Genomic DNA, 56,357 nt, shown 5'->3' on the forward strand with positions numbered 1-56,357 from the left:
TCTATGCGCTGGTGACGGCGGTGGGCAGCCTGCTGACCGGCGGCCACCCGCTGCAGTTCGGACGGGCCATCCTCTATGCCACGGTGGTGCTGATCGTCGCCATCGGCATGGCGATCCACAACCGTCACGCCAACCGGTCGATCCGGTCGAATTTCGTCGCGCTGGACGTGCAGGGCTGGACCATCTCGGCGGCGCTGACGGGGGCGCTGCTGGCGGCCTTCGTGTTCGGCTGGGCGATCCAGGGGACGGCGCTGGACCACTTGTCGCCCTATGTCGACCCGGCGGTGCTGGCGCTGGTCTGCGTGATCGTGATCCCGCTGCCGGTGCCGACCATCCGCAGGGCGCTGGCCGACATCCTGCTGATCACGCCCTCCGACATGCTGGCCGAGATCGACGCCGTGGCCCGCGACGTGGTGGCCCGACACGGCTTTCTGGACCACCGCGCCTATGTCGCCCGTGTCGGGCGCGGCCGCCAGATCGAGCTGTACTTCATCGTCCCCCAGGGCCAGCCCCCCCGCCCGCTGGAGGAATGGGACGCCATCCGCGACCAGATCGGCGAGGCCATCGGCGGCGACATCACGAACCGTTGGCTGACCATCGCGTTTACCACCGACCCCGAATGGGCCGACTGACCAGGAGCATCACCATGACCTCGACCGCGCTGACCGATCCGACCGCCGACCTGCAGGCCGAACTGGACCGTCTGGCCGCCCGCCAGCTGGCCGGTCGCGGCCTGCTGATGCGCGGGGTCGAGGCGGTGGGCCGCCTGACCGAAGGTGCCGCCACCACCGTTCTGGGCCTGTCGCCCGTGTCGCTGGAAAAGGTCATGGAAAGCGCCTTCCGCCAGCTCTACGACCTGTCCGCGCGCGGCGACGGCATCAGCGTGGTGCGTGACGCGCCGCTGGTCGCCAACAGGGCGGCGGCGGTGATGTCGGGGGCCACGGGCGGATGGTTCGGGCTGGCGGGCATCGTGCCGGACCTAGTGGCTTCGACCACGGTCATCTTCAATTCCATCCAGAAGGTCGCGCGCAAGCATGGCTTTGACACCACCGATCCGCGGGTGCGGCTGGAATGCCTGGCGGTGTTCCAGTACGGCGAGCCGGGACAGGAAGGCGACGCGGCCGCGCAATCGTTCCTGGCGAACCGCCTGCTGACCAACGGGCAGACCGTGTCGACGCTTATCACCCGCTTTGCAGGTCAGTTCGCGACCCGCCTGACGACCAAGCTGGGCGCGCAGGCCGTTCCGGTCCTGGGCGCGGCGACGGGGGCCGCGATCAACTATGCCTTCCTTGATTACTACGAACGGGTCGCAGACATCCATTTCCGCCTGCTGCGGCTGGCAGAAAACCATCCGGGCACGGATGTCGACGCGGCCTATGCCCAGGCCCTGACCCGCGCGGGACAGCCCCGCCTGTCCCGCCGTCAGAAGGGGACGTCGTCGCCCCCGCCCGCCGGCTGAACATAGGCCGCCTTGATGTTCTTGAACCCGACCTCGAACTGGACGGTCAGCGTGTCCTCGGCGATGCCCATCACCTGACCCTCGCCGAACTTGGCGTGGGTCACGCGGTCGCCCACGGTGAATCGCGACGCGGGCGCCGCGTTGATCGTGACGGGGGTGCGATGTACCGGCTGGCCGCGATCGGCGGCCCGCGCCTGCATCCGCTTCCATCCCGGAGAGGCATAGACATCGGCCTTGGCCACCCGTTCGTCCATCCGCGTGCCGCCCGCCATCGCCATGGCCGCGCCGTATCCGCCGCCGTACAGGCCCGGCGGGGTCAGCACCTCGACATGTTCCTGGGGCAACTCGTCGATGAATCGTGACGGCAGGCTGGACTGCCACTGCCCGTACATGCGCCGGTTTCCGGCAAAGGTGATCGTGGCCAGGCGTTCGGCGCGGGTGATGCCGACATAGGCCAGCCGCCGCTCCTCCTCCAGGCCCTTGGTGCCCTGCTCGTCCATGGCGCGCTGGTTCGGGAACAGCCCGTCTTCCCAGCCCGGCAGGAAGACGACCGGAAACTCCAGCCCCTTGGCACCGTGCAGCGTCATGATGCTGACCTGTTCGGCCTGCTCTCCGTCGTCGCGGTCCATGACCAGCGACACGTGCTCCAGAAAGCCCTGAAGGTTCTCGAATTCCTCCAGTGCCTTGACCAGTTCCTTGAGGTTGTCCAGCCGTCCCGGCGCGTCGGGCGACTTGTCGTTCTGCCACATCGCGGTATAGCCCGATTCGTCCAGCACCCGCTCGGCCAGTTCCACATGGCCCACCCCGTCGCGCACCGCCATGTGCGACCGCCCGATCAGCGCCACGAAATCGCGCAGGTTCGCCAAACCCTTGCCGCCCAGCTGCTTCTCCTCCACGACGATGCGCGCACCCTCCAGCAGGTTCACGCCGTTCCGCCGCGCCGCATGCTGGACCGTCTGCAGCGCCTTGTCGCCCAAGCCGCGCTTGGGCGTGTTCACGATCCGCTCGAAGGCCAGGTCGTCGTCCGGGGACACCACCAGCCGGAAATAGGCCATCGCGTCGCGGATCTCCTGTCGCTCATAGAAGCGCGGGCCGCCGATCACCCGATAGGGCAGGCCAATGGTCATGAACCGGTCCTCGAAGGCCCGCATCTGGTGCGACGCGCGCACAAGGATCGCCATGTCGTTCAGGCTGACGCGGCCCAAGGCCTGTCGATGGCCGCCCTGAAACGCCTCGATCTCCTCGCCGATCCAGCGCGCCTCGGCCTCGCTGTCCCAATGCCCGATCAGGCGCACCGGCTCTCCGGGTTCGGCGTCGGTCCACAGCGTCTTGCCCAACCGCCCCTGGTTCGCCGCGATCAGGCCGGACGCCGCCGCCAGGATCTGCGGCGTGGACCGGTAATTCTGCTCCAGCCGGATCACCTCGGCGCCCGGAAAGTCCTTCTCGAACCGCAGGATGTTGCCAACCTCGGCCCCGCGCCACCCATAGATCGACTGGTCGTCGTCGCCCACGCAGCAGATGTTGCGATGCGCCTGCGCCAACAGCCGCAGCCACATGTACTGCGCGACGTTGGTGTCCTGATACTCGTCCACCAGGATATAGCGGAACCGGTCCTGCCATTGGCGCAACACGTCTGGATGCGCCTGGAACAGCGTCACGCAATGCATCAGCAGGTCGCCGAAATCGACCGCGTTCAGCGTCAGCAGCCGGTCCTGATAGGACGCGTACAGCTTGCCGCCATGCCCGTCAAATGCCTCACCCTCGCCCCGGGGCAGGTTGCCGGGCGTGATGCAGCGGTTCTTCCACCCGTCGATCAGATGCGCCAGCTGCCGTGCGGGCCAACGCTTCTCGTCGATGTTCTCGGCCGCGATCAGCTGCTTCAGCAGGCGGATCTGGTCGTCCGTGTCCAGAATGGTAAAGCTGGGCTTCAGGTGCAGGTTGCCGTGCCCGATCAGCTCGGCATGCCGCCGCAGAATCTTGACGCTGATGCTGTGGAAGGTGCCCAGCCAAGGCATCCCCTCCACCGCATCGCCCAGCAGGCGGCCGATCCGGTCTTTCATCTCGCGCGCAGCCTTGTTGGTGAAGGTCACGGCCAGCAACTGCCCGGGCCGCGCCTTGCCCAGCATCAGCAGATGCGCGATCCGCGTGGTCAGCGCGCGCGTCTTGCCGGTGCCTGCCCCCGCCAGCATCAGGACAGGCCCGTCCAGGGCCTCGACAGCGGCGCGCTGCGCGGCGTTCAGCCCGTCCAGATAGGGCGCGGGCCGCGCGGCCATCGCGCGCTGCGACAGCGGCACCGCCGCCAGATCATCGGAATCGTCGAAATGCTCCATCCCGCCAACATAGGCATCGCCGCGCGCCAAGGAAAGCCCGACGTTCGCCCTATGTTCTCATCCGTGCCGAAATGGTGCGCCCCATCAGCAGGGGGTCCGGGGGGCGCGCAGCTCCCCCGGCCACCGCGGGACGCAGATCAGGCGCGCAACCCCGCAAAGGTCGCAGGGTCCAGCGATGCCTGGGCAAAGGTTGGTCCGCTGGTCAGCAGGCTGACCGCATCATGCGAATGCAGCGATTCCTGGTGGCTTGCCACGACACGAAAATCGCCCACCCGCGGATCGGCGATCAGCTGGCCCGCAAAGGCCCGCACCGCATCCTCGACAAAGATCGGGTTTGCCGCGTTCAGCTCGGCAAAGGCCTGCTCGTCCTCGCGCTTGACCATGACCTGCGTCTCGGTCGGCACGGCGGCGCGGCACAGCGCGATGACATCCTCGAACCAGATCCGCTCGGGGCCGTCCATCACCAGCGATATCCGCGCGACCGACCGCTGCGAATGCGGGGTGGCCAGCCGCCCGCGCGTCTGTCGGGCATGCTCGGACAGTTCCAGCGAACAGGGACAGGTCGACGAATAGACGTAATCGACATGCATGACCCGCAACCGCGCGCCGGCCACGTCGATCACCTCCAGCGCGATGTCATAATACTGCCAGCCCGACAGGCCCGACCGCAGGCTGTCCACCCGCACCGGGTACGAAAACCGCATCTGGATCCGCGCATCCAGCGCGTCCAGGTCGGTCTTGTAATCGTCCAGCGCCGCCTCCAACACCGACAGGCTGAACGCATGATCGGCGTGGCCATAGAACGACCGCATGATCCGGGACATGTTGATGCCCTTGCGGTCGGCCTCCAGACTGACGGTGCCGGTCACGCTGGTCTCCAGCGTGATCTCTCCGCCGTCACGCACCAGATAGCGGATCGGCAGCCGAAAGTTCGAGATGCCCACATGCTGGATCGCGGTGCGCGCACCCACGATCAGGCTGGCAGGCCCGTTCTGCAGGTCCGGCAGGCTGTCCTTGTAGGCTGGGTCCACGCGGAACTCCGCGTCATAGCTGCGCGCCAGCGCGGGATAGGCAGGGGTCAGGGGGCGGATCTCGGTCATGGTGCCTCCGGCGTGATCGCCACAGATATAGGGGGCGGCACAACAAATGTCAGCCCGCCCCTGCAGATGCGCCACGCCACGATGACGCAGCCCGGCTCAGCCCTGCAGCGCGTCCATCAGATCGGCGGTCAGGTCGCGCGCGTCCTCCAACCCCACCGACAGGCGCAACAGGCCAGGCGTGATGCCAAGGCGCGCCTTGTCCTCGTCGGTCAGGCGCGAATGGGTGGTGGTGGCCGGATGGGTCACGATGGATTTCGCATCGCCCAGGTTGTTCGAGATCGCGATGATCCGCAGACGATCCAGCGCGGCGAATGCCGCCTCCTTGCCGCCCGCCAGTTCCATCGCGATCATCGTGCCGCCCGACCCCATCTGCCGCATGGCCAGGTCGTGCTGCGGATGATCGGCCAGGCCCGGATAGATCACCCGGCTCAGCGCCGGATGGCCGTGCAGCGCGGCGGCGATGCCCGCGGCGGCCTCGGCCTGGGCGCGCACGCGCAGGTCCATGGTCTGAAGCCCGTTCAGCATGATCCAGGAATGGAACGGGCTGATCGCCCCGCCGGTATGCTTCAGATAGGGCTCGGCCACCTCGCGCACGAACTGGCGCGTGCCGCAGATCACCCCGGCCAGCGCCCGCCCGCCGCCATCGATATGCTTGGTCGCGGAATAGACGACCACATCGGCCCCCTGCTCGACCGCGCGGGAAAAGACCGGGGTCGCAAACACGTTGTCGACCACCACCGTCGCGCCCGCCGCATGGGCAAGGTCCGCGACGGCCCGGATGTCGATCACCTCCAGCGTGGGGTTCGACACGCTCTCGAAGAACACCGCCCGCGTGCCGGGCGTGATCGCCGCGGCCCATTGGTCCAGATCGGTGCCGTCGACATAGCTGACCTTGACCCCGAACCGCACCAGCAGGTCCAGCACGTACAGGCAGGACCCGAACAGCGCCCGCGCCGCGACGACGTGATCGCCCGGCTTGCACATCGCGAACATCGCGCCGTTGACGGCGGCCATGCCGCTGGCGGTGGCAAAGGCGTCCTCGGTCCCCTCCAGCGCGGCGATGCGGTCCTCGAACATGCGGCTGGTGGGGTTGCCGTAGCGGGCGTAGATGAACTCGTCCGGGCCGGTGCCCTGGAACCGCGCCTCGGCCGAGGCGGCGTCGGGATAGACGAAGCCTTGGGTCAGGAAGATCGCCTCGGCCATCTCGCCATACTGGCTGCGCCGGGTGCCGTGATGGACGGCCTGGGTCCGGGGATGGGGGGTGCGGGGGGTCAACTTGTCGTCGGACGAAACGCTCATGCGGGCTGCCTTTCCGTGGTCCCCTGCGGCGTAATCCCCACAGGCATCTTTCGCAAGTCCCGCGACCCCGGGCGCGCCGAACTGTCGCCTAGCCGACAAATTGCAGGAAATGCAGATAAACAGTTATTTTACAGGGGGATGCTTGATCTTCCTGTCCAAATGGACAGTTGGAAACCGACGGGTCGCAAGCTATGGTTGAACCACGGTCGGGTGATGTTCACCCAAAACCGGTACGGGGCTTTCGCCTCGCTTTCACCAGTGTCCCGCAGGTGCGGGGTCGTGTCACAAGTTTCCTGAAGACGGTTCCTGCGGTCCAGTGTGTTGCTGTGACCATCGCGTGTTTATTCGGACGGCGGGACCCGGACAGTTGGGGGCGGCAGGTCGCGCCGCCCCCAATGGTCCCTTACAGATAGTCGCCGCGCTGCAGGCCGTACTTGGCCATCTTTTCGTTCAGCGTCCGGCGCGGCAGGCACAGCTCGTCCATCACCCCGGAAATGCTGCCCTTGTGGCGGCGCATGGTGTTGTCGATCAGCATCTTCTCGAAGCTCTCGACATATTCCTTCAGCGGCTTGCCCTCGGTGGTGGTGGCCTGCTGGTTGTCCTCGCCATCCGCCATCAGCAGCGATGCGATCGACCCCGATCCGCGGCGGTTCTGCAAGACCGCGCGTTCGGCCACGTTGATCAGCTGCCGGATGTTGCCCGGCCAGGGCGCCTGCAGCAGCTGCGCGGCCTCCTGCGCGCTGACCTGGGGCGGCTCGCAGCCGTATTCCTCGCTGAACTGCTCGGTCATGCGGGTGAACAGCGCCAGGATGTCCTCGCCCCGCGCGCGCAGCGGCGGCAGGGTGATCTTCAGCGCCGACAAGCGATAGAACAGGTCGGGACGCAGCGAATCCTCGGCCTTTCGGCCCTCGCCACGGGCGTTGCTGATCGCGATGATGCGCGTCTCGGCAGGTGTGCCCTGCTCGCTGATAAACGCCAGCAGGCGGGCCTGCAGTGCCTCGGACAGGGCCTCGACATCCTCCAGGCACAGCGTGCCGGCGCGGGCCTCCTCGACGGCGGGCAGCCCGTCCTCGATGGGGCCGAACAGGCGCGATGCCAGGGCCTCGTCGTTATAGGCCGCGCAGCTGACCGGCACGAACTTCTTGGACGCGCGCGGCCCAACCGCGTGCAGAGCATGGGCGACCAGCGTCTTGCCGGTGCCGGTCTCGCCGTCGATCAGCACGTGGCCGTCGGCCTGGCCCAGGTCCAGGATGTCCTCGCGCAGGCGCTCCATCACCGGGCTGGCGCCGATCAGCTTGGACATGACCTGCTGGCCTTCGGACAGGTCGCGGCGCAGGGCGCGGTTGTCCAGGGTCATGCGCCGGGCCTGCGTGGCCTTCTTGGCCAGCTGGGTCATGCGGTCGGGGTTGAAGGGCTTCTCCATGAAGTCCATCGCGCCAAGGCGCATCGCCTCGACCGCCATGGGCACGTCGCCATGGCCGGTAATCATGATGACGGGCAGGTTCGAATCCAAGCCCATCAGGCGTTTCAGAAAGGCCATGCCGTCCATGCCGGGCATGCGGATGTCGCTGACGACGATGCCGGGCCAGTCGGACCCGATGACCTTCAGCGCGTCCTCGGCGCTGGCAAAGGTCTCGGTCTCGAAGCCCGACAGGACCAGCCACTGGCTGATCGATTCGCGCATGTCGGGTTCGTCATCCACGATGGCGATCTTCAGCTTGCGGGACATTCTTGTCATCCTCTCGTGTTGCGTCATTCGGCCGCCAGGGCCTGACGGGGCTGTCCGGGGCGGTGCAGCGGCAGCTCGACCCGGAACACCGCTCCGCCGGTGTTTTCGTTATGGGCGGTCAGGCGACCCCCGAAATCGGCGACGATCGTGGACGAGATCGCAAGCCCCAGCCCGGTCCCCTCGCCGGGCTTCTTGGTGGTCCAGAAGGGTTCAAACAGCTTTTCCAGGTCCGAGACACCCGGCCCGTTATCGCGGACGGACACATAGGCGTGAGCCGCGGCCTCGACCGTGATCTCGATCGCGGCGTCGGGGCGGCCCTTGACCGCGTCGACCGCGTTGCGCAGCAGGTTGATCAGCACCTGTTCCAGCCGGATGCGGTCGGCCATGACCATCACCCGTTCACGAGGCACGATGCGGATGATGCGGATGGGCCGGGTGCGCAGCTGGGGTTCCATCATGGTCAGCGCGCTGCTGACCGCGGCGCGCAGATCGACCGGCTCGACCGCCTCGCCGCCCTTGCGGGCATAGGACTTCAGCTGCCGGGTGATCGCACCCATCCGGTCGATCAGGTCGTCGATGCGCTGGAAACTGGACAGCGCCTCCTCGGGGCGGCCGCGCTGCAGCAGCAGCCGCGCCCCCGCCAGATAGGTTTTCATCGCGGCCAAGGGCTGGTTCAGCTCGTGGCTGACGCCGGCCGACATCTCTCCCAGGGCGGCCAGCTTGGAGGATTGCTGCATGGTCTGCTCGGCCACGCGCAGCTCCTTCTGCACGCGCTCGCGTTCCGCGATCTCTCGGGTCAGGCGGGCGTTCAGGGCGCGCAGGTCGGCCGATTCGCGCATATAGGCCTGGCTCTGGATGCGCGCGCGCCGCGACAGCATCCAGAACGCCCCCGCCAGCAGGATGGCAAAACCCATGATCTGCAGCGCCAGAATGGCGTTGACGCGCTCGCGCACGGACGAATAGGCGGTGAAACTGATCATCCGCCAGCCGCGGAACGGCACCCGCGCCTCGGACTGCATCACCGCGCGGCCCTGGACATAGGCGTCGGCGGGGCTGGAGGTCCAGTCCGCCGTCACCTGGAACGCCCGCCGGATCGCAGAGGGCGCATCGCGCACCGCCTGCGCCTCGGCGACGGTCAGGCCACGCCAGCGCGGCTCGGTCGACAGGATGATCACACCCTCGCTGTCGGTGACGGCCACGGCATCGGAAATGCCCGCCCAGGACCGCTCCAGCCGGGTCAGGTCGGCCCCCACGACGATCACACCCAGCGTCCGCCCCTCGGACACCACGGCGCGGGAATAGGCGAACTCATGGGCGCCCGATGCCAGTTCGGACACGGTGAAGACCGTGTCGCGCGACCGCAGCGCCTCGACATATTGCGGGGCCGCGACGCTGTTCGTGCCGATCTGATAGCGGTCGGTGGCCCCCACGACCCGCCCCGATGCGTCCAACAGGCGGATCGAGGCCGCGCCGATCTCTTTCTGCGCGGTCATCAGCCGCGCCGAGGTGGTGGAAAAATCGTTGCCGTTCAGCGCCCCGATCAGCGCCGGGTCACGCGCCAGCAGCAAGGGCACGACCGAATTGCGCTGCAGTTCCGACATCAGGTTGCCCGAATACAGCGCCAGACGCAGTTCGGACCGCACGCGCGTGTTCTCGGAGAAGCGGTCGGTCAGCCATGCGTTGGTGACCCAGATCGTGCCCAGCGCTGCCAGGCAGATCAGTGCGATCGTCGCACGCAGCCACCAGGGGTTGACCGGCTGGCCGACCCTGCCGCGCCTGCGTTCGGCGCTGTCTTCGATATGATCCTCAGTGACCACGCACGGACCCGTCCCACAAGATCGGCTGACGCAATCTATGGCGAAGAACGGTCCGGCTCAAGTCAGGCGTGCGTCAGCGCCGTGGCCAGCCCCGTGAACAGCGCCGCCCCGTCGGTGCCGCCCGTGACCGGGTCGGCGGCGCGTTCGGGATGCGGCATCATGCCCAGGACGCGCCGGTTTTCCGACAGCACGCCCGCGATGTCGCCGACAGACCCGTTGATCGCCGGGGCATAGGTGAAGGCGATGCGGTCCTGATCGCGCAGCTGCGCCAGGCCTTCGGTGCCGATCTGATAGTTGCCGTCGTGATGGGCCACCGGAATGCAGATCCGCTGGCCCTTGGCGTAACCGCCGGTGAAGGCGCTGTCCGCGGTGCCCACGGTCAGGACCGACGGCTTGCACAGGAAAGTCAGCCCGGTGTTGCGCATCAGCGCGCCGGGCAGCAGGCCCAGTTCTGTCAGCACCTGAAAGCCGTTGCAGATCCCCAGCACATAGCCGCCCCGCGCCGCATGGGCCCGCAGCGCGTCGGCGATGGGGGAATGCGCGGCGATCGCCCCGCAGCGCAGATAGTCGCCATAGGAGAACCCGCCCGGCACGCCGACCAGGTCGATCCCGTCGGGCAGCTGGCTGTCTTTGTGCCAGACGCGCACCACCTCGGCCCCCGCCTGTTCCAGCGCGACGGCAAGGTCGCGGTCGCAATTCGATCCGGGAAAGGTGACGACGGCGGCTTTCATCGCGGGACTCCTGCTTGGGACGCCCTGCCCTTAGCGCAGGCCGGGTTCCAAAGAAAGGGGGGCCAGCCCCCCATCGCCTTGCGGCGATCCCCCCGGGGGTATTTGAACAACGGAGAAATGCATCCTGCGCCCTCGGAAAGCAGAAGGCCGGGCGATTGCCCGGCCTTCGTGATCAGTTCAGCGCCTTGTTCAGGTACTGGTCGACCTTTTCCAGATAGCCCATCGTGGTCAGCCATTTCTGGTCGGGACCCACCAGCAGCGCCAGGTCCTTGGTCATGTGGCCGTCCTCGACCGCTTGGACGGTCACCTTCTCCAGCGTCTGCGCAAAGGTCAGCAGGGCGGCGTTGTCGTCCAGCTTGGCGCGGTGCTTGAGGCCGCCGGTCCAGGCAAAGATCGACGCGATCGAGTTGGTCGAGGTCGCATTGCCCTTCTGGTGTTCGCGATAGTGGCGGGTGACGGTGCCATGGGCGGCCTCGGATTCGACGATCTTGCCGTCCGGGGTCATCAGGACCGAGGTCATCAGGCCAAGGCTGCCAAAGCCCTGCGCGACGGTGTCCGACTGCACGTCGCCGTCATAGTTCTTGCACGCCCACACATAGCCGCCCGACCATTTCATCGCGCTTGCGACCATGTCGTCGATCAGGCGGTGTTCGTAATGGATGCCGGCCTTCTTGAACCGGTCCTGGAATTCGGCCTCGTAGACCTCCTGGAACAGGTCCTTGAAGCGGCCGTCATAGGCCTTGAGGATCGTGTTCTTGGTCGAGAGGTAGACCGGATAGCCGCGCGCCAGGCCATAGTTCAGCGAGGCGCGGGCGAAATCGCGGATCGAATCATCCAGATTGTACATGGCCATCGCGACGCCTGCGGCGGGGGCGTCATAGACCTCGTACTCGATCGTCTCGCCGTCCTCGCCGACGAACTTGATCGTCAGCTTGCCCTTGCCCGGAAAACGGAAATCGGTGGCCTTGTACTGGTCGCCGAAGGCGTGGCGGCCAACGATGATCGGCTGCGTCCAGCCCGGCACCAGCCGCGGCACGTTCTTGCAGATGATCGGTTCGCGGAAGATCACGCCGCCCAGGATGTTGCGGATCGTGCCATTGGGGCTGCGCCACATCTTCTTCAGGCCGAATTCCTCGACCCGCGCCTCGTCGGGGGTGATGGTCGCGCATTTCACGCCGACCCCGTGGCGCTTGATCGCCTCGGCCGCGTCGATGGTGATCTGGTCGTTGGTGCGGTCGCGCTCCTCGATGCCCAGATCGTAATATTTCAGGTCGATGTCCAGATAGGGCAGGATCAGCTTTTGCTTGATGAAGTCCCAGATGATCCGCGTCATCTCGTCCCCGTCCAGCTCGACGACGGGATTGGCAACCTTGATCTTCGACATGAACTGCCCCTTGTGCGGTGGATACGGTCGCGCCGCTTCTAGCCGCAAAAGGGTCCGATTGAAAGACGGTATGCGATGGTATGCAAGACACCCGTCCGGTGATCAGCTGCCTGCGAAATGGGCGCGCAGACCGTGGTGCAGCCACTGCCACAGCGGCGCGCAGCCGCGTTCGACCCACGGGCCCACGCGGCTTTCCACCTGCGCCAGGGTCACGTCGTATTCGATCCAGCCCGCGCCGCCCGACCGCAGGTTCTGGACCGCGGGCTGGCAGCGGTCCAGCGCCTTGGCGAAGACGGCATCGGGGCTGGCCGCCGCCTCGAACTCCTGCCAGAGGGCCAGCATCTGCTGTCCTTGCGGGTCGGGCAGCAGGCCGAACAGGCGCTGCGCGGCGGCCTCCTCGGCGGCCTGGATCGCCGCCGATCCAKGCGCCTGCCCGCCGGCGGAATGCAGGGGCACATCGCCCGCGTCGATCTCGACCAGATCGTGGATCAGCAGCATGCGGATGACGCGGCCCGGATCGACGCCCGGCCCCGCCAGACCGCCCAGCACCAGCGCGTACAGCGCCAGATGCCAGCTGTGCTCGGCGCCGTTCTCGCGACGCGATCCGTCCAGCAGGCGGTTTGCGCGCAGGACGCCCTTCAGCGCGTCGGCCTCGGCCAGAAAGGCCAGGCGGCGGGCCAGATCGCCCTGGGCGACCTCCTGCCCGGACAGCAGCGCCTGCGCGGCCTGCCACCCCTGCGGCCATTCGCGTTCGAACCGCGCCGCGCGTCCGGCCGACAGGTTGTCGCGCACGATCCGGACATGGTCGGGGATCGGATCGCGCGCCTGCAGTACCTGAAAGATGGGCTGTGCGTGATCCATGCGCTTGGCGGTCACCGCGGCAGCGTCCGCGCGCCCCTCGAAATCGCGCCAGAGGGCGGCCAGCCGCGCCCCGTCCGGCGCCAGGCCAAAGATGCGATCCGCTGCCGCGGCCTCGGCGATGGCCAGTCCTTCCACGTCATGATCCAGGTGAATCGGCTGATCGCCCGTGTCGATCTCGACCAGGTCGTGGATCAGGATCATCGCGATGGCGCGGTCGCTGGCGCCCATCACCATCGCCCACAGGGCGACGTGCCAGCTGTGTTCTGCGCTGTTCTCGGGGCGCGACAGGTCCATCAGGACGCTGGCGCGGTGGACCGACTTCAGCCGGTCCGCCTCGCACAGAAAGGCGAACGCATCATCCAGCATGGCTGCAGCCCTCAGCGCGATGTCTCGGTCAGGCGCTTTCTGACGTAACCCTGCACCAGGTCGATCATCGGCTTCATGTGGGTCTCGTCGTCGCGGAAGAAATGGTCCGCGCCCTCGATCTCCTCATGGGTGACGGTGATGCCCTTCTGCTCGCGCAGCTTGCCCACCAGGGTGGCGGTGTCCTTGGGCGGAGCAACGCGGTCGGCGGTGCCGTTCACGATCAGGCCCGACGACGGGCACGGCGCCAGGAAGCTGAAATCGTACATGTTCGCGGGCGGCGCCACGCTGATGAAGCCGGTGATCTCGGGGCGGCGCATCAGCAGCTGCATGCCGATCCACGCACCGAAGCTGAATCCCGCGACCCAGCAATGCTTGGAGTTGGGGTTCATCGCCTGCAGGTAATCCAGCGCCGAGGCGGCATCGGACAGCTCTCCGATGCCCTGGTCGAATTCGCCCTGGCTGCGGCCCACGCCGCGGAAGTTGAACCGCATCACCGTGAACCCCATGCGGTGGAACGCATAGTGCAGGTTGTAGACGACGCGGTTGTTCATCGTCCCGCCATATTGCGGGTGCGGATGCAGCACGATGGCGATGGGGGCGTCTGGCTTGCCGGGCTGAGGGTGGTAACGGCCTTCGAGACGGCCTTCGGGGCCGGGAAAAATCAGCTCGGGCATGGTTGTCCTTCACAGGTCCTGTCGGGTTTCTTGACGCGTGCGCGCATGGCTTCTAGACGGGATATCTGGGCAGCCGGCACAGGTTTGGCAAGAAACATGCTGGGCCGGGCATAGCGCGCGACGACGGCGCGCGTCAATGCAAAGGCAGGCCCGGCAGGGACCATCGGGGGGAAGACGCGCCATGAAACTGTCCACCAAGGGACGCTACGCGATCATCGCGCTGACCGACCTGGCCATCGCCAAGGGGGGCGACCTGACCTCGCTGGCCGAAATCTCGAAACGCCAGGACATCTCGCTGCCCTATCTGGAACAGCTGTTCGTGCGCCTGCGCCGGGCGGGGCTGGTGGCATCCGTGCGCGGTCCGGGCGGCGGATACCGCCTGGCCCGCACCCCCGAGACGATCCGCGTGGCCGAGATCCTGGAGGCCGTGGACGAGACCGTCAGCGCCATGCATATCGGCGCGGGCGCGTCGGGCGGCATTTCCGGGTCGCGGGCACAGACCCTGTCGAACCGGCTGTGGGAAAGCCTGTCCGCGCATGTCTATGTCTTCCTGCACAATCACACGCTGGCCGACGTGGCGAAGAACCAGCTGCTGCCCTGCCCCGCGCTGCCCAAGATCCTCAACGTCGTGGACGACTGAGGCCGCACGGGAATTAATTCGACAAATCCTGCATCCGGTCGGCGGCTTCCCGCGTCCCCCGGTCAGAGGCCCGCAAAAGGCCCTGTCCAACGGATGAGGAGAATCCCATGACCCACCTGACCCGTACCCGCGCCATGGTGCTCGGCGGTGCTGCCGCCGTCGCGATGATCGGCGCCGTCGGCACGGCTGCCGCACAGGAATGCCAGCAGGGCGCAGGCGGCGCCGGATCGCTGGCCTGCGGCCCGACCGCGATCGCCGAGGGCCCGCTGTCGGTCGCCATCGGCGACAACGCCTCTACCGATGCGACCGCCGTGGACGGCGTGGCCATCGGCGGAGAGGCGACCGCCACCGGCCCCTCGACCACCGCGGTCGGCGGCGAATCGGTCGCGACCGGTCCCGGCGCCAGCGCCATCGGCTGGCAGGCCCAGGCCACCGCCGAACGCGCGCAGGCTATCGGCCACCTGGCCACCGCCCAAGGCGTCCGGTCCCTGGCCGTGGGCGAGAACGCCGACGCACAGACCGACCTGTCCACCGCCATCGGCAACGAATCCGTCGCCAACGGCGTCGACGCGCTGGCCGTGGGCGACACCGCGGCGGCGAACGGCAACTCGACCACCGCCATCGGTGGCGAATCGGTCGCGACCGGCCCCGGCGCCAGCGCCATTGGCTGGCAGGCCCAGGCCACCGCCGAACGCGCCCAGGCCTTCGGCCACCTGGCCACCGCACAGGGCGTCCGGTCGATGGCCATCGGCGAGAATGCCGACGCCCAGACCGACCTGTCCACCGCCATCGGCAACGAATCCATCGCCAATGGCGTCGATGCGCTGGCCGTGGGCGACACGGCGGCAGCGAACGGCAACTCGACCACCGCCATCGGTGGCGAATCGGTCGCGACCGGGCCGGGCGCCAGCGCCATCGGCTGGCAGTCCATGGCGACCGCGGAACGCGCCCAGGCCATCGGCCACCTGGCCACCGCGCAGGGTGTCCGCTCGCTGGCCGTGGGCGAGAATGCCGACGCCCAGTCGGATTTCTCGACCGCCATCGGCAACGAATCCATCGCCAACGGTACGGACGCGCTGGCCATCGGCGATACCTCGGTCGCAAACGGAACCTCGACCACCGCGGTCGGCGGTGAATCGGTCGCGAACGGCACCGCCGCCACCGCCTTCGGCTGGCAGGCGCAGGCCACTGCCGAACGCGCCCATGCCTTCGGCCACCTGGCAGCGGCCAGCGGCGTGCGCTCGACCGCCATTGGCGAGGCCGCGATGGCCATGGGTTCCGGCTCGATCGCGCTTGGAAACCAGGCGGTCGCCGCGGCCGACAACTCGGTCGCCATCGGTGATGGCGCGACCGCGACCCGCGCGAACGAGTTCGTGCTGGGCAACGGCGCCAACACCTATCGCGCGGCGGGCATCGCGTCGGATGCCAGCACGGCGGCGCAGGGCACCCCCATCGGCGTCGTGACCTCGGACGCGCAGGGCAACCTGGCGGTCGACCGGTCGATCGGCGAGAGCATGTCGTCGCTGAACGGCCGCGTGCGCTCTCTGGGCCAGCAGGTCGAGGACAACAAGGAGGGCATTGCGATGGCGATGGCGTTGAACACCCCCTATGTCCCCGAGGACAAGACCTATGCCGTGTCGACCAGCATCGGCAGCTTCGAGGGATCGCAGGCACTGGCCGCGTCGATGGGCTACCGCTTCGATGCGAACACCCAGTTCGACGCGGGCATCACCTATGGCTTCGACCGCAACCAGGTCGGCGGCCGCATCGGCGTGACCTACGCGTGGTAGGCCACGCCGCAACACGGACGGGGACGGCGCATGCGCTGTCCCTGGCCATCGCGATGGCGCTGGCGCTGGTCGGTGCCAGCGCCCATGCGCAGGACGCCCCCGCCGAGCCGCAGCCCGAACCCCGGGCCGAGGCCCCCCTGGTCGAACCCAGCTATGCCACCGCCCTGATCCGCGACGTGCTGGCGGCGGTGAACCACGGCAACTGGACGGGCAACTATACGGTGCTGCGCGACATCGCCGCCCCCGAATTCGCACTGGCCAACGATCCGACGCGCCTGGCGGGCCTGTTCACGCCGCTGCGCGAGGAACGGCTGGACCTGCTGCAGGCGATGGTCGTCGACCCGGTCATCCTGGACAGCGCGCTGTCCGATACCGGGCAGGAGCTGCGCCTGACCGGCTTCGTCCCGCTGCAGCCGCGTCATGTCAGCTTCGATCTGGTCCTGGGGCTGGAGGGGCGGCGTTGGCTGCTGCTGGGCATCTCTGTCGGGGCGTTCGATCCGATCGATCCGTAAGGCATCTGCCGATGTCGCCGCAGTCTGGGCGTCATCTGTCGGTTCGCACCCCGCACCCCCACCGGATCACGGCGGACCACCTGCGTGATTGCGGACGATCAGCTCACTGACCCGCTCCTTCGGCCGGCACAGCACGGCGCCATGCGGTGCGAAGACGGCCGGCCGTTCGATCAGGATCGGATGGGCCGCCATCGCCGCGACCAGCGCATCATCGGACAGGCCGGGATCACCCAGCCCCAGTTCCGCGAATGGCGTTCCCTTGCGCCGCAGCAACCCCCGCGCCCCGATGCCCAGACGCGACAGCGCATCGCGCAACGCATCCTCGGACGGCGGCGCGGCGATGTAGTCGCGCACCTTGGGTGCGATCCCCGCCTCGCGCAGCGCGGCCAGAACCCAGCGCGAGGTGGAGCAGGTCGGCTTATGCCAGATCACCCAACCCATCTCAGCGCTCGCCGTCCGGGATGGGCAGGGCGCTGGTCGCCTTGATCTCCTCCATCGACAGCAGGGCCGTGACGTTGTGGATCTTCACCTCACCGATCAGCGATTGGTAAAATCGGTCATAGGCGCGGGCGTTCCTGACCTGAACCTTGAGGATATAGTCGATGTCGCCCGCCAGACGGTGCGCCTCGACCACTTCGGGCCGCTCGCGCAGCGCGCGCAGAAAGCGCGCGGCCCAGTCGCGGTCATGTTCGCTGGTGCGGATCAGCACGAAAAAGCAGGCCTCCAGCCCCAGCGCCTCGGGGTCCAGGATGGCGACCTGACGGCGGATCACCCCCGCCTCGCGCAGTTTGCGGATTCGGTTCCACACCGGGGTCTTGGAGGCCCCCACCCGGTCGGCGATCTGGTCCAGCGACAGGCTGGCATCCTGCTGCAGCAGGGACAGGATCTTGCGGTCCACCTCGTCCAGGCGGACAGGCGTTTGGCCTGCGCCCGCATCGGGGGAAATCGGTTCCGGCATTGCGCGCTCCTTGGTCGATCGTCCTTATTTGCCGCGACCACTGTGCAGAATCCAGAACGAAATTCTATATAGAGGTCAGCAAAACCGCGAGGTCCAGTCATGAGCAAATCCTTCCCCCTGTCGGCCGCACGCCCCGGCGTCATCACCGCGAATGACCTTCGCGAAGGCCACAATGTGTGGATGTGCGCCGACGGCTGGACCCGCGATCCGCGCCAGGCGACCGTCTATGACGACGAGGCCATCGCCGACCTGGACCTGCTGCAGGCCGTGGCGCAATCCGAGATCGTCGTCGGTCCCTACCTGGTCGAGGCCAGGCGCGGTCCCGACGGACCCGAGCCTGTCCATTTCCGCGAGGCCTTCCGCCAGCGCGGACCGTCCAACTATTTCCACGGCATCCAGGCCGATCGGCAAGCCGACGCCCAGAAGACGGAAACCGCCCATGTTTGATATCCGCCCCGTCGAGACCGATTATGTCCGCCAGCGCGCGGCCGAATTCCGCGCCCAGGTCGCCCGCCGTCTGGACGGCAGCCTGACCGAGGACGAGTTCAAGCCGCTGCGCCTGATGAACGGCGTCTATCTGCAGCTGCATGCCTACATGCTGCGCGTGGCGATCCCCTATGGCACGATCAGCCCGGACCAGATGCGCACCCTGGCCCTGCTGGCCGAGAAGTGGGACAAGGGTTACGGCCACTGGACCACCCGCCAGAACATCCAGTTCAACTGGCCCAAGCTGGTGGACATCCCGGACATGCTGGATGCGCTGGCCGATGTCGGCATGCACGCCATCCAGACCAGCGGCAACACCATCCGCAACGTGACCACCGACGCCTTCGCCGGCGCGGCCTTTGACGAGGCTGCCGATCCGCGCCCCTATGCGGAGCTGCTGCGCAGCTGGTCGACCGATCACGCCGAATTCCAGTTCCTGCCGCGCAAGTTCAAGATCGCCATTTCCGGCGGCAAGAAGGACCGCGCGGTGATCGCCGCCCATGACATCGGCCTGCGCCTGACCGAACTTAACGGCAAGACCGGCTTCGAGGTCTGGATCGGCGGCGGTCTGGGCCGCACGCCCCTGCTGGGTCAGGTCGTCCGCGACTTCCTGCCCGAGGAGGACCTGCTGCCTTACGTCGAGGCGATCATCGCGACCTACAACTTGGCCGGGCGCCGCGACAACAAGTACAAGGCCCGCATCAAGATCACCGTGCTGGAGCGCGGCCTGGACGTCATGCGCGCCGAGATCGAGGAAGAGTTCCTCGCCCGCCGCCGCGATTTCCACGGCGCCGACCGCGACGCGCTGGCCGTGTTCAAGGATCGCTTCCGCGCGCCGTCCTTCCGCAATGCGCCCGTGGATGGCTATGAGGCCGAGCGGCAGGCGAACCCGGCCTTCCGCAGCTGGTCTGATACGAACCTGCATCAGCACCGGGTCGAGGGCTATGCCAGCGTCGTCGTGACCTTCAAGGCGCCGGGCCAGACGCCGGGCGACGCCAGCGCCGACCAGATGCGCCTGCTGGCCGATCTGGCCGAACGGTTCGGTCACAACGACCTGCGCGTGATGCACGACCAGAACGTGGCCCTGCCGCATGTGCACAAGTCGGACTTGCCGGCGCTGTACACCGAGCTGCGCGCAGCCGGTCTGGCCACCGCGAATGCCGGGCTGACCAGCGACATCATCGCCTGCCCCGGCATGGATTACTGCGCGCTGGCCACCGCGCGTTCCATCCCCATCGCCGAGGAGATCGCCGACCATTTCCGCTCCGTCGGGCTGGAGGAGGAGATCGGCAACCTGAACATCCGCATCTCGGGCTGCATCAACGCCTGCGGGCATCACCACCTGGGCCATATCGGCATCCTGGGGCTGGATCGTGCGGGCGTGGAAAACTATCAGATCACGCTTGGCGGCGATGCCTATGACATCCCGGCCATCGGCGAACGCGCGGGCGCGGGCTTCCCCGCCGAACAGGTCGTCCCGGCCATCGACCGGCTGCTGCGCGCCTATCTGGAGGTCCGCGAGGACGCGTCCGAACGCTTTATCGACGCCTATCGCCGTCTGGGTCAGGCCCCGTTCAAGGCCGCGCTCTATCCCGTGGCCGCCGATGCTTGACGGGAACCTGGACACACGCGCGGGGCGGCTGAACGACCGCTATCGCCACCATGCTGCCATCGAGGTGCTGCGCCGCGCGGTCACCGACCCCGATCTGGGGCAGGTGGCGCTGGTGTCGTCTTTCGGCGCTGAATCGGTCGTGCTGCTGCACATGGTCAGCCGGGTCGCACCGGGCCTGCCGGTGCTGTTCATCGACACGCAGATGCTGTTCCCCGAGACCCTGGCCTATCAGCAGGAGGTCGCGGAGCGGCTTTCGCTAACCAACGTGCAGGTCATCACCGCCAGCGAGGCGGAGATCGCCGCCCATGACCCGGAGGGAACGCTGCACAAGGTAAACCCCGACGCCTGCTGCGATTTCCGCAAGACGGTGCCGCTGGAACGTGTGCTGTCGGGCTATGACGCGTGGATCACGGGCCGCAAGCGGTTCCAGAACGGCCAGCGCGCCGCGCTGGAGTTCTTCGAGCCCGAACCCCCGTCGCGCCTGCGCGTGAACCCCTTGGCGCATTGGCGCCCCGAAGACGTGCAGGACTACATGGTCGAGAACCGCCTGCCCCGGCATCCGCTGGTGGCCAAGGGCTATCCCTCGATCGGCTGCGCGCCCTGCACCTCTCCGGTCAAGCCGGGCGAGGACCCCCGTTCCGGGCGCTGGCGCGGCCAGGAGAAATCCGAATGCGGCATCCATTTCATCGGCGGGCGCATGGTCCGCGGAAAGGTCTCGGCATGAGCGAGCAGTTGAACAGCGAACCCGTCCTGGCCCGTGATGACGGGTTTCATCCGGTGACCGACCAGCCCGCCGTGGTGCTGGCCCCCGACACCGCCCCCGCGACCCTGGCCGACCATCTGGATCAGCCGCTGATCGGGATCGCCTTTCCGTCCTTCAGCGACGGGCGCGGTTTCACGCTGGCCCGACGCTTGCGCGAGCTGGGCTATACCGGTCGCCTGCGCGCGACGGGGCGGCTGATCGCCGATCAATACGCCATGGCGCGCCGCGTGGGCTTCGACGAGGTCGAGGTCGCCGCCGACATCGCCGCCCGGCAGCCGCAGGACCAATGGCTGGCCCGCGCCGACTGGAAGGCCTGGGACCATCGGGCGCAGCTGGCCGGCTGACCCTTTCACCCGCGCGCCCCTTCGATTAGACGACAAGGATTGCAACAATGACGCTGGATCTGCCCGTGACCGAGGCCGCCAAGATTACCGTTCCCGATGCCCAGACCGTGACCTCGGTCACGAAATGGACCGACAGCCTGTTTTCGTTCCGGGTGACGCGGCCTGCCTCGCTGCGCTTCCGGTCGGGTGAATTCGTGATGATCGGCCTGCCGGGCGACAACGGCAAGCCGCTGCTGCGGGCATATTCCATCGCCTCGCCCAACTGGGACGACGAGCTGGAATTCTATTCCATCATCGTTCCCGACGGGCCGCTGACCTCCAAGCTGCAGCACATCAAGCCGGGCGACCAGATCATCCTGCGTCCGAAACCCGTGGGCACGCTGGTCCTGGACGCGCTGCTGCCCGGAAAGCGGCTGTGGTTCCTGGCCACCGGCACGGGGTTCGCGCCCTTTGCCAGCCTGATGCGTGACCCCGAGACCTATGAGCGGTTCGAGCAGGTCATCATGATGCATACCTGCCGCACCGGTGAGGAGCTGGTCTATGGCGCCGAGCTGGTGAACAACCTGCGCCACGACCCGCTGCTGACCGAGATCTATGGCGACGATTTCGCCCAGCGGCTGAAATACTATCCAACGACGACGCGAGAGCCCTCGCCGTTCATGGGGCGCATCACCGACAACCTGACCTCGGGCAAGGTGCTGTCGGATCTGGGCCTGCCGCCCATCGATCCGGCACAGGATCGCGCGATGATCTGCGGCAGCTTGGCGTTCAACGTCGACGTCAAGGCGGTCCTGGAAGGGTTCGGCCTGAACGAAGGCGCGAATTCCGAGCCGCGCGAATTCGTCGTCGAAAAGGCCTTTGTCGGCGACGGCGTCTGACGTCGTTTCTATCGAACCGCCCATGGGCCGCGCCGTTTCGGCGCGGCCTTTTGCATGGCGCACCGCCGCCCATCACGCGATGGTCACGGCAAGTTTGGGAACCCTTGGCGCAAGTGCTTGTTAAAGCACCAAAGACAGTCATTCGATTTTCCACAAGGAGCGTCTCATGCGCCGGATTATCCATAACACAACCGCCATCGCGGCCTGCCTGTCGCTGATGGCGCCGCATCTTGCGATGGCACAGACCGCGATGCCGGCCCCCGATCAGGCGGCCCCCCAGAACCTGATCCTGGCGCAGGCCGCGCCCGAAGGTCAGGTCCCGCCCCCGCCCGCAGCCTCCGGCGAGGAGGGACCGCAGGACGGTGCCGACCTGAACCAGGCCCAGAACCCGCCGCCGGCGGAACCAGCGCCTGCGGAAGAGCCTGCGCCCGAGCCTGCGCCGGTCGAGGAGCCCGCGCCGGAAGCCCCGGCCGAGGCGCCCCCTGCCCCCGAGGAAGTACCGGCCGAAGCCCCGGCGGAGCAGCCTGCTGAGGCCCCTGCCGAGGCGCCAGAAGCAGCTCCCGCGGCAGAGGCGGAGCCTGCCCCCGCGGCAGAACCTGCTCCCGCGCCTGCGGCAGAGGCCGCCCCGGCTGCCGAGCCGGCGCCCGCCGCAGAGCCCGCGCCCCCGGCGGCACCCGAGGCAGCAGCGCCCGAAGCCGAGGCCCAGCCGGCCCCCGCAGCCGAACCTGCACCGCAGCCCGCACCGGATGGCACCCCGCCGCCGCCCGCACCTGATGCGATGCCGGACCAAGCGCCCGAGGCCCGTCCTGCACCGCAGCCCGAGGCCGCACCCGCGCCGAATCCGAMCCGCGCCGCCGAGCCCGCCGCAGAGGCCCCGGCCGCCGGCGATGCCGCGCCGCGCGCCAACCCGCAGCGCGAGGCGCCTCCTGCCGCCGACGCTCCGGCAGAGGCTCGTCCGAACGCACGTCCTGCCGCGCAAAACGATCAGCAGCCTGCGGATGCCGCTGAAGAACCCGTCGGAAGCGACCTCGACGCCCTGACCGAGCAGTTGCGCGCGCAGGAGCAGGGCGAACAGCCCGCAGCCGATCCGGCCGCGACAGCCGATGCACCTGCGGAACCCGCAGCGCCTGCGGCTCAGGGTGGCCTGACCCTGGCGACCGGTGCGACGCAGGTCGAACGCGCTGGCGCCCTGCCGGGTCTGGCCGGAGTGCTGACGCAGGAAGTTCAGGGGGGCCTAGACACCTCGGCGCTGACCTGTCTGGACGGCAGCGCGTTCCCCTGTGCGGATGGCGGTCGTGCGATGACCCCGAACGGCGTCGTCGTCGAGACCAACGAGGCAGGCGAGTTGCGCTTGGCCCCAACCGAGGCGCAGATGTACCGCGTCGGCCAGAACGGAGAGATGATCCGTCGCGCCGCCGAAGAGGACACCGTCGAGACCGAGGCATCGCGCGAGGCCGCTCAGGCGACCGCACCGGCCACCGCGGCGGCGCTGGACGCAGCCGATGGATCGGGCGAGATCACCGAGCAGCAGGTGACCGAGGAAAACGCCCGGTCGTCGTCCGAGGACTTTACCACCAGCCTGCGCGACGCGCTGGCGGGCGCCACCGCTCAGCCTGCACCGCAGGCCGAGGAGGAGGACGACGACAACCGCCTGCGCAACGCGCTGCTGCTGGGTCTGGGCGCCGTGGCGGTCGGGTCCTACCTGAACAACAACCGCCAGGTTGCGCTGTCCGCCCCGGACCGCGTCGTCGTCACCCGCGCCGATGGCAGCCAAGAGGTCATCAAGGACGAGGTCGCCCTGCTGCGCCAGCCCGGCTCGACCGTGCAGACCGAGAACTTCGACGACGGTTCGTCGCGTACCATCGTGACGCGCCAGGACGGCAGCCGCGTGGTGACCATCCGTGACGCGAACCTGCAAGTTCTGCGCCGCACCTTGGTCAGCGCCGACGGCACGACCACGCAGCTGATCGACGACACCGCTGATGTGCAGCCCGTCGATATCGGCGCCCTGCCCGCCCCCGCTCCCGTCCAGACCGGCAATGCGCCCCTGAACGAGGATCAGCTGCGCGAGGCTCTGCTGCGCGAGGCGAATGTCGACCGCCGCTTTACGCTGTCCCAGATCCGCAACATCCCCGAGGTGCGGGCGCTGGTGGCGCCGGTCAACATTGACGCGATCACCTTCGATACCGGCTCTGCCGCGATCCGGTCTGATCAGGCGCAGCAGTTGCAGGGTCTGGGTCGTGCGATCCAGGACCAGATCGCCCAGAACCCGCAGGAGATCTTCATGATCGAGGGTCATACCGACACGGTCGGGTCGGACGCCGCCAACTTGGCGCTGTCGGACCGTCGTGCGGAATCGGTGGCGCTGGCACTGACCGAGTACTTTGACGTGCCGCCGGAGAACCTGGTGACCCAAGGCTATGGAGAGCAGTTCCTGCGCGTCCGTGCCGAGGGCGACATCCGCGACAACCGTCGCGCCTCGGTCCGCCGGATCACCGACCTGCTGGCGCAGTAAGCGCACCCACGAAACGAGGAAGGCCCCGGCATCGCGCCGGGGCCTTTTTCACGTCCTGCCCTCAGTCCGCGGCCAGGAAACCGCCGGACTGGCGATGCCACAGCCGGGCGTACAGACCGTCGCGTTCCAGCAGTTCGGCATGGCTGCCCTGTTCGACGATCCGGCCCTGGTCCATGACCACCAGCCGGTCCATCGCGGCGATGGTGGAGAGGCGATGCGCGATGGCAATGACCGTCTTGCCCTGCATCAATGCTTCCAGCCGGGACTGGATCGCAGCCTCGACCTCGCTGTCCAGGGCGCTTGTGGCCTCGTCCAGGATCAGGATCGGCGCGTTCTTCAGCGCGACCCGCGCGATGGCGATGCGCTGGCGCTGGCCGCCCGACAGCTTGACGCCGCGTTCGCCCACATGCGCATCAAGCCCATGCCGGCCCTGGCTGTCGGACAGGGACGGGACGAACCCGTCCGCCTCGGCCATGCGCAGGGCGTGGTCGATCTGATCCGGGGTCGCGTCGGGGCGGCCATAGGCGATGTTCTCGCGCACCGACCGGTGCAGCAGCGAACTGTCCTGCGTGACCACGCCGATGGCCGCGCGCAGGCTGTCCTGGGTCACCTGCGCGATGTCCTGGCCGTCGATGGTGATGCGCCCCGCGTCGATGTCGTGAAAGCGCAGCAGTAGGTTGATCAGCGTCGATTTTCCCGCGCCCGACCGGCCCACCAAGCCCACCCGTTCACCGGGCTGCAGATGCAGCGTCAGGTCGTCCAGCACCGCCATCGGCTGCGCCCCCGCAGCACCGCCATAGCGGAAGGTGACGTTGTCGAACCGCACCGCCGCAGGACCGGGCAGCAGGGGCTGCGCCCCCGGCGCGTCGCGCACCTCTCGTGGCAGGGACAGGCTGGTGATGCCGTCTCGAACGGTGCCGATATTCTCGAACAGGGCGGCGAATTCCCACATGATCCAGTGCGACATGTTGTTCAGCCGCAGCGCCAGCGGCACCGCGATGGCGACCGCCCCGACCGCGATCAGCCCCTGCGTCCACAGCCACAGCCCCAGCCCGGCCACCGCCGCGACCAGCCAGACGTTCAGCAGGTTCAGCACCATGTCCTGCATGCTGGACAGGCGCATCTGCGCGTGGACGGTGCCCAAAAACCGGTCCATGCCCTGATGCATCCACGCCTCCTCCCGGTCGGAATGAGAGAACAGCTTGACCGTCGCGATGTTGGTATAGCTGTCGACGATGCGTCCGGTCATCGCGCTGCGGGCATCGGCCTGCTCCTGCGCCACGCGGCCAAGGCGCGGCACGACATACCACAGCAGCGCGCCGTAGGCTGCGGCCCAGACCAGGAAGGGCAAGGCCAGACGCCAGTCCTGGCTGGCGGCCAGCACCATCGCGCCCAGGAAATAGATCAGCACATAGCTGCCCACGTCCATGATCTTCATGGACACCTCGCGCACGGCCAACGCGGTCTGCATCAGGCGCTGCGCGATGCGGCCCGCGAATTCGTCCTGGAAGTAGCCGACCGACTGGCGCAGCAGCCAGCGATGCGCCTGCCAGCGGATGCGCTGCGGGAAATTGCCCATCAGCGACTGGTGCAGGACCAGCGATGTCACCACGTTCAGCGCCGGCATCACCACCAGCAGCACCAGCGCCATCAGCGCGATGCTGCCGCCATGACGGTCCCAGAAGACCTCTCGCGGGGTGTCGGCCAGCTGGTCGATCAGCTGCCCCAGCCAGCCGAACAGCGCCACCTCGATCAGCGCGATCAGGCCCGATCCCACGGCCAGCAGCACCAGCCAGGGCAGCGTGCCGCGGCTGTAATGCAGCACGAACCGCCACAGACCCGACGGGGGCATGGTCGGGGTCTGGTCGGGATAGGGGTCGATGCGTCGTTCGAACCAGGCGAACATGGGGATGTCCTCCGCTGCTGAAGGGGCCGCAGTGCTGACCCGGACGGCCCGCAAAGTCAAGCGCGCAGGGGCGATCTTTGCCATCGCGATGGAACGGGGCGGGCCGGGGATCGTTGGTCATCCAGCACCATCAGAAAGGCCGTATCATGACCATGAATTCCCTCAAGGACCTGTATCTGGACCAGCTGCAGGACCTGTATTCCGCCTGCAAGCAGTCCATGCCCGTCGTGACCGAGATGGGTCGCGTCGCCAAGTCGCGCGAACTGGCCGAGGCTCTGATCGCAGGCAACGAAGGCATCGCCCGCGGCATGGAGCATCTGGCGACCCTGTGCAGCCAGCACGGCGTCGACCCCACCGGAGAGCACTGCAAGGGCATGGAAGGTCTGGTGACCGAGGCCCGCAAGCACGCGCTGCAGGCCGACTTCGGTGATGACGACGTCCGCGACGCGGCCATCATCACCCAGTATCAGCGCCTGACCCATTACGCGATCGCGGGCTATGGCTGCGTGCGCAGCTTTGCCAACCGCCTGGATCTGGATGCCGATGGCGGCGTTCTGCAGGAATGCCTGGAGAGCACCCGCGACGGCGACAAGCACATGACCCGCATCGCCGAGGGCGGCGTTAACCAGAAGGCCGCCAACGGCTGATCCACCACGACCGCCCGGAGGACATCCCCGGGCGGTCGTCTTTCCTCAGATCGTGCCCGCGGCCATTTCCTTGGCGATATGGTCGGCCTGACGGATCGCCAGCGCGACGATGGTCAGGGTGGGGTTTTCCGCCGCACCCGTCGTGAACTGACTGCCATCGGACACGAACAGGTTCGCGATGTCGTGCGTCTGCCCCCATTTGTTGACCACGCCGTCCTCCGGCCGCTCCGACATGCGGTTGGTCCCAAGGTTGTGCGTGGACGGATAGGGTGGCGTCGGCAGGGTCCGCGTGGCCCCCATCGCCCGGTACATCGCCTGCCCCCGCTCATAGGCGTGATTGCGCATCGCCACGTCGTTGGGATGGTCGCTGAAATTCACGTTGGCGACCTTCAAGCCGAACTTGTCGACCGTGTCCGACAGGGTGACGCGGTTCGTCTCCTGCGGCATGTCCTCTCCGACGATCCACAGCCCGGCCATGTATTCGTACTGGTCCAAGGCGGTCGTGAACTCTCGCCCCCACCGGCCGGGGTCTAGGAAGGCCGCCATGAAGGGCAAGCCCAAGGACAGGGTCTCCAGCTCGTATCCGCCGACGAAGCCGCGGGAGGGATCGTGACGCGCCTCGTCCTGCATGATGCCGGCCATGGTCGTGCCCCGCCACATGCGCACGGGTTTTTCGAAGATGCCATAGACCGACCCGGTCGTATGGCGCATGTAGTTGCGTCCCACCTGACCGCTGCTGTTGGCCAGACCGTCGGGGAACATCTCGCTGGCGGAATTCAGCAGCAGCCGCGGGCTCTCGAAGCTGTTGCCCGCCACCGCGACGATGCGCGCGGCCTGGAACTGCAGGGCGCCGTCCTTGTCGAAATACTCGACCCCGGTCACGCGGCCCTGGTCGTTGTGCAGGATGCGGGCCACATGGGCGTGGTCGCGGACCTCAAGGTTGCCGGTCGCCTCGCCCTTGGGGATGTCGGTGTAGGCGGCCGACCACTTTGCGCCCCATTTGCAGCCCTGGAAACAGAACCCCGTCTGCTGGCAGGCCGGCCGTTCGTCGTTGTCGATGCTGTTGATCGCCATGCGCCCGGTCGAGACCTCGGTATAGCCGATGGCCTTGGCCCCCGCCTCGAACACCTTGTAGTTGTTGCTGCCGGGCAGGCCCGGAAAGTCGCCGGTCCGGGTGACGGCCAGCTTGGCCTCGGCCTTCTCGTACCACGGCGCCATCTCGGCCGCGTCGATGGGCCAGTCCAGCAGGTTCGCCCCCTCGACCGCGCCATAGGTGGTCAGGGCCTTCCATTCATGCTCCTGGAACCGGATCGAGGCGCCCGCCCAATGGGTCGTGGTGCCGCCGACCGCCTTGACAATCCAGGCGGGCAAGCCGCTGAAATCCTTGGCCACGCGCCAGTCGCCGCTGGTCGTGCGCGGGTCGGTCCAGGCCAACTGGCCAAAACTTTCCCATTCGTCGTTGATATAGTCTTCGGGCAGATAGCGCCCGCCCGCCTCCAGCGCCACGACCTTGACGCCCTTCTGCGCCAGTTCGTTGGCCAGCACGCCGCCGCCCGCGCCGGTGCCGATGATGACGACCACGCTGTCGTCGGTCAGTTCGAATTTCGCTGCCGTAGCCATGATCCGCCCCCTTACAGCCAGTCGATGTCGTCAAAGCCACGATAGATGTAGCCGCCCTGGGAGAAGCTCTCTCCCTCATAGCCGAAGATCGGCCAGACCTCTTTCTGGTTGTAGAGACCGGTCACCAGCCCGCCCCGGACGGTCTGGAAGAACGCGCTGTCCTCCATCCCGCGCAGGATCGCCACGCGGTCCTGCTCCCACCCGATCGAGACATAGTCGTCATGCCCGGCCGCCTGCGCGGCGGCGTCCAGCGCGGCGATGCCCTCGGCCACCATGGGCTGGTTCTCGGCGGTGTCGTATCCCTTGATCGCGATCGCATAGAAACGGTCGCCCACGCGGTCATGCGGATAGATGTCGCGGGCCATCTGCAGCAGCGTGGCCATCTCGTGCTCGCTGATCGCGGTCACCTCGACGGCCCAGGCCGCATCGGGTGCCGCGATGAAGCCTGCGCCGGCCACTGCCAGCGCGCCGACTGCCACGGCCCGCGACAGCAGCGCCCGACGGGTCAGGCCCTTGGTCGTTGGTTCAGACATGGGTTCCTCCTCCCTTGATGTGGTCCCGCGCCCCCTCCCAAGGGCGCGGCAGGCTGATCAGCTGTAGCGGCCGCCCCGCTGCAGGACCTCGATCTCGTATCCGTCCGGGTCCTTGATGAAGAAGAAGCGGGCGATCACCTCGCCGCCCGGCGCGAAATCGACCAGCTTGCGGGGGGCAAAGCCGGTCTCCTCCAACCGGGCGTGGGTCGCGTCGACATCGTCGACCGAAAAGGCCACGTGCCCATAGCCGTCGCCCAGGTCATAGGGCTCGGTTCGGCCCTTGTTGACGGTCAGCTCCAGCTCGGTCCCGCTTTCACCATTGGACAGGTAGATCAGCGTGAATTTCTCGAAATCCAGCCGCTCGGCCACCTTCAGTCCAAAGCAGCGGTCATAGAAATCGACCGAGGCCGCCTCGTCCAGAACGCGGATCATCGAGTGGATGTACTTGGCCATCTGGCCCTCCCTGCACGTGTCTTGCCTGATCGAGGCTAGGGACTTGGGGACGGGCCGGGTAGTATCGGATTACTACAGCGAAAATATTCGCGTCACTCTGCGGCGATGGCCGGGGCGACGTCGTCGTCGCCCAGATAGATCGTGCAGGCGCAGCGCAGCAGCGAGGTGAAGTTCCGCGCCTCTCCGTGCAGCTCCAGCACTTCGGCGTGCAGCTTGGAGATGAAGGCGGGCGTCGTCACGCCTTCGCGGGCGGCGATGCGGTCCAGGATGCACCAGAATGCGCGCTCCAGCCGGATCGATGTCGACTGGCCGTTCAGGCGCAAACGGCGGGTGACGGTCTCGTAGCGGTCCGGGTGCTGCCCGGCAAAGATCTGGCACATCAGCTTGATCTTGTCCTGTTCCTGGCCTGCAGTCTCGCGTGCAGCCCCGCGTCGGTCAACGCGACTTTTTGGTCATGTCATCCATATTGGCACCGTCGCCGACTGCAAACGACAAGGGCCACCCCGAAGGGTGGCCCTGTCCGCCGCGATATCCCCGAAAGGATCATCCGGCAGCATCAGCATTCCTTGGCCCGTTCGGGCCTTGGATCACTTGATGATCTTGGAGACGACGCCTGCGCCGACGGTGCGGCCGCCTTCGCGGATGGCGAAGCGCAGCTTCTCTTCCATCGCGATCGGGGCGATCAGTTCGACCTCGAACTTCAGGTTGTCGCCGGGCATCACCATCTCGGTGCCCTCGGGCAGCTTGACGGTGCCGGTGACGTCCGTGGTCCGGAAGTAGAACTGCGGGCGGTAGTTCGCGAAGAACGGCGTGTGGCGGCCGCCCTCTTCCTTGGTCAGGATGTAGGCCTCGGCCTCGAACTGGGTGTGCGGGGTGACCGACTTCGGCTTGACCAGGACCTGGCCGCGCTCGACGCCGTCACGGTCGATGCCGCGCAGCAGGACGCCCACGTTGTCGCCGGCCTCACCGCGGTCCAGCAGCTTGCGGAACATCTCGACGCCCGTGCAGGTGGTCTTCTTGGTGTCGCGGATGCCCACGATCTCCAGTTCGTCGCCCACGTTGACCGCGCCGCGCTCGATGCGGCCGGTGACCACGGTGCCGCGGCCCGAGATCGAGAACACGTCCTCGATCGGCAGCAGGAACGGCTGGTCGATCGCACGCTCGGGGGTCGGGATGTACTCGTCGACGGCGGCGATCAGCGCGCGGATCGAATCCTCGCCGATGGCGTTGTCGCGGCCTTCCATGGCTGCCAGCGCCGAACCCTTGATGATCGGGATGTCGTCGCCCGGATAGTCGTACGAGCTCAGCAGCTCGCGGACTTCCATCTCGACCAGTTCCAGCAGTTCCTCGTCATCCACCTGGTCGACCTTGTTCAGGTAGACGACCATGTAGGGGATGCCCACCTGGCGACCCAGCAGGATGTGCTCGCGCGTCTGSGGCATCGGGCCGTCGGCGGCGTTCACGACCAGGATCGCGCCGTCCATCTGGGCGGCACCGGTGATCATGTTCTTGACGTAGTCGGCGTGGCCCGGGCAGTCGACATGCGCATAGTGGCGCGTCTCGGATTCGTATTCCACGTGCGCGGTCGAGATCGTGATCCCGCGGGCCTTCTCTTCGGGCGCGCCGTCGATCTGGTCRTAGGCGCGGAATTCGCCGAAGTACTTCGTGATGGCCGCCGTCAGCGTCGTCTTGCCRTGGTCAACGTGGCCGATCGTGCCGATGTTGACGTGCGGTTTGTTCCGTTCAAACTTTGCCTTTGCCATGTGGGCCTCCTGGATCCGCGGGGCATGGCTGAAAGGGCCCCGGATTGACGTGCGCCGCGATGTATAAGGCGCGCGCGGGGAAATCAAGGGCGGGCTTGCGTGCCGTGGCTAATCATGTCGGGGTCGGGGCGCCTGCCCGCCTCTTTGCAGGAACCGCCGGGCGACCCATATCGTTTGGCAGCGCAAGGCGCCGGGCCATCAGGTCCGCGCCCATCCACAAGGGGGATTCGCATGAGCCTGATGAGAAGCCTGACCAAGGTCGCCGCCGGCGTGATGCTGGCCAAGGGGATCGGCACGATGATGAACAACCAGCATGGCGGGCGTCCCGGCCAGCGCAAGGCCAGCGGCGGCCTGCTGGACAACCTTCTGGGCAACAACACCGGCGGTACGTCGGGCGGCAGCCTGAACCAGATGCTGGGCCGTGCCCTTGGCGGCGGCACCGGGACGGGCAGCGGTTCGCTTGGCGGCCTGCTGGACAAGCTGGGCGGCCAGCGCGGCGGCAGCAGCATGGGTAGCGGCAGCCTGGGCGGAATGCTGGGCGGCCTCTTGGGCGGCGCGGCCGCGGGCAGTGCGGCGGGCCACCTGGCCACGAAGGGATCGCAGGAAAAGAACAACGCCACCTTTGGTGCCCTGTTCGACGATGCGCTGGCCCATGACGGCGAACCGCAGGTCGCGCCCACGCCGGAACAGAATGCCATCGCCGGGCTGATGCTGCGCGCGATGATCCAGGCGGCCAAGTCCGACGGCCATGTCGACGATACCGAACGCCAGCGCCTGCTGGGTCATCTGGGCGATGATCTGGACGATGACGAACGCCAGTTCATCCGCGACCAGATGGCCGCGCCCGTCGATGCAGCGGGCCTTGCCCGCGAGGTCCCCGAAGGGATGGAGCGTCAGGTCTATCTGATGTCGCTGCTGGCGATCGACTTCGACAGCGAGGCCGAGGCCCGGTACCTGAACGACTTGGCAACCGCGATGAAGCTGGACCGCGCCACCGTCAACGCCGTCCATGCCGAGGCGGGCGTGATGCCGCTTTACAACGGCGCCTGAGACCGCGCCGACCATCGCCGCCGTCCCATCGGGGCGGCGGCTTTTTCATGCGCGGTTGATCTTTCTTGCCCTGGACGGACCGGAACATTCGCCGTGCTGTGCGGTTGGCCTGCGAACCGCAAACGCATGAGGCCACAGATGTCCGACACCCCCGCCCGTCCCCCGTTCCGCAGTGGCGCCATCGCCGAGCCGCGCCTTCCCGTCCCCGATTTCCCGGCGCAGGAGCAACCCTTTCCCGGCCTGGCCCAGAAGATGGACCCCCTGCCCGACCATGGCGAGACCAGCTACCGCGGCGCAGGCCGCCTGTCGGGCAAGCGCGCCTTGATCACCGGCGGCGACAGCGGCATCGGCGCCGCGGCAGCGATCGCCTTTGCCCGCGAGGGTGCGGACGTCGCCATCTGCTATCTGCCCGACGAACAGGCCGATGCCGACGCGGTCATCTCGCTGATCGAGGCGGAGGGCCGCGTGGCCGTCGCCGTTCCGGGCGACCTGCGCGACGAGGGTTTCTGCAAGGAGATGGTCGAGAGCGCCGTGTCCCAGCTGGGCGGGCTGGACATCCTGGTCAACAATGCCGGTCGCCAGCAGTTCTGTGAAAAGCTGGAGGACCTGACGACCGAGGATTTCGACGCCACGATGAAGACCAACATCTATGCGCCCTTCTGGGTGACGCGGGCCGCGCTGCCCCACATGGATGCGGGCGCATCGATCATCATCACCTCTTCGGTGCAGGCGTTCTCGGGGTCGGCGCATCTGTTCGACTATGCGCAGTCCAAGGCCGCGAACGTGGCATTCGCGCAGTCGCTGGCGAAACAGCTGGCCCCGCGCGGCATCCGCGTGAATGCGGTCTGTCCCGGCCCCTACTGGACCGCGCTGCAGATCAGCGGCGGCCAGCCGACCGACAAGGCAAAGGAACATGGCGCAAGCCAACCCTTGGGTCGCCCCGGGCAGCCGGTTGAGATCGCGCCGATCTATGTGCTGCTGGCCTCGGACGAGGCCAGCTATATCACCGGCGAATATTTCGGGTCCGTCGGCGGCGGCGGGCTCTGAGCGACCCTTCCGGGCAGCTCAACCGCCTTGGACCCTCGCGGCACGTCTCGGCGTCGCGAGGGGTGCCGCTTCAGGCAAAACGGTTGTCGCGCGGGAAACCGCGCGGCGCCATTCGGCCGGCACTGCCCCGCTTGCCCAGCCATTCGGTCAGGTCCGGTTCGGTCCGGGTCTTGCCGCCGGTCATGGGCCAGGACAGGCCCTGCGCCAGCGTCAGGCAGATCGCATCGACCAGCTCATCAGCCTTGACCAGCCCGCCGCCCTTGCCAAAGCGCTGCAGCCGCACGCCCTTGCCGCGTGCCATCTCGGGCAGTTCGGCCAAGGGAAAGACCAGCATCTTTCGGTTTTCGCCAACCACGGCGACGTGGTCGCCCGATACCGGACGACACAGCAGCGCGTCGCCATTCAGGACCTGCTTCCCGGTCTTGGTCTGAGCCAGGATGTCCCCCGCGCCCACGATGAACCCGTCGCCCGCCCGAGATGCCACCAGATACTTTGCCCCCTCGCGCCAGGGGAACATGGCGATGACCTGTGCCTCGTTGGGCAGATCGACCATCAGGCGCAAAGGTTCTCCCATCCCGCGACCGCCGGGCAGCGTGTTGACCGGAAGGGTGTAGAACCGCCCGTTCGACGCGAATATCATCAGCTTGTCGGTCGTCTCGGCATGCAGCGCCTGACCGGGGCCGTCGCCGTCCTTGAACTTCAGTTCGGCGTCCAGCGGCTGGTGGCCCTTCAGGGTGCGGATCCAGCCCATCTTCGACAGGACCACGGTCACCGGCTCACGCTCGATCATGGCCTCCAGGTCGATCACGGGCATCTCGGTGGCCTCGCTGATCGTGGTGCGGCGCTGACCCTCGGGGCGCGACTTGCCGAACAGGTTGCGCACCTCCTTCAGCTGGTCCGCGATGCGCGCCCATTGCGCGGCCTCGCTGTCCAGCATCGCCTGAAGCCCTTCGCGTTCGGTCAACAGGGCGTCGCGTTCGGCGCGCAGCTCGATCTCCTCAAGCTTGCGCAAGGCGCGCAGGCGCATGTTCAGGATCGCCTCGACCTGCACGTCGTTCAGGCCGAACTCTGCCATCATCACGGCCTTGGGCTCGTCCTCAGTCCGAATGATCTCGATCACGCGGTCCAGGTTCAGATAGGCAACCAGATAGCCTTCCAGCACCTCCAGGCGCGACGCGATCTTGTCCAGACGATAGGCCGCGCGGCGTACAAGAACGTCGCGGCGGTGGTCCAGGAACGCGCGCAGGACCTCCTTGAGCGAGCAGACCTTGGGCACGCGGCCGTCGATCAGCACGTTCATGTTCAGGTTGAACCGGATCTCCAGGTCGCTGGCGCGGAACAGCGCGCCCATCAGCTGTTCGGGGTCGACGGTGCGGGCACGCGGTTCGATGACGATGCGCACGTCCTCGGCGGATTCGTCGCGCACATCGGCAAAGATCGGAATCTTGCGCGTCTGGATCAGTTCGGCCAGCCGTTCGATCAGCTTGGATTTCTGCACCTGATAGGGAATCTCGGTGACGACGATCTGCCACAGCCCGCGGCCCAGATCCTCCTGCGTCCAGCGCGCGCGCAGGCGGAACGCGCCGCGCCCGGTGCGATAGGTCTCGGCGATGCTGTCCGCCGATTCGACCAGCACGCCGCCGGTCGGGAAATCGGGCCCTTTGATCAGGGTCGCCAGCGTGTCGTCGCGCGCGTCGGGCGTCTTGATCAGATGCAGGCAGGCGTCCACGACCTCGTGCAGGTTGTGGGGGGGGATGTTGGTGGCCATGCCGACCGCGATCCCCGACGCACCGTTGGCCAGCAGGTTCGGAAAGGCCGAGGGCAGCACGACCGGCTCGCTCAGCGTGCCGTCATAGTTGGGGCGGAAATCGACCGAATCCTCGGCCAGGCCATCCATCAGCGCCTCGGACGTCGCGGCCAGGCGGGCCTCGGTGTATCGCGCAGCGGCAGGGTTGTCGCCGTCGATGTTGCCAAAGTTCCCCTGCCCGTCCACCAGCGGATAGCGCATGGCGAAATCCTGGGCCAAGCGGGCCATCGCGTCATAGATCGCGGCGTCGCCATGCGGGTGATAATTGCCCATCACGTCGCCGGTGATCTTGGCCGACTTTCGGAACGCCCCGTTGGGCGCCAGGCGCAGTTCGCGCATCGCATAGAGGATGCGGCGGTGCACCGGCTTCAGCCCGTCGCGGGCATCGGGCAGCGCGCGGTGCATGATCGTGGACAGCGCATAGGTCAGGTACCGCTCGCCGATCGCACGGCTGAGGGGTTCGGAAGAGGTGCCCTGTTCGGGCTGGGGGATCAGATCGTCGGCCATGCGCCTTGGATAGGCCCCATGGCCCGCCCGGTCCAGATCGAAAAGCTGGCCGGGAACGCTGCCGTCCGCGTGGCGTTGGGCGATCAAATCGGTTAATCCGATGGCCGCAACGGGGGACGGGCGCAATGATCAGGCTGGGACTGCTGATGCTGGTGACGCTGCTGGGCGTGTTCATGACGCTGGACCGGTTTGGCCAAGGCGACCTGCGGACCGAACGCAGGCCGGAACCGGCAACGCGGGCCAGCGCCGCGACCGATGCGGGCGCGCCGTCGCTGACCGCCCCCGCGCAGCGCTTTCCCGGTCCGCCGTTGGAACCGTCGCCCGAATATGCGGGGGCCACACCGGAGGCCGCGCAGGTGGTGCCTGCCGACGGGCCGGTGCTGTATGTCACGGCCGACCGGGTGAACATGCGCGCAGGCGCGGGCACCGACAATCCGGTCGTGGCCAGCCTGACCGGCGGATCGGCGGTGCAGGCCTTGGGACCGACGGGCGGCGAATGGGTGCAGGTGCAGACGGCCGAAGGCCGGCAGGGATTCGTCTCGGCCCAGTTCCTGACGTCAGACGCCCCATGAGGCGCGTGCTGATCACCGGCTGTTCGTCGGGCATCGGCCTGGACGCCGCGCGTCACCTGCAGGCGCAGGGCTGGCAGGTCGTGGCCACCTGCCGCACCCCCGCGGACATCGCCGCCCGGCAGGCCGAAGGGATGGAGTGCCTGCCCCTGGACCTTGCGTCCGAGGACAGCGTCGCCGCCTGCGCCCAGGCCGCGCTGGCCGGCGGTCCGATCGACGTGCTGGTCAACAACGCGGCGTTCGCCCTGCCTGGCGCGGTCGAGGACATGCCCCGCGGCGCCCTGCGCTCCATCTTCGAGGTCAATTTGCTTGGCACGCATGACCTGACCACCCGGCTGATCCCGCATTTCCGCGACCGCGGTGCGGGGCGGATCGTCACCATCAGTTCGGTCCTGGGGCTGGTCGGCATCCCGTGGCGCGGCCCCTATGTGGCCACGAAATTCGCGCTGGAGGGGCTGACCGACGTGCTGCGCCTCGAGATGCACGGCACCGGCATCCACGTCACCCTGATCGAGCCGGGGCCCATCACCAGCCGCATTCGCGAAAACGCCATCCCGCATTTCGAGCGGTGGGTGAACTGGCAGGCCAGCCCGCGCGCCGACCAGTACCGCGCCAGCCTGCTCAAGCGTCTCTATGAGCCCTCGGGCAAGGACCGGTTCGAGCTGCCGCCGCGCGCGGTCAGCGACCGCATCCTGACCGCACTGACGGCGGCGAATCCCGCCCCGCGCTACTATGTCACGGCGCCGACGCGCATTTCCGGGGTCGCGCGGCGGGTTCTGCCGACCCGCGCTCTGGACTGGTTTGCGCGGCGCAACTAGGTTGGCGGCCGAAAGGCGGTGTCCCCCATGCCCGATCAATCCCTGTTCCTTGTCACGATCCTGTCCGTCGGGGTCGTCATCGCGATCCTGCTGACGGGGATCGGCGGCTTTGCCAAAGGCGGCGATTTCAACCGCAAGCATGGCAACCGCATGATGCGCTGGCGGCTGTATGCCCAGGCCGCCGCGCTGGTCATCCTGATGCTGTTTCTGTGGCTGAGGTCGATTTGATGGTCGTTCTGAACAAGATCTATACCCGCACCGGCGACAAGGGCGACACCGCCCTGTCCGACGGCAGCCGCGTGGCCAAGCACGACCCCCGTGTCGAAGCGTACGGCACCGTCGACGAACTGAACGCGACGCTGGGCCTGTGCCGCCAGCATGCGACGGGCGATCTGGCCGAACGCATCGCCGTGATCCAGAACGACCTGTTCGACCTGGGCGCCGACCTGTCGCGCCCGAACATGGCCGCGGACGATCAGGCGGGCTATCAGGTCCTGCGCATCATCGACGCCCAGATCGACCGCCTCGAGGCCGAGATCGACGCGATGAACGCCAACATCGCGCCGCTGCGCAGCTTCATCCTGCCCGGTGGCAGCGCGCTGGCTGCGCATCTGCACTTGTCGCGGACGGTGGCGCGCCGGGCGGAACGCCGCGCCACCGAACTGCTGGCGGGGGGCGACGTGAACGCCAGTGCGATCCGCTATCTGAACCGGCTGTCGGACTGGTTGTTCGTCGCGGGCCGCGTGGCCAACAACGACGGCGCGGACGATATCCTGTGGGTGCCGGGCGCCAGCCGCTGACGGGGGCGTCGCCGCAAACGCTGCGTCCTGTGACGCTTTTGCCCTGTCCTTGCCGGATTTCCCTGTCTAACAATCCTGCGACAGATGACGCAAACAAAGGGAGAGAGGCCGATGAAAGTCCTCGTGCCAGTCAAGCGCGTGATCGACTATAACGTGAAGGCCCGCGTGAAGGCGGACGGATCGGGTGTCGATCTGGCCAACGTGAAGATGTCGATGAACCCCTTCGACGAGATCGCCGTCGAAGAAGCCATCCGCCTGAAGGAAAAGGGCGCGGCCACCGAGATCGTGGCCGTCAGCATCGGCGTCAAGCAGGCTGCCGAAACCCTGCGCACTGCGCTGGCCATGGGGGCGGACCGCGCCATCCTGGTCGTCGCCGCCGATGACGTGCATCAGGACATCGAACCGCTGGCCGTCGCCAAGATCCTCAAGGCGATCGTCGATGCCGAACAGCCGCAGCTGGTCATCGCCGGCAAGCAGGCGATCGACAACGACATGAACGCGACCGGCCAGATGCTGTCGGCCCTGCTCGGCTGGAGCCAGGCGACCTTTGCCAGCAAGCTGGAGATCGCGGGCGACGAGGCCCATGTCACCCGCGAGGTCGATGGCGGCCTGCAGACCATCGAGGTCAAGCTGCCCGCCATCGTGACCGCCGACCTGCGCCTGAACGAACCGCGCTATGCGTCGCTGCCCAACATCATGAAGGCCAAGAAGAAGCCGCTGGAGGAGAAGACCGCCGCCGATTACGGCGTCGACGTCACCCCACGCCTGACCGTGGTCAAGACCCGCGAACCCGAGGGCCGCAAGGCCGGGATCAAGGTCGGCTCGGTCGACGAGCTTGTGTCGAAACTCAAAGAAGCGGGGATCGTGTGATGGCTGTTCTTCTTCTGGCCGAAGTCACCGGCGGCGAACTGAACCGCGATGCGACCGCCAAGGCCGTCCATGCCGTCACCGCCCTGGGCGACGTGACCGTGCTGTGCGCCGGCGCGCAGGCGCGTGCGGCGGCCGATCAGGCGGCGACCATCGCCGGCGTCTCCAAGGTGCTGGTCGCCGAGGATGCGCGTTACGGCCACCGGCTGGCCGAACCGACCGCCGCGCTGATCGTGGCGCTGGCGGGCGATTACAGCCACATCGCGGCCCCCGCCACCACGGATGCCAAGAACGTCATGCCGCGTGTCGCGGCCCTGCTGGACGTGATGGTGATGTCGGACGTCTCCGCCGTGATCGACGCCGACACGTTCGAGCGTCCGGTCTATGCCGGCAACGCCATCCAGACGATCACCTCGGCCGACAGCAAGAAGGTCATGACCATCCGCGTGGCCAGCTTTGACGCGGCCGGCGAAGGTCCCGCGGCGCCCGTGTCCGACGCCACGCTGGCGGACGATCCGGCCCTGTCGAAATGGCTGAACGACGAGGTCGCCCAGAACGACCGCCCCGAGCTGACCTCGGCCGGACGTGTCGTGTCGGGCGGGCGCGCCCTGGGCTCCAAGGAGCAGTTCGTGATGATCGAACAGCTGGCCGACAAGCTGGGCGCCGCCGTCGGCGCATCGCGCGCGGCGGTCGATTCGGGCTATGCCCCGAACGACTGGCAGGTGGGCCAGACCGGCAAGGTCGTGGCGCCCGCGCTCTACGTCGCGGTCGGCATTTCCGGTGCGATCCAGCACCTGGCCGGCATGAAGGACAGCAAGGTCATCGTGGCCATCAACAAGGACGAGGAAGCGCCGATCTTCCAGGTCGCCGATTACGGCCTGGTGGGCGATCTGTTCACCATCGTCCCGGAACTGACCGAAAAGCTGTAATCCCGCACAAGGATTGCCACGGACCGCCCCCCGGCGACGGGGGGCGGTTTTGCATTGCAGCATGTCCCGCCCCGCCCTATCGTCCCGGCGTCGGAACAGGGGATGCAGGCATGACAGTTCAATCGGTTGGCGTGATCGGCGCAGGTCAGATGGGCAACGGCATCGCGCATGTCTTTGCGGTGGCGGGCTATGACGTGCTGCTGACCGACATCAGCCAGGATGCGCTGAACAAGGCCATCGCCCTGATCGACCGCAACCTGGAACGTCAGGTCGCCCGCGACAAGATCACCGCTGAGGTCAAGGCGACCGCCATGGGCCATATCCGCACGACGCTGAAGCTGTCGGACCTGGGCCAATGCGACCTGGTGATCGAGGCCGCGACCGAACGCGAGACGGTGAAGCAGGCGATCTTCGAGGACCTGGTCCCGCACCTGAAGCCCGAGACGATCCTGACGTCGAACACATCGTCGATCTCGATCACGCGGCTGGCCTCGCGCACCGACCGGCCCGAAAAATTCATGGGGTTCCACTTCATGAACCCCGTTCCCGTGATGCAGCTGGTCGAGCTGATCCGCGGCATCGCCACGGACGAGGCCACCTATCGCGAACTGCACGCCGTCGTCGAGAAGCTGGGCAAGACATCGGCCACCGCAGAGGATTTCCCCGCCTTCATCGTGAACCGCATCCTGATGCCGATGATCAACGAGGCGGTCTATACGCTTTACGAGGGCGTCGGATCGGTCAGCAGCATCGACAGCGCGATGAAGCTGGGCACCAACCACCCGATGGGCCCGCTGGAGCTGGCCGATTTCATCGGCCTGGACACCTGCCTGGCGATCATGAACGTGCTGCATGACGGCTTGGCCGACACGAAATACCGCCCCTGCCCGTTGTTGACGAAATATGTCGAGGCCGGTTGGCTGGGCCGCAAGACGGGCCGCGGCTTTTATGATTATCGCGGCGATACACCAGTTCCGACGCGCTGACTGTCGCATTCAGGCGGGCGCGCCCTGAGAATCTGCCCAGCATGAGGGCAGATCTTCACACCGACAGGAGAGACCCATGACCAAGCCCATCCTTGCCGCCCTGCTTCTGGGCGTGGCCGCCCTGCCTGCCCATGCCGCCGATCCTGCCGAATGCGGCACCGTGCGCCTGTCCGATCCGGGCTGGACGGACATCACCGCGACGAACGGCGTCGCGGCGGTCGTGCTGGAGGCCCTGGGCTACGCCCCGAACATCGCCACCCTGTCCGTTCCCGTCGGCTATGAGGCGCTGAAGGGCGCGCAGACCGACGTGTTCCTGGGCAACTGGATGCCGGCGCAGGCCGCGTTCCGCGAGGATCTGGACGCCGATGGCGGCGTGACCGAGCTGGCGCAGAACCTGGAGGGCGCCAAGTTCACCTTGGCCGTGAACCCCGCCGCCGCGGCCCTCGGCGTCGCGGATTTCGCCGATCTGGACGCCCATCGCGACGCGTTCGAGGGCAAGATCTATGGCATCGAACCCGGCGCCCCCGCGAACCAGAACATCCAGGGCATGATCGATGCCGACCTGTTCGGCCTGGGCGATTGGGAGCTGGTCGAGAGCGGTGAACAGGCGATGCTGGCGCAGGTCACCCGCAATGCCGACACGCCCACCGTCTTCCTGGCCTGGGCGCCCCACCCGATGAACGAGGCGATCGAGATCACCTATCTGTCGGGCGGCGACGAACAGTTCGGCCCCGATTTCGGCGGTGCGACCGTCCACACCCTTGCCCGCAGCGAATGGGCCGAAATGTGCCCCAATGTAGCGCGGCTGTTCAGCCAGCTGGTCTTCGACGTGTCGATGGAGAACCAGCTGATGGGCGCGATCCTGGACGACGGCGCCGACGCGCAGGACGCGGCGCGCGAGTGGCTGGCCGCCAATCCCGATGCGATGGGTCCCTGGCTGGACGGCGTCACCACGCTGGACGGGCAGCCCGGCCTGGATGCCGTGCAGGCCGCCGTCGCCGGATAACAGCCCGTGAAACCCAATATCCTGATCTTCATGGCGGATCAGCTGTCGGGGGTTCTTTTCCCCGACGGCCCCGCCGCTTTCCTGCACACCCCGAACCTGCGGCGACTGGCCGAACGGTCGACCCGGTTCGCGAACACCTATACCGGCAGCCCGCTTTGCGCGCCGGGGCGGGCCAGCTTCATGTCGGGCCAGTTGCCAAGCCGCACGCGGGTCTATGACAACGCGGCGGAATTCGCGTCCGACATCCCGACCTATGCGCATCACCTGCGCCGGGCGGGGTACCACACCTGCCTGTCGGGAAAGATGCACTTCGTCGGCCCTGACCAGCTGCACGGCTTCGAGGAGCGTCTGACCACCGACATCTATCCCGCCGATTTCGGCTGGACCCCGGATTACCGCAAGCCGGGGGAACGGATCGACTGGTGGTACCACAATCTTGGATCCGTCACGGGCGCGGGCGTGGCCGAGATCACCAATCAGCTGGAATATGACGACGAGGTCGCCCATCACGCGACGCGCAAGCTGTACGATCTGGCACGCGGGGCCGACGATCGGCCGTGGTGCCTGACCGTCAGCTTTACCCACCCCCACGACCCGTTCGTGGCGCGGCGCAAGTACTGGGACCTGTACGACGGCATCCCGGAACTGGAGCCGCCGCGGCCGATCCCCTATGACCAGCAGGACCCGCATTCGCAGCGCCTGATGGATGCGTGCGACTGGCGCGGGCTGGAGATCACCGACGATCATATCCGCCGCGCGCGGCAGGGCTATTTCGCCAATATCAGCTATGTCGATGACAAGATCGGCCAGATCCTGGACGTGCTGGAGGCGACGCGTCAGCAGGACACGATCATCCTGTTCCTGTCCGACCACGGCGAGATGCTGGGCGAACGCGGGCTGTGGTTCAAGATGAACTTCTTCGAAGGCTCGGCCCGGGTGCCGCTGATGATCGCCGCGCCGGGCATGGCGCCGGGACGTGTCGACCAGCCGGTCAGCACCATCGACGTGCTGCCGACGCTGTGCGACCTGGCGGGCCTTCCGATGGACGAGATCGCGCCCTGGACCGATGGCCGGTCGCTGGCGCGAGGCGCGCCGCGCGGTCCGGTGCCGATGGAGTATGCAGCCGAAGGCAGCATCGCACCCATGGTCGCCCTGCGCGACGGGCGCTGGAAATACATCGCCTGCGACGCCGATCCCGAAATGCTGTTCGATCTGGACAACGACCCGGCAGAGCGCGTGAACCTGGCCGGCGATCCGGCCAATGCGGCGGTCCTCTCCGAGCTACGTGCACAGGCGGCGCAGCGGTGGGACCTGTCGGCCTATGACGCGCAGGTGCGTCATTCGCAGGCCCGCCGCTGGATCGTGTACGAGGCGTTGCGCAATGGGGCCTATTATCCATGGGACCACCAGCCGCTGCAGCGTGCGTCCGAACGCTACATGCGCAACCACATGGACCTGAACGTGCTGGAGGAAAACCAGCGGTTTCCCCGTGGCGAATAGGATCGGGGGCCGGTCACCCGGCCCCCGATCTGCTTACGCGTCGGTTTTGGCGTCGCGCTTTTCCATGAACTGATCGAATTCCGCCTTGTCCTTGGCCTCGCGCAGCTTGGCCAGGAAGTCGATGAATTCGCGATGCTCATCCTCCAGCCGCTTCAGCGTCTCGGCGCGATAGGCGTCGAAGGCGCTGTTGCCGGTCGACGGCGCGGAATAGCGGGGGGCGGCGGTGCGTTTGCTGCATCCGAACATGCGTTTGCTCCAGATCATGTAGCCCAGAAGGGCCAGGCCCACGGGCCAGACAAAGATGAAACCCAGCACCATGGCGACAAGCCAGGCGGGGCGACCGCGCGCATCCAGCCAGTCGCGACCACGGGCCAGCACATCGGTGATGCGCTGCTGGGTCGTCGCCGGGCGAAGCACGGGGGTTGCGATGGTCATCTGTGGTATCTCCCTATGTTAATGTGAATTACATTTACATAGATGGGCGGCGCGGAGGGTTCCGTCAAGATCGCCGTGCAACAATTCAGTCCTGGATCAGTCCAAGCCCGCGCAGATAGATCAGCGCCCCGCTTTCCAGCATCTCGGACGGCTCGACCGGGCTGCGGCAGCCGGGCTTGCCGCGGCCGAACAGTTCGACCACGCCGTGGCTCAGCGCCCAGATGTGGTTGGCCACCATGCGGGCGGGCGGACGGCGGTCTTCGGGCAGGCGGGCGGCCATCGCCTCGGCCGCGGTCACAAGCACGCCCTGCGCCCGCGCAGAGGCGGCCGCCAAGTCGACATTGCCCACCACAGAGATGCCGCTTTCGAACATCGCCATGTAGTAACCGGGCCGTTCGGCGGCAAAGTCCAGATAGGTCTGGCCCATGCGCAGGAACGCGGTCAGCGGTCGCGGACGGCCACCGTCGAATGCGGCCTCCAGCCGGGCGGCGAATTCGATGAAGCCTTGGCGCGCGACCTCCTCCAGCAGGTCGTCGCGGCCCTTGAAGTGGCGATAGGGGGCGGCTGGGGACACGCCGGCGCGGCGCGCGGCCTCGGTCAGGGTGAAAGCCTGCGGGCCCTGCTCCTGGACCAGATCGGCGGTCGCCTCGACCAGGGCCTGGCGCAGGTTGCCGTGGTGATAGGACTTGCGGTCGGGGGTGACGGGCGCGGGCACTACATGCCTTCGCCGAAATAGTCCCCCACAAGCGCCTCCAGCGCGTCCGCCAAGGCCTGCGCCTCGGGGCCGGAGGTCGTCACGCGGATCTGGCTGCCGCGCGGGGCGGTCAGCATCAGCAGACCCATGATGCTGTCGCCAGAGACGGCCATGCCGTCCTTTTCGACCCGTGCCTGCGCGTCATGGCGTTCGACCACGTCCACGAACTTGGCGCTGGCCCGGGCGTGCAGGCCCTTGACGTTGATGATCGACAGGTCGCGGGTGATCGCATCGGTCATCGCGGATACCGCCCGCTGTCCAGCGCGGCCTCGGGCGGGACGTTGTAGGAATTGATGTACTTGCGCCCCGCGTCCTTGGCAAAGCCCACCGCGACCGGCACGCTGAGATGCCGCGACTTGGCCAGCTTGACCAGCATCGGCAGGTTCGCGCCGTAGAGGATGGTGCGGTCCTGCACCGCGCAGGCCGGCAGGGACAGGTTCGAGGGAGACCCGCCGAACAGATCGGTCACCAGGACGACGCCGTCGCCCAGATCGACCGCATCCGCGGCCGCCTTGATCTCGGCGGTCTTGGCCGCGCGGTCGTGATCATCCTCGATCGCGACGGCGGCGATGCCGACCTGCGGGCCCACGACATGTTCGACGGCCGAGAGATACTCTCGGGCCAATCCCCCATGCGCCACTATGACAATACCGATCAACGCGCCTCACCAAGCCCAGAAGACTTCCAAAACACCCCAAACCTCATGACGCCTGCCTTTGCGACGCGCGAGCCTCGCCCGCAGGCGATGCGTCCGCACCAGACTGCAGCGTCATGCCCCGACGCTCCAGTTCCCTGTGCCTTATTGACACCGGCCAGCCCGCATCTGCAAGCGCCCGGGCCATCTTTTCCACCAAAGTGACGGAACGATGCTGTCCCCCGGTACAGCCGAAACCGACCGCCAGGTGCGATTTGCCCTCGTCCATATGGGCGGGCAGAAGAAATTCGACCAGATCCCGGGTCCGCTGGAAAAATTCGGCGAATCGCGGATCGGCGGCGACATGCGCCTGCACGCGGTCGTCACGACCGTCCAGCGGCCGCAGGTCCGGGTTCCAGTGCGGGTTGGCCAGGAACCGACAGTCGAACATCAGGTCCAGGCCCCGAGGCACCCCGCGTTTGTAGCTGAAGGAGTGCAGCGACACGCTGAGCCGCCGGTCGGGGCGCACGTCGAACCACCGCGTCAGCTCGGCCTTGAGGTCATGGGGCGACAGTTCGGTCGTATCGACAAGCACATCGGCCCGCACGCGGATCGGTGCAAGCAGGTCAATCTCGGCCAGGACCCCGGCCATTGGCGCTTCGTCGGGGGCCAACGGGTGGCGGCGGCGCGTCTCGCTGTAGCGGCGGACCAGGGTATCGGCATCGCAGTCAAGATACAGCACCTCGGGCGCATAGCCGGGAAGGCGCGTCAGTCGGTCGATCAGCTCGATCACGTTGAAGGCGGAAAAGTCGCGATTGCGCACGTCCAGCCCCAAGGCCAACGGCGTCGGACGCGCGGGTCCGTCCAGCAGACGCGGGATGAGCGACAAGGGCAGGTTGTCGATCGCCTCGAAGCCCAGATCCTCCAGCACGTTGATGGCGGTCGATCGCCCTGCCCCGGACGGCCCGGTGACCAGCACCAGCCGTTGGGCCGCGGGTTCGATGGCGTCGTGGTCCATGCGTCCTTCCCTATGGCGCTGCGCGCGCGGTCATGCCAGCCGTCGGCCCAGCATCAGCTGCCGCAATGCAGCGTAAAGATGGGGGCGATAGGGGCCCAGCACAAGCGAAACCCGGACCCCCAGCCAATCTTGATGGCGCACCTGTGGCAACCGGTCCTCTTCGTCGCGTCCAAGGTCGCAGGCCAAGGCCACCGGGACCGGCGCCGACGGCTCTGCCTGAAGGATGCCCACGCCCCGCGCCTCGATGCGTCCCAGCAGCGGCAATGGCGCCTGCGCCATCAGTCGGCCTGCGGACAGGCGCAGGTCGGTGCGGTCATCGGCGACCAGCGTCGCGCCCACTGCCATCAGCTGCAGTGCCAAGGTGGACTTGCCGGATCCGGACGGTCCCAGAATGACAAGTCCACCCCCGTCAAGCGCGACCGTGGTCGCGTGAACCTGCATCATGCGAATCACCTCCTGATCCGATCCTGCCCGAAAACAGGTTAATTTTCCGCCTGTGGCACGGCGTCGCGCCGACTAAACGGTCCTGATGGCGATAACATTTGATGTTTCCGCTAACTGTTTGCGCTGACTTGTTTCGGGCCGAATCCGCCGTGCTATAGCCCGATGAAACGCCGCACCCCAAGCCACGGAGCCCCCGACATGACCACGCGCGTAAACCCGACCTGCCGACTGGAAGACCAAGGCATTACGGGGCTGGGCCAGGTGCACTACAACCTGCTGGAACCCGCCCTGATGACACGGGCCGTCGCCCGCGGAGAGGGCAAGCTGGGCCTGGGCGGGGCGTTCCTGGTCTCGACCGGCGCGCATACCGGCCGCTCGCCCAAGGACAAGTTCGTCGTCCGCACCTCGTCGGTCGAGAACAGCATCTGGTGGGACAACAACAAGCCGATGGACCCGGCGGCGTTCGATCTGCTGCATGCCGACATGCTTCAGCACATGAAGGGTCGCGACTATTTCGTGCAGGACCTGTTCGGTGGTGCGGATGCCGATAACCGCCTGGACGTGCGCGTGGTGACCGAGCTTGCCTGGCACGGGCTGTTCATCCGCCACCTTCTGCGCCGGCCCCAGGCCGACGAGCTGGCGACCTTCACGCCCGAATTCACCATTATCAACTGCCCCGGCTTCAAGGCCGATCCCGCGCGTCACGGCTGCCGGTCCGAGACGGTGATCGCGATGAACTTCGACAAGAAGCTGATCCTGATCGCCAACACCGCCTATGCCGGTGAGAACAAGAAATCGGTCTTCACGCTGCTGAACTACCTGCTGCCGGAAAAGGGCATCATGCCGATGCACTGCAGCGCCAACCACGCGCCGGGAAATCCCGATGACAGCGCGGTCTTCTTCGGCCTGTCGGGCACCGGTAAGACCACCCTGTCGGCCGATCCGTCGCGCGTCCTGATCGGCGACGACGAACATGGCTGGTCCGACACCGGCATCTTCAACTTCGAGGGTGGCTGCTACGCCAAGACGATCAACCTTTCGGCCCAGGCCGAACCTGAGATCCACGCGACCACCAGCCGCTTCGCGACCGTGATCGAGAACATGGTCTTTGACCCCGAGACGCTGGAGTTGGACTTCGAGGACAACTCGATCACCGACAACATGCGCTGCGCCTATCCGCTGGAGGCGATCAGCAACGCGTCCCAAACCAGCCTTGGCGGGCATCCCAAGAACGTCATCATGCTGACCTGCGACGCCTATGGCGTGCTGCCCCCGATCGCGCGGCTGACGCCTGCACAGGCGATGTATCACTTCCTGTCGGGCTTCACCTCCAAGACGCCGGGCACCGAGGTCGGCGTGACCGAGCCGATCCCGACCTTCTCCACCTGCTTCGGTGCGCCGTTCATGCCCCGCCGCCCCGAGGTCTATGGCAAGCTGCTGCAGGAAAAGATCGCCCAGCACGGCGCATCCTGCTGGCTGGTGAACACCGGCTGGACCGGGGGCGCCTTCGGCACGGGCAAACGTATGCCCATCGCCGCCACCCGCGCCCTGCTGGCCGCCGCCCTGGACGGCAGCCTGAACACGGTGCAGTTCCGCCGCGATCCGAACTTCGGCTTCGACGTGCCGGTCAGCGTCCCCGGCGTCAGCCCTGTCCTTCTGGACCCGCGCCAGACCTGGGCCGACCCGGCCGCCTATGACGCCCAGGCCAAGAAGCTGGTGCAGATGTTCTGCGACAACTTCGCCCAGTATCTCGACGCGATCGACGATGAGATCCGCGCTGCAGCCATCGGCTGAACGACATGACGGCCCCCACGCGGGGCCGTCGCTCTATTCGATCGGGGCGATCGACCGGCCTCGGCTTCGGTACTCATATCCCGCAGAGCCTGTCCTCAACCTTATTGAGACGACCGCTAGCCCAGAGATACCTCGGCTCTCGCAATCGCGTTGTTACATCCAATCTCAACCGAATTGGGTCCAACTCCGACCTGATCGACCCAGTGATTGTAGCGGCAAGTCAGCATGAACTACATCCGGACGCAGCCATGTGACATGGCATCGATTTTGGCAAGCGCGCCTCCCACCTGCTTAGCAGCAGCGACATCTTTGACGTAGCAAGCACGCGGCCAGACTGGTCGCAGCCCCTACATCCTATCGGTGGAACACGATACTGCGGAAAGCGGACTAGTGAATAGGCTTGCCGTATTCACCTTTGAAAAGTGGAATAGCCCGTACGCGGCATGCTTCGCTGATCGTCATTACAGCGGTTGAGGCACTGCCGACAGGTCCTTGCAGTTGATAGCGAATTTGGGCGCCCTTCGCAATGAATAGCGGTTTCAAAGTTCGTCCCACTTACCCTAAGCAAAGAACTAGGTCTAAGGCGCAAAAGTTAGCATCCGCCTTCCTTTGCATTCGGATGCCGATGCAGAGCACCGGACCGAACCTGCCCCGCCCTCGCGGGGCCGGTTCAAGTGTCGTCGGGCGGCCCTTGGCCGCCCGTCAATCAGGTCACAGACCCAGGCAGTGGCGCATGATCGCCTTCTGCGCGTGCAGCCGGTTTTCGGCTTCGTCCCAGATGACGGATGCGGGGCCGTCCATGACGGCACTGGTCACCTCGTCCTCGCGATGCGCGGGCAAGCAATGCATGAACAGCGCATCCGGCCGCGCCTGCGCCATCAGGGCCTCGTTAATCTGATAGCCGCGCAGCTGATTGTGGCGCCGCTCCTTGGCCGATTGCGGGTCGTGCATGCTGACCCAGGTGTCCGTCACGACCAGGTCGGCACCGATGACGGCCCGCGCCGGATCGCGCTCGATGGTGACGGGACGCCCTTGGGATGCCGCATAGTCGAGGCAGGCCGCTTCGGGATCCAGCGGCGGCGGGCCTGTGAAGGTCAGATCGAAGCCGAACTGCCCCGCCGCGTGGGCAAAGCTTGCGAACACGTTGTTGCCGTCGCCCGACCAGACGACCTTCTTGTCGACGATGGGGCCGCGATGTTCCTCGAAGGTCATCACGTCGGCCATGATCTGGCATGGATGCGTGCGGTTCGTCAGCCCGTTGATCACCGGAACGGTCGCATGCTCGGCCATCTCCAGCAGCGTCGCCTCCTCGAAGGTCCGGATCATGATCAGGTCGACATAGCGGGACAGCACGCGCGCGGTGTCCGCGATGGTTTCGCCATGACCCAGCTGCATCTCCGAGCCCGACAGGATCATCGTCTGCCCGCCCAACTGGCGCACGCCGACATCGAAGCTGACCCGCGTGCGGGTCGAAGGCTTTTCGAAGATCAGCGCGACCATGCGGCCGGCCAGCGGCTGTTCGTCATCGGGACTGCCCTTGGGGCGGCCGTTGCGAGCGGCCTTCATCGCGTGGGCACTGTCGATGATGCTGCGCAGGGCGGCGCGGTCGGTGGTGTGGATATCCAGGAAATGGGTCATCATCTTGGTCTTTCGGCTTTTCTCCAGCAAGCCCCGCCGAACGGGCCGGGTCAAGGGCGGATCGGGCTTTCTGCGCCCCCGCGGGGGTGCACGCGGCCGGGCCGGAGAAGATGGGTATTTGGGCAAAGAAGAAGGGCGCATGAGCCTCATCGGAGGCGGGTCATCACGCGGACGGGCCGGCCTTGCGCGTCCAGGCGGTGATCGTTGCCCGCAAAGCCCGCCTTGCGGTAGGCGGCGATGGCGCGCTGATTTTCGGGGGCGGGATCGATCGCCAGGGTCGAACAGTCCAGCAGCAGCAGATTGCCCAGGGCGCGCAGCCATGCGCCGCCCTGCCCCACCCCGTCAGGCCCGGAAAACACGTCCAGCGCCACGGCATCCGCCGACAGCCCCGCGAAATGCGGCGCGGGCCAGTGATGGGCCGGATAGGATTGCGCATAGGCCAGGGCAGCGCCGTTCCGCACCACGATCATCTGTCGCATCACCCGGTGCCCCAGATCGTCGCGGATCAGGGCGATCTGGCGATCGGGGCCGGGCCACCAGGCAGCGACCTCCGGCTGAGCCAGCCATCGGGCCAGCACGGGCAGGTCGTTCTCGGTGATCGGCCTGAAGGCGTATTCAGCCATCCAGGCTGGCGGCGGCCCTGTCCAGGCGCGCCACCGCCTCGGCGATCTCATCTTTGGTGATGTTCAGCGGCGGCAGCAGGCGCAGGGTGTCATCTGCGGCGGGCACGGTCAGCAGATGCTGATCATAGGCCGCACGGACCAGATCGGTCGGCGCGACGCGGCATTTCAGGCCCAGCATCAGCCCCTGCCCCCGCACGCCCTCGAAGATCTGCGGATGGGCGGCGACCAGCCCCTCCAGCTTCTGGCGGAACATGGCGGCCTTGCGGTTGACCTCGGCCAGGAAGGCCGGATCGGCCACGATCTGCATCACGCGCGCGCCGACCGCGCAGGCCAGCGGGTTGCCGCCATAGGTGGAGCCGTGCGTCCCTGCGACCATGCCCGCGGCCGCGCCTTCCGTCGCCAGCACCGCGCCCAGGGGAAAGCCCCCACCGATGCCCTTGGCGACCATCATGATGTCGGGGGTGATCCCGGCATATTCATGCGCGAACAGACGCCCTGTCCGGCCCATGCCGCATTGCACCTCGTCCAGGACCAGCAGCGCGCCGGTCTGGTCGCACAGCTCGCGCAGCCCCTGAAGGCAGGCGTCGGGCAGCGGGCGGATGCCGCCCTCGCCCTGCACGGGTTCGACCATGATCGCGGCGGTGCGATCAGTGACTGCGGCCTTGAGCGCCTCGTGATCGCCGAAGGGTAGCGTGCGGAACCCCGGCATCAGCGGGCCAAAGCCCTTGATCATCTTCTCCGACCCTGCCGCCGCGATGGCCCCGGTGGAGCGCCCGTGGAACGCGCCCGAGAACGTCAGGATCTCGATCCGATCCGGATCGCCTGCGTGGTCCCAGTGCTTACGCACCATCTTGATGGCCAGTTCGGCCGCCTCGGTGCCGGAATTGGTGAAGAACACCGTGTCCGCGAAGGTGTGTTCGACCAGCAGGTCGGCCAGACGCTCCTGCTCGGGGATCTGGTACAGGTTCGACACGTGCCAGATCCGGCCCGCCTGTTCGGTCAGCGCGGCGACCAGATCGGGATTGGCATGACCCAGCACGTTCACCGCGATGCCCGCGCCCAGGTCCAGGTATCGCGTCCCGTCGGCGGTGACGGCCCAGGCGCCTTCGCCGCGTTCGAACGCCAGGGGGGCGCGATTATAGGTCGGCAAGACGTGCGGGATCATGGCAGGGCTCCGGCGATGGAAGGGGAATGGCGGAAACGGCAACAGGGACGCGAGCCCGCGAAGGGGCCGGCGTCAGCGTCGCGAACGGGTGGTGCGTCGTTTCGTCATAGCGCAAAGGATGCGCAGCTTTGCCTGTCAAGGCAAGTGCTAATCAGGGCTTCATCCGATAGCCCGACCGCAGCCAGCGCCATGCAAGATACAGCACCCCCGCAACGACCCCCGCGCAGATCAGCGCGCCGCGCCAGACCGGCGCGTCGCTGACCCCGGTCACGCCATAGCGCGCCCCGTCGATCAGATAGAAGATCGGGTTCCAGTGCGACAGCGTGCTGAACGGCTGTGGCAGCGCCTGCACCGAATAGAAGGTGCCCGACAGGAACGACAGCGGCGTGATGACGAAATTGGTGATCGCCGCCATCTGATCGAACTTCTGCGCCATGATGCCCGCAAGAATTCCCAAGCCGCCCAACATCAGCGCGGCCAGCAGCACGAAGACCAGCGTCCAGCCCGGATGCGCAATGCCTCGCCCGGTGACCAGCACCATGCCGGTCCCGATGACCGTGGCCACCAGCCCGGCGCGCACCACCGACCCGGCCAGATAGCCGGCCAACAGCTCTCCGGCGGACAGGGGCGGCATCAGTGTGTCGACGATGTTGCCCTGCACCTTGGCCGCGGTGATCGAGCTGGAAGTGTTCGCGAAGGCGTTCTGGATAACCGTCATCATCAGGATGCCCGGCCCCAGGAAGACCAGATAGGGCAGGCCCATGATCTGCCCCCGTCCCTGCCCCAGGGCCATCGCGAAGACCACAACGAACAGGCCCGCCGTCATCAGCGGCGCGAATATCGTCTGCTGCCAGACGGCCATGAAGCGCATGACCTCACGCCGCGCCAGCGTGCGCAGGCCCAGCCAGTTGACGCGGCCAAAGCGGCGCACGCCCATGGCGGGGCTGTCGGAAAGCGGGGGCAGGCCGGGCATTGTGGGCGGGGTCATCTGGCGGTCCTTGAATTTCTGCGCTTCGGCGGCTAAATCTCGGCATCCCGTATGTGACGGGACCAATCGCAGGTTACAAGATGGGGCGGCAGGTCAGACCCGCCCGGAAAGGCTGCCATGTCCTGGACGGATGATCGCGTCGAGACACTGAAACGCATGTGGTCCGAGGGCCAGTCGGCCAGCGCCATCGCCAAGGAACTGGGAGGCGTGACCCGCAACGCGGTGATCGGCAAGGTCCATCGCCTGGGGCTGTCGAACCGCACCGAGGAGCCGGAAGCCGCAGCCCCGGCTCCCGCCCCCGCGCCGGAACCGGTCGCGCGCGAAAAGCCTGTGGCTCCCCGTGCGGTCCCGCAGCCAGCGACGGCCCCTCTGCGCCCCGAACCCGCGCCCGAGCCCGTGGCGGTCCAGCCCGAGCCGGAACCCGAACCCAGCACGCAACCGGCCTTCGTGCCCGTTCCCCGCCGCCCGATCGTGCCGGCGGGACAGCCTTTGCCGCCCCAGCCTTCGGCCAACGAGATCTCTCCCGAAGCCTTGGCCTCGGTCCGCGAGGTCGAGAAGCGCGCCAAGAAACTGACCCTGATGGAACTGACCGAGCGGACCTGCAAATGGCCCATCGGCGATCCGGCAACCGACAAGTTCTGGTTCTGCGGCCTGCCGTCGGTCGCGGGAAAACCCTATTGCGAGGCGCATGTCGGCGTCGCGTTCCAGCCGATGTCCTCGCGCCGCGACCGTCGCCGCTGATTGCTTTCGGGCGGGCCGCAAAGGTCCGCCCGGTCCCGACCCGCCCTTGCCATCCCCGTACGCGCGCCTTACTGCGGTCCCGTTATGTGATGATATATCATTCCATGATTCGTCATATCTATAGAAGGACCGCCCCATGCCCCTCCGCTCGCCCCTCCCCGCCAGTCTGCTGATCGCCGCGACGCTTGCCCTGACCGGGCCGGCGCTGGCCCAGGACAGTGCCGCCCCAGCCGCGCATGACCACTCCCACGACCACGATCATGACCACGATCACGCCCATGCCCGCAGCCCCGAGGCACAGGCCCTCTATGACGGCTATTTCGACGACGATCAGGTCAAGGACCGCCCCCTGTCCGACTATGCGGGCGACTGGCAGTCGGTCTATCCCCTGCTGCAGGACGGCACCCTGGCGCCGGTCATGGACCGCAAGGCCCAGAAGGGCGACCAGACTGCCGAGGAATACACCGCCTATTACCAGACCGGCTATGCCACTGATACGGACCGCATCACCATCGAGGGTGACATGGTGACGTTCTACAGCGACGGCACGCAGGTGTCGGGCACCTATGCCCATGACGGGCACGAGATCCTGACCTATGCCCGCGGCAACCGCGGCGTCCGTTTCATCTTTGCCAAGACTGCCGGCGACGCGGGCGCACCCGCCTTCATCCAGTTCAGCGACCATGGGATCGCCCCGGCCCGCGCCGACCACTTCCACCTGTATTGGGGCGACGACCGCGCCGCCCTGCTGGAGGAGGTGACGAACTGGCCTACCTACTATCCCGCCGACATGACCCCCGCCCAGATCGTGGACGAGATGCTGGCCCATTGACGACCTGCGCACGCCCGGTGCGCCGGGCGTGCGCACCGCTTTTCATCACGGCGCAACAGGGCTAGAGATGCGCGACCCCGAAAGGACGCATGCCATGGCCCGCCACCTGATCACCTCTGCCCTGCCCTACATCAACGGCATCAAGCATCTGGGGAACCTCGTCGGTTCACAGCTGCCCGCCGACCTCTATGCCCGCTATCTGCGGGCGCGGGGCCATGAGGTCATGTTCATCTGCGCCACGGACGAACACGGCACCCCCGCCGAACTGGCCGCCGCCAAGACCGGAGAGGCCGTGGCCGACTATTGCGCCCGGATGCATGGCGTCCAGACCGCGCTGGCCGACGGGTTCGGGCTGTCCTTCGATCATTACGGCCGCTCCTCCAGCGACCGCAACCGCGCCCTGACCCAGCATTTCGCGGGCCGCCTGGCCGACCAGGGCTATATCCGCGAGGTCGTCGAGAAGCAGGTCTTCTCCCATGCCGACAACCGTTTCCTGCCGGACCGCTATATCGAGGGCACCTGCCCCAACTGCGGCTATGACAAGGCGCGCGGCGATCAGTGCGAAAACTGCACCAAGCAGCTGGACCCGACAGACCTGATCGACCCGCGCAGCGCGATCTCGGGCAGCACGGACCTGGAGGTGCGCGAGACCAAGCACCTGTACCTGCGCCAGTCCGCGCTGAAGGGCGACATCGCCGCCTGGATCGACGCAAAGACCGACTGGCCGATCCTGACGACCTCGATCGCGCGCAAATGGCTGAACGACGGCGACGGGCTGCAGGACCGCGGCATCACCCGCGACCTGGACTGGGGCGTGCCGGTGAAGCGGGGCGACCAGGACTGGCCGGGGATGGAGGGCAAGGTCTTCTATGTCTGGTTCGACGCGCCCATCGAATATATCGGCGCGACCGCCGAATGGGCCGATGCGGCGGGCGCCGACGATGCCGCATGGCGCCGCTGGTGGCGCCTGGACCAGGGCGCCGAGGACGTGACCTATACCCAGTTCATGGGCAAGGACAACGTGCCCTTCCATACCCTGTCCTTCCCCGCGACACTGATCGGTTCGGGCGAGCCGTGGAAGATGGTCGACTATATCAAGTCCTTCAATTACCTGACCTATCAGGGCGGACAGTTCAGCACCTCGCAGGGGCGCGGCGTCTTTATGGACCATGCGCTGGAGATCCTGCCGGCGGACTACTGGCGCTGGTGGCTGCTGTCCCACGCCCCCGAATCCGGCGACAGCGAGTTCACGTGGGAGAATTTCCAGCAATCCGTGAACAAGGACCTGGCCGACGTGCTGGGCAACTTCGTCAGCCGCATCACCAAGTTCTGCCGCGCCAAGTTCGGCGAGGCCGTTCCCGAAGGCCCGGCCTGGGGCCCTGCCGAACTGGCGCTGATCGACACGCTGACCGCCCGCGTTCGTGCCTATGAGGCGAACATGGAGGCGATGGAGGTCCGCAAGGCGGCCGCCGAGCTGCGCGCCATCTGGGTGTCGGGCAATGAATACCTGCAGTCGGCCGCGCCCTGGACGGTGTTCAAGACCGACCCCGACCAAGCGGCGATGCAGGTGCGCATGGGCCTGAACCTGATCCGCCTTTATGCGGTCCTGTCGCAGCCCTTCATCCCCTTTGCATCGGCCGCGATGCTGCAGGCGATGGACGCGCAGGATGCGGGCTGGCCCGACGACGTGGCGCAGGCCCTGCAGGCGCTGGCCCCCGGCCATGCCTTCACCGTCCCCGAGGTGATGTTCGCCAAGATCAGCGACGAGGACCGAGAGGCCTGGGCCGCCCGTTTCCAGGGCGTCCGCGCCTGACTGTCGCATTCGTGCCACAGGAGCGCAGGGGGCAGGCGCAGACCTTGTCCCCCGCGCCCACCCGCCGTAAAGGCGACTGAATTACCCAGGTAATCGGCTTTTCCCTCTGGCCACGACCCCAGGCAGCATGTCCCCTCCGACCCCGAGGCCCATGATGCCCAAGACCCCCTCCCTTCGCGCGACGTTCCTGTCGCTGACCGCCCTGACCGCGCCGGCATTGGCCCAGGACACGGCCCCCATCCTGCTGGACGAGATCGTGATCACCGCGTCCGGGTTCGAACAGAACATCGCCGACGCCCCTGCCAGCATCTCGGTCATTTCCGGAGAGGAGCTGGCGCGGCGCAACATCACCAGCCTGTCGGACGCGCTGCGCGGGGTGCAGGGCGTGGCCACAACTGGCGTCGCCAACGAACAGGACATCA

Annotated in this window: 56 protein-coding genes (2 of these 56 only partly in view); 28 read left to right on the forward strand and 28 right to left on the reverse strand. The window is 67.1% G+C overall.

Annotated elements, in window-relative coordinates; all coding sequences use genetic code 11:
* Both GBO37_RS00740 and GBO37_RS00745 read left to right on the forward strand, forming a co-directional pair.
* Window positions 1-632, forward strand: the 3' portion of a protein-coding gene (locus GBO37_RS00740; protein ID WP_252926523.1) for a cation diffusion facilitator family transporter. Its footprint begins 301 nt before the window's first position; only the last 632 of its 933 coding nucleotides appear in the window; the start codon falls outside the window, past its left edge; the stop codon is at window positions 630-632.
* Window positions 633-646: 14 nt separating this feature from the next.
* A complete protein-coding gene (locus tag GBO37_RS00745; RefSeq protein WP_252926525.1) occupies window positions 647-1,459 on the forward strand; it encodes an EcsC family protein in 813 nt (270 codons plus the stop codon).
* On the opposite strand, the gene GBO37_RS00750 is transcribed toward GBO37_RS00745, so the two are convergent.
* From GBO37_RS00750 to GBO37_RS00790, 9 genes are all read right to left on the reverse strand, one after another.
* Window positions 1,423-3,789, reverse strand: coding sequence for an ATP-dependent helicase (locus GBO37_RS00750; RefSeq protein WP_252926593.1), 2,367 nt, complete (start codon window positions 3,787-3,789; stop codon window positions 1,423-1,425). The two genes, GBO37_RS00745 and GBO37_RS00750, sit on opposite strands and share 37 nt — an antisense overlap.
* Window positions 3,790-3,926: 137 nt before the next feature.
* A complete protein-coding gene (folE2, locus tag GBO37_RS00755) occupies window positions 3,927-4,889 on the reverse strand; it encodes a GTP cyclohydrolase FolE2 (protein WP_046001360.1) in 963 nt (320 codons plus the stop codon).
* 96 nt (window positions 4,890-4,985) lie between these two features.
* Entirely contained in the window at window positions 4,986-6,188 is a 1,203-nt protein-coding gene (gene metZ / locus GBO37_RS00760; protein WP_252926528.1) for an O-succinylhomoserine sulfhydrylase, read from the reverse strand.
* A 403-nt stretch (window positions 6,189-6,591) separates the two neighbouring features.
* Window positions 6,592-7,917 (reverse strand): sigma-54 dependent transcriptional regulator, encoded by a 1,326-nt coding sequence (locus GBO37_RS00765; protein ID WP_045981437.1) that lies wholly within the window; start codon window positions 7,915-7,917, stop codon window positions 6,592-6,594.
* Window positions 7,918-7,940: 23 nt separating this feature from the next.
* Entirely contained in the window at window positions 7,941-9,656 is a 1,716-nt protein-coding gene (locus GBO37_RS00770; RefSeq protein WP_127899423.1) for an ATP-binding protein, read from the reverse strand.
* A gap of 140 nt (window positions 9,657-9,796) precedes the next feature.
* Window positions 9,797-10,465: a phosphoribosylformylglycinamidine synthase subunit PurQ gene (gene purQ / locus GBO37_RS00775; RefSeq protein ID WP_045981436.1), complete on the reverse strand. Its 669-nt coding sequence runs from the start codon at window positions 10,463-10,465 to the stop codon at window positions 9,797-9,799.
* Window positions 10,466-10,637: 172 nt separating this feature from the next.
* A complete protein-coding gene (locus tag GBO37_RS00780; protein WP_252926530.1) occupies window positions 10,638-11,849 on the reverse strand; it encodes an NADP-dependent isocitrate dehydrogenase in 1,212 nt (403 codons plus the stop codon).
* A 102-nt stretch (window positions 11,850-11,951) separates the two neighbouring features.
* On the reverse strand, window positions 11,952-13,076 hold the full coding sequence (locus GBO37_RS00785; RefSeq protein ID WP_252926532.1) for an HD domain-containing protein: 1,125 nt from the start codon (window positions 13,074-13,076) through the stop codon (window positions 11,952-11,954).
* Window positions 13,077-13,087: 11 nt separating this feature from the next.
* Window positions 13,088-13,750: an alpha/beta hydrolase gene (locus GBO37_RS00790; RefSeq protein ID WP_045981433.1), complete on the reverse strand. Its 663-nt coding sequence runs from the start codon at window positions 13,748-13,750 to the stop codon at window positions 13,088-13,090.
* 181 nt (window positions 13,751-13,931) lie between these two features.
* Here GBO37_RS00790 and GBO37_RS00795 point away from each other — a divergent pair, with 181 nt between their 5' ends.
* The 3 genes from GBO37_RS00795 to GBO37_RS00805 all read left to right on the forward strand — a co-directional run bounded on the left by GBO37_RS00795 (window position 13,932) and on the right by GBO37_RS00805 (window position 16,692).
* Window positions 13,932-14,390 (forward strand): Rrf2 family transcriptional regulator, encoded by a 459-nt coding sequence (locus tag GBO37_RS00795; RefSeq protein WP_045981432.1) that lies wholly within the window; start codon window positions 13,932-13,934, stop codon window positions 14,388-14,390.
* Between the two features lie 107 nt (window positions 14,391-14,497).
* Entirely contained in the window at window positions 14,498-16,180 is a 1,683-nt protein-coding gene (locus tag GBO37_RS00800; protein WP_252926534.1) for a YadA-like family protein, read from the forward strand.
* A complete protein-coding gene (locus GBO37_RS00805; RefSeq protein ID WP_127899126.1) occupies window positions 16,174-16,692 on the forward strand; it encodes a hypothetical protein in 519 nt (172 codons plus the stop codon). The genes GBO37_RS00800 and GBO37_RS00805 overlap by 7 nt, the downstream gene beginning before the upstream one ends.
* A 66-nt stretch (window positions 16,693-16,758) precedes the next feature.
* Here the strand turns inward: GBO37_RS00805 and arsC are convergent, their stop codons facing one another.
* Window positions 16,759-17,124 carry an arsenate reductase (glutaredoxin) gene (gene arsC, locus GBO37_RS00810; RefSeq protein WP_252926536.1) on the reverse strand — a complete coding sequence of 122 codons (366 nt, stop codon included), beginning with the start codon at window positions 17,122-17,124 and terminating at the stop codon, window positions 16,759-16,761.
* 10 nt (window positions 17,125-17,134) lie between these two features.
* Window positions 17,135-17,650 (reverse strand): Lrp/AsnC family transcriptional regulator, encoded by a 516-nt coding sequence (locus GBO37_RS00815; RefSeq protein WP_045981429.1) that lies wholly within the window; start codon window positions 17,648-17,650, stop codon window positions 17,135-17,137.
* Window positions 17,651-17,749: 99 nt separating this feature from the next.
* On the opposite strand from GBO37_RS00815, the gene GBO37_RS00820 reads away from it, so the two are divergent.
* From GBO37_RS00820 to GBO37_RS00845, 6 genes are all read left to right on the forward strand, one after another.
* Entirely contained in the window at window positions 17,750-18,097 is a 348-nt protein-coding gene (locus GBO37_RS00820; RefSeq protein ID WP_045981428.1) for a DUF2849 domain-containing protein, read from the forward strand.
* Window positions 18,090-19,748, forward strand: coding sequence for a nitrite/sulfite reductase (locus GBO37_RS00825; protein WP_252926538.1), 1,659 nt, complete (start codon window positions 18,090-18,092; stop codon window positions 19,746-19,748). Before GBO37_RS00820 ends, GBO37_RS00825 begins: the two co-directional genes overlap by 8 nt.
* The gene (locus GBO37_RS00830) at window positions 19,741-20,472 is read left to right on the forward strand and encodes a phosphoadenylyl-sulfate reductase (RefSeq protein ID WP_252926540.1); all 732 of its coding nucleotides are present in this window, start codon (window positions 19,741-19,743) and stop codon (window positions 20,470-20,472) included. Before GBO37_RS00825 ends, GBO37_RS00830 begins: the two co-directional genes overlap by 8 nt.
* Window positions 20,469-20,855 carry a DUF934 domain-containing protein gene (locus GBO37_RS00835; RefSeq protein WP_045981425.1) on the forward strand — a complete coding sequence of 129 codons (387 nt, stop codon included), beginning with the start codon at window positions 20,469-20,471 and terminating at the stop codon, window positions 20,853-20,855. The genes GBO37_RS00830 and GBO37_RS00835 overlap by 4 nt, the downstream gene beginning before the upstream one ends.
* A 47-nt stretch (window positions 20,856-20,902) precedes the next feature.
* The gene (locus GBO37_RS00840; protein ID WP_045981424.1) at window positions 20,903-21,733 is read left to right on the forward strand and encodes a ferredoxin--NADP reductase; all 831 of its coding nucleotides are present in this window, start codon (window positions 20,903-20,905) and stop codon (window positions 21,731-21,733) included.
* A gap of 166 nt (window positions 21,734-21,899) precedes the next feature.
* Complete coding sequence (locus GBO37_RS00845; RefSeq protein ID WP_252926542.1) at window positions 21,900-24,248, forward strand: OmpA family protein; 2,349 nt, start codon at window positions 21,900-21,902, stop codon at window positions 24,246-24,248.
* A gap of 61 nt (window positions 24,249-24,309) precedes the next feature.
* Here GBO37_RS00845 and GBO37_RS00850 read toward each other — a convergent pair whose 3' ends face one another.
* Window positions 24,310-26,154: an ABC transporter ATP-binding protein gene (locus GBO37_RS00850; RefSeq protein WP_252926544.1), complete on the reverse strand. Its 1,845-nt coding sequence runs from the start codon at window positions 26,152-26,154 to the stop codon at window positions 24,310-24,312.
* Between the two features lie 146 nt (window positions 26,155-26,300).
* Here GBO37_RS00850 and GBO37_RS00855 point away from each other — a divergent pair, with 146 nt between their 5' ends.
* Window positions 26,301-26,801 (forward strand): ferritin-like domain-containing protein, encoded by a 501-nt coding sequence (locus tag GBO37_RS00855; RefSeq protein WP_046001347.1) that lies wholly within the window; start codon window positions 26,301-26,303, stop codon window positions 26,799-26,801.
* A 45-nt stretch (window positions 26,802-26,846) separates the two neighbouring features.
* On the opposite strand, the gene GBO37_RS00860 is transcribed toward GBO37_RS00855, so the two are convergent.
* From GBO37_RS00860 to tuf, 5 genes are all read right to left on the reverse strand, one after another.
* Window positions 26,847-28,421 (reverse strand): GMC family oxidoreductase, encoded by a 1,575-nt coding sequence (locus GBO37_RS00860; RefSeq protein ID WP_194886447.1) that lies wholly within the window; start codon window positions 28,419-28,421, stop codon window positions 26,847-26,849.
* Between the two features lie 11 nt (window positions 28,422-28,432).
* Entirely contained in the window at window positions 28,433-28,954 is a 522-nt protein-coding gene (locus GBO37_RS00865; RefSeq protein WP_217845438.1) for a Twin-arginine translocation pathway signal, read from the reverse strand.
* Window positions 28,955-29,011: 57 nt separating this feature from the next.
* Entirely contained in the window at window positions 29,012-29,407 is a 396-nt protein-coding gene (locus GBO37_RS00870) for a VOC family protein (protein ID WP_127899136.1), read from the reverse strand.
* Between the two features lie 92 nt (window positions 29,408-29,499).
* Window positions 29,500-29,787 carry a ribbon-helix-helix domain-containing protein gene (locus GBO37_RS00875; RefSeq protein ID WP_252926545.1) on the reverse strand — a complete coding sequence of 96 codons (288 nt, stop codon included), beginning with the start codon at window positions 29,785-29,787 and terminating at the stop codon, window positions 29,500-29,502.
* A gap of 207 nt (window positions 29,788-29,994) precedes the next feature.
* Window positions 29,995-31,170, reverse strand: a complete 1,176-nt coding sequence (gene tuf / locus GBO37_RS00880; RefSeq protein WP_045983513.1) for an elongation factor Tu — start codon at window positions 31,168-31,170, stop codon at window positions 29,995-29,997.
* A gap of 231 nt (window positions 31,171-31,401) precedes the next feature.
* Between tuf and GBO37_RS00885 the strand changes: the two genes are divergently transcribed.
* Window positions 31,402-32,220, forward strand: a complete 819-nt coding sequence (locus tag GBO37_RS00885; protein WP_252926546.1) for a DUF533 domain-containing protein — start codon at window positions 31,402-31,404, stop codon at window positions 32,218-32,220.
* A gap of 138 nt (window positions 32,221-32,358) precedes the next feature.
* Entirely contained in the window at window positions 32,359-33,267 is a 909-nt protein-coding gene (locus GBO37_RS00890; protein WP_217844790.1) for an SDR family oxidoreductase, read from the forward strand.
* Between the two features lie 70 nt (window positions 33,268-33,337).
* On the opposite strand, the gene parC is transcribed toward GBO37_RS00890, so the two are convergent.
* Entirely contained in the window at window positions 33,338-35,581 is a 2,244-nt protein-coding gene (gene parC / locus GBO37_RS00895) for a DNA topoisomerase IV subunit A (RefSeq protein WP_252926594.1), read from the reverse strand.
* Between the two features lie 125 nt (window positions 35,582-35,706).
* Here parC and GBO37_RS00900 point away from each other — a divergent pair, with 125 nt between their 5' ends.
* From GBO37_RS00900 to betC, 9 genes are all read left to right on the forward strand, one after another.
* Entirely contained in the window at window positions 35,707-36,153 is a 447-nt protein-coding gene (locus GBO37_RS00900; protein ID WP_252926547.1) for an SH3 domain-containing protein, read from the forward strand.
* Window positions 36,150-36,968: an SDR family NAD(P)-dependent oxidoreductase gene (locus GBO37_RS00905; protein WP_252926548.1), complete on the forward strand. Its 819-nt coding sequence runs from the start codon at window positions 36,150-36,152 to the stop codon at window positions 36,966-36,968. The genes GBO37_RS00900 and GBO37_RS00905 overlap by 4 nt, the downstream gene beginning before the upstream one ends.
* Window positions 36,969-36,995: 27 nt before the next feature.
* The gene (locus GBO37_RS00910) at window positions 36,996-37,196 is read left to right on the forward strand and encodes a twin transmembrane helix small protein (RefSeq protein ID WP_045982762.1); all 201 of its coding nucleotides are present in this window, start codon (window positions 36,996-36,998) and stop codon (window positions 37,194-37,196) included.
* A complete protein-coding gene (locus GBO37_RS00915) occupies window positions 37,196-37,768 on the forward strand; it encodes a cob(I)yrinic acid a,c-diamide adenosyltransferase (RefSeq protein WP_252926549.1) in 573 nt (190 codons plus the stop codon). The genes GBO37_RS00910 and GBO37_RS00915 overlap by 1 nt, the downstream gene beginning before the upstream one ends.
* 111 nt (window positions 37,769-37,879) lie before the next feature.
* The gene (locus GBO37_RS00920) at window positions 37,880-38,638 is read left to right on the forward strand and encodes an electron transfer flavoprotein subunit beta/FixA family protein (RefSeq protein ID WP_252926550.1); all 759 of its coding nucleotides are present in this window, start codon (window positions 37,880-37,882) and stop codon (window positions 38,636-38,638) included.
* Window positions 38,638-39,564, forward strand: a complete 927-nt coding sequence (locus GBO37_RS00925) for an electron transfer flavoprotein subunit alpha/FixB family protein (protein WP_127897939.1) — start codon at window positions 38,638-38,640, stop codon at window positions 39,562-39,564. Before GBO37_RS00920 ends, GBO37_RS00925 begins: the two co-directional genes overlap by 1 nt.
* Before the next feature lie 110 nt (window positions 39,565-39,674).
* On the forward strand, window positions 39,675-40,550 hold the full coding sequence (locus tag GBO37_RS00930; protein ID WP_045982758.1) for a 3-hydroxybutyryl-CoA dehydrogenase: 876 nt from the start codon (window positions 39,675-39,677) through the stop codon (window positions 40,548-40,550).
* Window positions 40,551-40,626: 76 nt separating this feature from the next.
* Window positions 40,627-41,556 carry a choline ABC transporter substrate-binding protein gene (choX, locus tag GBO37_RS00935; protein ID WP_252926553.1) on the forward strand — a complete coding sequence of 310 codons (930 nt, stop codon included), beginning with the start codon at window positions 40,627-40,629 and terminating at the stop codon, window positions 41,554-41,556.
* Window positions 41,557-41,562: 6 nt separating this feature from the next.
* Window positions 41,563-43,056: a choline-sulfatase gene (betC, locus tag GBO37_RS00940; RefSeq protein ID WP_371927442.1), complete on the forward strand. Its 1,494-nt coding sequence runs from the start codon at window positions 41,563-41,565 to the stop codon at window positions 43,054-43,056.
* 33 nt (window positions 43,057-43,089) lie between these two features.
* On the opposite strand, the gene GBO37_RS00945 is transcribed toward betC, so the two are convergent.
* The 6 genes from GBO37_RS00945 to GBO37_RS00970 all read right to left on the reverse strand — a co-directional run bounded on the left by GBO37_RS00945 (window position 43,090) and on the right by GBO37_RS00970 (window position 46,341).
* Window positions 43,090-43,491: a DUF2852 domain-containing protein gene (locus GBO37_RS00945; RefSeq protein WP_052714837.1), complete on the reverse strand. Its 402-nt coding sequence runs from the start codon at window positions 43,489-43,491 to the stop codon at window positions 43,090-43,092.
* 85 nt (window positions 43,492-43,576) lie between these two features.
* Entirely contained in the window at window positions 43,577-44,206 is a 630-nt protein-coding gene (locus GBO37_RS00950) for a TetR/AcrR family transcriptional regulator (RefSeq protein ID WP_045982756.1), read from the reverse strand.
* Window positions 44,206-44,484, reverse strand: coding sequence for an HPr family phosphocarrier protein (locus tag GBO37_RS00955; protein ID WP_127897938.1), 279 nt, complete (start codon window positions 44,482-44,484; stop codon window positions 44,206-44,208). Before GBO37_RS00955 ends, GBO37_RS00950 begins: the two co-directional genes overlap by 1 nt.
* Window positions 44,481-44,903, reverse strand: a complete 423-nt coding sequence (locus tag GBO37_RS00960) for a PTS sugar transporter subunit IIA (RefSeq protein ID WP_045982754.1) — start codon at window positions 44,901-44,903, stop codon at window positions 44,481-44,483. Before GBO37_RS00960 ends, GBO37_RS00955 begins: the two co-directional genes overlap by 4 nt.
* A 43-nt stretch (window positions 44,904-44,946) precedes the next feature.
* Complete coding sequence (gene rapZ / locus GBO37_RS00965; RefSeq protein ID WP_252926555.1) at window positions 44,947-45,897, reverse strand: RNase adapter RapZ; 951 nt, start codon at window positions 45,895-45,897, stop codon at window positions 44,947-44,949.
* A gap of 30 nt (window positions 45,898-45,927) precedes the next feature.
* Entirely contained in the window at window positions 45,928-46,341 is a 414-nt protein-coding gene (locus GBO37_RS00970; protein ID WP_252926557.1) for an HPr kinase/phosphorylase, read from the reverse strand.
* A gap of 198 nt (window positions 46,342-46,539) precedes the next feature.
* On the opposite strand from GBO37_RS00970, the gene GBO37_RS00975 reads away from it, so the two are divergent.
* Window positions 46,540-48,135, forward strand: a complete 1,596-nt coding sequence (locus GBO37_RS00975) for a phosphoenolpyruvate carboxykinase (RefSeq protein ID WP_252926559.1) — start codon at window positions 46,540-46,542, stop codon at window positions 48,133-48,135.
* A 711-nt stretch (window positions 48,136-48,846) separates the two neighbouring features.
* Here GBO37_RS00975 and argF read toward each other — a convergent pair.
* The 4 genes from argF to GBO37_RS00995 form a co-directional block, all read right to left on the reverse strand.
* Complete coding sequence (gene argF, locus GBO37_RS00980; protein WP_252926596.1) at window positions 48,847-49,773, reverse strand: ornithine carbamoyltransferase; 927 nt, start codon at window positions 49,771-49,773, stop codon at window positions 48,847-48,849.
* 146 nt (window positions 49,774-49,919) lie between these two features.
* Window positions 49,920-50,396 carry a GNAT family N-acetyltransferase gene (locus GBO37_RS00985; protein WP_252926561.1) on the reverse strand — a complete coding sequence of 159 codons (477 nt, stop codon included), beginning with the start codon at window positions 50,394-50,396 and terminating at the stop codon, window positions 49,920-49,922.
* On the reverse strand, window positions 50,389-51,561 hold the full coding sequence (locus GBO37_RS00990) for an aspartate aminotransferase family protein (RefSeq protein WP_252926563.1): 1,173 nt from the start codon (window positions 51,559-51,561) through the stop codon (window positions 50,389-50,391). Before GBO37_RS00990 ends, GBO37_RS00985 begins: the two co-directional genes overlap by 8 nt.
* Before the next feature lie 151 nt (window positions 51,562-51,712).
* The gene (locus GBO37_RS00995; protein ID WP_252926565.1) at window positions 51,713-52,549 is read right to left on the reverse strand and encodes an ABC transporter permease; all 837 of its coding nucleotides are present in this window, start codon (window positions 52,547-52,549) and stop codon (window positions 51,713-51,715) included.
* Window positions 52,550-52,666: 117 nt separating this feature from the next.
* Between GBO37_RS00995 and GBO37_RS01000 the strand changes: the two genes are divergently transcribed.
* The 4 genes from GBO37_RS01000 to GBO37_RS01015 form a co-directional block, all read left to right on the forward strand.
* A complete protein-coding gene (locus GBO37_RS01000) occupies window positions 52,667-53,290 on the forward strand; it encodes a GcrA family cell cycle regulator (RefSeq protein WP_252926567.1) in 624 nt (207 codons plus the stop codon).
* A gap of 136 nt (window positions 53,291-53,426) precedes the next feature.
* Window positions 53,427-54,122: a metal-binding protein ZinT gene (locus tag GBO37_RS01005; protein WP_252926569.1), complete on the forward strand. Its 696-nt coding sequence runs from the start codon at window positions 53,427-53,429 to the stop codon at window positions 54,120-54,122.
* 94 nt (window positions 54,123-54,216) lie between these two features.
* Window positions 54,217-55,935: a methionine--tRNA ligase gene (gene metG / locus GBO37_RS01010; RefSeq protein WP_148911661.1), complete on the forward strand. Its 1,719-nt coding sequence runs from the start codon at window positions 54,217-54,219 to the stop codon at window positions 55,933-55,935.
* A 154-nt stretch (window positions 55,936-56,089) separates the two neighbouring features.
* Window positions 56,090-56,357, forward strand: the start of a protein-coding gene (locus GBO37_RS01015; RefSeq protein ID WP_252926571.1) for a TonB-dependent receptor domain-containing protein. It continues 1,769 nt past the right edge of the window; only the first 268 of its 2,037 coding nucleotides appear in the window; its start codon is at window positions 56,090-56,092; the stop codon falls past the right edge of the window.

It is taken from the genome of Paracoccus sp. 08 (assembly GCF_024105395.1).
Taxonomy (GTDB): Bacteria; Pseudomonadota; Alphaproteobacteria; order Rhodobacterales; family Rhodobacteraceae; genus Paracoccus; species Paracoccus marcusii.

Bases quoted from the DNA above. Each gene is read 5' to 3' on its own strand.
- GBO37_RS00955 (WP_127897938.1), bottom strand. From the start codon at position 44,484: ATGACCGATGCGATCACCCGCGACCTGTCGATCATCAACGTCAAGGGC.
- GBO37_RS00925 (WP_127897939.1), top strand. From the start codon at position 38,638: ATGGCTGTTCTTCTTCTGGCCGAAGTCACCGGCGGCGAACTGAACCGC.
- GBO37_RS01000 (WP_252926567.1), top strand. From the start codon at position 52,667: ATGTCCTGGACGGATGATCGCGTCGAGACACTGAAACGCATGTGGTCC.
- GBO37_RS00945 (WP_052714837.1), bottom strand. From the start codon at position 43,491: ATGACCATCGCAACCCCCGTGCTTCGCCCGGCGACGACCCAGCAGCGC.
- GBO37_RS00840 (WP_045981424.1), top strand. From the start codon at position 20,903: ATGACGCTGGATCTGCCCGTGACCGAGGCCGCCAAGATTACCGTTCCC.
- GBO37_RS00855 (WP_046001347.1), top strand. From the start codon at position 26,301: ATGACCATGAATTCCCTCAAGGACCTGTATCTGGACCAGCTGCAGGAC.
- GBO37_RS00975 (WP_252926559.1), top strand. From the start codon at position 46,540: ATGACCACGCGCGTAAACCCGACCTGCCGACTGGAAGACCAAGGCATT.
- GBO37_RS00835 (WP_045981425.1), top strand. From the start codon at position 20,469: ATGAGCGAGCAGTTGAACAGCGAACCCGTCCTGGCCCGTGATGACGGG.
- GBO37_RS00830 (WP_252926540.1), top strand. From the start codon at position 19,741: ATGCTTGACGGGAACCTGGACACACGCGCGGGGCGGCTGAACGACCGC.
- GBO37_RS00870 (WP_127899136.1), bottom strand. From the start codon at position 29,407: ATGGCCAAGTACATCCACTCGATGATCCGCGTTCTGGACGAGGCGGCC.
- GBO37_RS00885 (WP_252926546.1), top strand. From the start codon at position 31,402: ATGAGCCTGATGAGAAGCCTGACCAAGGTCGCCGCCGGCGTGATGCTG.
- GBO37_RS00790 (WP_045981433.1), bottom strand. From the start codon at position 13,750: ATGCCCGAGCTGATTTTTCCCGGCCCCGAAGGCCGTCTCGAAGGCCGT.
- GBO37_RS00875 (WP_252926545.1), bottom strand. From the start codon at position 29,787: ATGTGCCAGATCTTTGCCGGGCAGCACCCGGACCGCTACGAGACCGTC.
- GBO37_RS00900 (WP_252926547.1), top strand. From the start codon at position 35,707: ATGATCAGGCTGGGACTGCTGATGCTGGTGACGCTGCTGGGCGTGTTC.
- choX (WP_252926553.1), top strand. From the start codon at position 40,627: ATGACCAAGCCCATCCTTGCCGCCCTGCTTCTGGGCGTGGCCGCCCTG.
- GBO37_RS00815 (WP_045981429.1), bottom strand. From the start codon at position 17,650: ATGCCGGAACCGATTTCCCCCGATGCGGGCGCAGGCCAAACGCCTGTC.
- GBO37_RS00990 (WP_252926563.1), bottom strand. From the start codon at position 51,561: ATGATCCCGCACGTCTTGCCGACCTATAATCGCGCCCCCCTGGCGTTC.
- GBO37_RS00765 (WP_045981437.1), bottom strand. From the start codon at position 7,917: ATGTCCCGCAAGCTGAAGATCGCCATCGTGGATGACGAACCCGACATG.
- argF (WP_252926596.1), bottom strand. From the start codon at position 49,773: ATGACCCATTTCCTGGATATCCACACCACCGACCGCGCCGCCCTGCGC.
- GBO37_RS00745 (WP_252926525.1), top strand. From the start codon at position 647: ATGACCTCGACCGCGCTGACCGATCCGACCGCCGACCTGCAGGCCGAA.
- GBO37_RS01005 (WP_252926569.1), top strand. From the start codon at position 53,427: ATGCCCCTCCGCTCGCCCCTCCCCGCCAGTCTGCTGATCGCCGCGACG.
- folE2 (WP_046001360.1), bottom strand. From the start codon at position 4,889: ATGACCGAGATCCGCCCCCTGACCCCTGCCTATCCCGCGCTGGCGCGC.
- GBO37_RS00825 (WP_252926538.1), top strand. From the start codon at position 18,090: ATGTTTGATATCCGCCCCGTCGAGACCGATTATGTCCGCCAGCGCGCG.
- GBO37_RS00910 (WP_045982762.1), top strand. From the start codon at position 36,996: ATGCCCGATCAATCCCTGTTCCTTGTCACGATCCTGTCCGTCGGGGTC.
- GBO37_RS00860 (WP_194886447.1), bottom strand. From the start codon at position 28,421: ATGGCTACGGCAGCGAAATTCGAACTGACCGACGACAGCGTGGTCGTC.
- rapZ (WP_252926555.1), bottom strand. From the start codon at position 45,897: ATGGACCACGACGCCATCGAACCCGCGGCCCAACGGCTGGTGCTGGTC.
- GBO37_RS00865 (WP_217845438.1), bottom strand. From the start codon at position 28,954: ATGTCTGAACCAACGACCAAGGGCCTGACCCGTCGGGCGCTGCTGTCG.
- metG (WP_148911661.1), top strand. From the start codon at position 54,217: ATGGCCCGCCACCTGATCACCTCTGCCCTGCCCTACATCAACGGCATC.
- GBO37_RS00750 (WP_252926593.1), bottom strand. From the start codon at position 3,789: ATGGAGCATTTCGACGATTCCGATGATCTGGCGGCGGTGCCGCTGTCG.
- GBO37_RS00985 (WP_252926561.1), bottom strand. From the start codon at position 50,396: ATGGCTGAATACGCCTTCAGGCCGATCACCGAGAACGACCTGCCCGTG.
- GBO37_RS00890 (WP_217844790.1), top strand. From the start codon at position 32,359: ATGTCCGACACCCCCGCCCGTCCCCCGTTCCGCAGTGGCGCCATCGCC.
- GBO37_RS00850 (WP_252926544.1), bottom strand. From the start codon at position 26,154: ATGTTCGCCTGGTTCGAACGACGCATCGACCCCTATCCCGACCAGACC.
- GBO37_RS00905 (WP_252926548.1), top strand. From the start codon at position 36,150: ATGAGGCGCGTGCTGATCACCGGCTGTTCGTCGGGCATCGGCCTGGAC.
- GBO37_RS00820 (WP_045981428.1), top strand. From the start codon at position 17,750: ATGAGCAAATCCTTCCCCCTGTCGGCCGCACGCCCCGGCGTCATCACC.
- GBO37_RS00995 (WP_252926565.1), bottom strand. From the start codon at position 52,549: ATGACCCCGCCCACAATGCCCGGCCTGCCCCCGCTTTCCGACAGCCCC.
- GBO37_RS00930 (WP_045982758.1), top strand. From the start codon at position 39,675: ATGACAGTTCAATCGGTTGGCGTGATCGGCGCAGGTCAGATGGGCAAC.
- GBO37_RS00780 (WP_252926530.1), bottom strand. From the start codon at position 11,849: ATGTCGAAGATCAAGGTTGCCAATCCCGTCGTCGAGCTGGACGGGGAC.
- metZ (WP_252926528.1), bottom strand. From the start codon at position 6,188: ATGAGCGTTTCGTCCGACGACAAGTTGACCCCCCGCACCCCCCATCCC.
- parC (WP_252926594.1), bottom strand. From the start codon at position 35,581: ATGGCCGACGATCTGATCCCCCAGCCCGAACAGGGCACCTCTTCCGAA.
- purQ (WP_045981436.1), bottom strand. From the start codon at position 10,465: ATGAAAGCCGCCGTCGTCACCTTTCCCGGATCGAATTGCGACCGCGAC.
- GBO37_RS00920 (WP_252926550.1), top strand. From the start codon at position 37,880: ATGAAAGTCCTCGTGCCAGTCAAGCGCGTGATCGACTATAACGTGAAG.
- GBO37_RS00800 (WP_252926534.1), top strand. From the start codon at position 14,498: ATGACCCACCTGACCCGTACCCGCGCCATGGTGCTCGGCGGTGCTGCC.
- GBO37_RS00970 (WP_252926557.1), bottom strand. From the start codon at position 46,341: ATGATGCAGGTTCACGCGACCACGGTCGCGCTTGACGGGGGTGGACTT.
- GBO37_RS00795 (WP_045981432.1), top strand. From the start codon at position 13,932: ATGAAACTGTCCACCAAGGGACGCTACGCGATCATCGCGCTGACCGAC.
- GBO37_RS00915 (WP_252926549.1), top strand. From the start codon at position 37,196: ATGGTCGTTCTGAACAAGATCTATACCCGCACCGGCGACAAGGGCGAC.